The sequence below is a fragment of the Pseudoalteromonas luteoviolacea H33-S genome (assembly GCF_001625695.1).
Taxonomy (GTDB): Bacteria; Pseudomonadota; Gammaproteobacteria; order Enterobacterales; family Alteromonadaceae; genus Pseudoalteromonas; species Pseudoalteromonas luteoviolacea_B.
In genome coordinates, this window is sequence record NZ_AUXY01000089.1 from 57,672 (window position 1) to 115,342 (window position 57,671).

The 57,671-nt window shown below is 44.0% G+C and carries 54 protein-coding genes (2 of these 54 cut by a window edge); 19 read left to right on the top strand and 35 right to left on the bottom strand.

Going from position 1 to position 57,671, the window contains the following annotated elements; translation table 11 throughout:
* The 9 genes from N477_RS18140 to N477_RS18180 all read right to left on the bottom strand — a co-directional run.
* Positions 1-25, bottom strand: partial view of a Dam family site-specific DNA-(adenine-N6)-methyltransferase gene (locus N477_RS18140; protein WP_063362824.1) — the 5' portion only. 821 nt of this gene lie to the left of the window's left edge; 25 of the gene's 846 nt are visible here — the first part of the coding sequence; it begins with the start codon at positions 23-25; its stop codon lies off the left edge, out of view.
* Positions 26-71: 46 nt separating this feature from the next.
* Complete coding sequence (locus tag N477_RS18145) at positions 72-1,520, bottom strand: SPOR domain-containing protein (RefSeq protein ID WP_063362823.1); 1,449 nt, start codon at positions 1,518-1,520, stop codon at positions 72-74.
* Complete coding sequence (gene aroB / locus N477_RS18150) at positions 1,520-2,590, bottom strand: 3-dehydroquinate synthase (RefSeq protein ID WP_063362822.1); 1,071 nt, start codon at positions 2,588-2,590, stop codon at positions 1,520-1,522. Before aroB ends, N477_RS18145 begins: the two co-directional genes overlap by 1 nt.
* 28 nt (positions 2,591-2,618) lie before the next feature.
* The gene (gene aroK / locus N477_RS18155; protein WP_036975093.1) at positions 2,619-3,137 is read right to left on the bottom strand and encodes a shikimate kinase AroK; all 519 of its coding nucleotides are present in this window, start codon (positions 3,135-3,137) and stop codon (positions 2,619-2,621) included.
* Between the two features lie 151 nt (positions 3,138-3,288).
* The gene (pilQ, locus tag N477_RS18160) at positions 3,289-5,322 is read right to left on the bottom strand and encodes a type IV pilus secretin PilQ family protein (protein ID WP_063362821.1); all 2,034 of its coding nucleotides are present in this window, start codon (positions 5,320-5,322) and stop codon (positions 3,289-3,291) included.
* An 18-nt stretch (positions 5,323-5,340) separates the two neighbouring features.
* Positions 5,341-5,880, bottom strand: a complete 540-nt coding sequence (locus N477_RS18165; protein WP_063362820.1) for a pilus assembly protein PilP — start codon at positions 5,878-5,880, stop codon at positions 5,341-5,343.
* Entirely contained in the window at positions 5,877-6,482 is a 606-nt protein-coding gene (locus N477_RS18170; RefSeq protein ID WP_063362819.1) for a type 4a pilus biogenesis protein PilO, read from the bottom strand. Before N477_RS18170 ends, N477_RS18165 begins: the two co-directional genes overlap by 4 nt.
* On the bottom strand, positions 6,479-7,081 hold the full coding sequence (locus N477_RS18175) for a PilN domain-containing protein (protein WP_063362818.1): 603 nt from the start codon (positions 7,079-7,081) through the stop codon (positions 6,479-6,481). The genes N477_RS18170 and N477_RS18175 overlap by 4 nt, the downstream gene beginning before the upstream one ends.
* Positions 7,069-8,148: a pilus assembly protein PilM gene (locus tag N477_RS18180; protein WP_063362817.1), complete on the bottom strand. Its 1,080-nt coding sequence runs from the start codon at positions 8,146-8,148 to the stop codon at positions 7,069-7,071. Before N477_RS18180 ends, N477_RS18175 begins: the two co-directional genes overlap by 13 nt.
* 226 nt (positions 8,149-8,374) lie before the next feature.
* Here N477_RS18180 and N477_RS18185 point away from each other — a divergent pair, with 226 nt between their 5' ends.
* The gene (locus N477_RS18185; RefSeq protein WP_063362816.1) at positions 8,375-10,822 is read left to right on the top strand and encodes a penicillin-binding protein 1A; all 2,448 of its coding nucleotides are present in this window, start codon (positions 8,375-8,377) and stop codon (positions 10,820-10,822) included.
* Between the two features lie 67 nt (positions 10,823-10,889).
* Here N477_RS18185 and metL read toward each other — a convergent pair whose 3' ends face one another.
* Both metL and metB read right to left on the bottom strand, forming a co-directional pair.
* On the bottom strand, positions 10,890-13,238 hold the full coding sequence (metL, locus tag N477_RS18190) for a bifunctional aspartate kinase/homoserine dehydrogenase II (RefSeq protein WP_063362815.1): 2,349 nt from the start codon (positions 13,236-13,238) through the stop codon (positions 10,890-10,892).
* 4 nt (positions 13,239-13,242) lie between these two features.
* A complete protein-coding gene (gene metB / locus N477_RS18195) occupies positions 13,243-14,466 on the bottom strand; it encodes a cystathionine gamma-synthase (protein ID WP_063362814.1) in 1,224 nt (407 codons plus the stop codon).
* Between the two features lie 328 nt (positions 14,467-14,794).
* On the opposite strand from metB, the gene metJ reads away from it, so the two are divergent.
* Positions 14,795-15,115, top strand: coding sequence for a met regulon transcriptional regulator MetJ (gene metJ / locus N477_RS18200; protein WP_063362813.1), 321 nt, complete (start codon positions 14,795-14,797; stop codon positions 15,113-15,115).
* A gap of 59 nt (positions 15,116-15,174) precedes the next feature.
* On the opposite strand, the gene N477_RS18205 is transcribed toward metJ, so the two are convergent.
* Entirely contained in the window at positions 15,175-16,416 is a 1,242-nt protein-coding gene (locus N477_RS18205) for a malic enzyme-like NAD(P)-binding protein (RefSeq protein WP_063362812.1), read from the bottom strand.
* Positions 16,417-17,030: 614 nt separating this feature from the next.
* Positions 17,031-17,246 (bottom strand): 50S ribosomal protein L31, encoded by a 216-nt coding sequence (gene rpmE / locus N477_RS25775; RefSeq protein WP_081216524.1) that lies wholly within the window; start codon positions 17,244-17,246, stop codon positions 17,031-17,033.
* 254 nt (positions 17,247-17,500) lie between these two features.
* On the opposite strand from rpmE, the gene priA reads away from it, so the two are divergent.
* From priA to N477_RS18230, 5 genes are all read left to right on the top strand, one after another.
* Positions 17,501-19,672, top strand: a complete 2,172-nt coding sequence (gene priA, locus N477_RS18210; protein ID WP_063362811.1) for a primosomal protein N' — start codon at positions 17,501-17,503, stop codon at positions 19,670-19,672.
* 5 nt (positions 19,673-19,677) lie between these two features.
* Positions 19,678-20,217 (top strand): SPOR domain-containing protein, encoded by a 540-nt coding sequence (locus tag N477_RS18215; RefSeq protein WP_063362810.1) that lies wholly within the window; start codon positions 19,678-19,680, stop codon positions 20,215-20,217.
* Positions 20,218-20,292: 75 nt separating this feature from the next.
* Positions 20,293-20,811, top strand: coding sequence for an ATP-dependent protease subunit HslV (gene hslV, locus N477_RS18220; RefSeq protein ID WP_023398436.1), 519 nt, complete (start codon positions 20,293-20,295; stop codon positions 20,809-20,811).
* Between the two features lie 11 nt (positions 20,812-20,822).
* Positions 20,823-22,151 (top strand): HslU--HslV peptidase ATPase subunit, encoded by a 1,329-nt coding sequence (gene hslU / locus N477_RS18225; RefSeq protein WP_063362809.1) that lies wholly within the window; start codon positions 20,823-20,825, stop codon positions 22,149-22,151.
* Between the two features lie 36 nt (positions 22,152-22,187).
* Positions 22,188-22,562, top strand: coding sequence for a gamma-butyrobetaine hydroxylase-like domain-containing protein (locus N477_RS18230; protein WP_063362808.1), 375 nt, complete (start codon positions 22,188-22,190; stop codon positions 22,560-22,562).
* Between the two features lie 94 nt (positions 22,563-22,656).
* Here the strand turns inward: N477_RS18230 and N477_RS18235 are convergent, their stop codons facing one another.
* From N477_RS18235 to N477_RS18245, 3 genes are all read right to left on the bottom strand, one after another.
* Positions 22,657-24,537: a methyl-accepting chemotaxis protein gene (locus N477_RS18235; RefSeq protein WP_063362807.1), complete on the bottom strand. Its 1,881-nt coding sequence runs from the start codon at positions 24,535-24,537 to the stop codon at positions 22,657-22,659.
* A gap of 107 nt (positions 24,538-24,644) precedes the next feature.
* A complete protein-coding gene (locus N477_RS18240; RefSeq protein WP_063362806.1) occupies positions 24,645-25,691 on the bottom strand; it encodes an MJ1255/VC2487 family glycosyltransferase in 1,047 nt (348 codons plus the stop codon).
* A complete protein-coding gene (locus tag N477_RS18245) occupies positions 25,688-26,209 on the bottom strand; it encodes a phosphatase PAP2 family protein (protein WP_063362805.1) in 522 nt (173 codons plus the stop codon). The genes N477_RS18240 and N477_RS18245 overlap by 4 nt, the downstream gene beginning before the upstream one ends.
* Before the next feature lie 160 nt (positions 26,210-26,369).
* Between N477_RS18245 and rraA the strand changes: the two genes are divergently transcribed.
* On the top strand, positions 26,370-26,873 hold the full coding sequence (gene rraA / locus N477_RS18250) for a ribonuclease E activity regulator RraA (protein WP_063362804.1): 504 nt from the start codon (positions 26,370-26,372) through the stop codon (positions 26,871-26,873).
* Between the two features lie 87 nt (positions 26,874-26,960).
* Positions 26,961-28,016 (top strand): formimidoylglutamase, encoded by a 1,056-nt coding sequence (locus N477_RS18255; RefSeq protein ID WP_063362803.1) that lies wholly within the window; start codon positions 26,961-26,963, stop codon positions 28,014-28,016.
* Here N477_RS18255 and N477_RS18260 read toward each other — a convergent pair.
* Positions 28,013-29,791 (bottom strand): GGDEF domain-containing phosphodiesterase, encoded by a 1,779-nt coding sequence (locus tag N477_RS18260; RefSeq protein ID WP_063362874.1) that lies wholly within the window; start codon positions 29,789-29,791, stop codon positions 28,013-28,015. The genes N477_RS18255 and N477_RS18260 overlap by 4 nt on opposite strands.
* Positions 29,792-29,877: 86 nt before the next feature.
* Positions 29,878-31,059 (bottom strand): imidazolonepropionase, encoded by a 1,182-nt coding sequence (hutI, locus tag N477_RS18265; protein ID WP_231098130.1) that lies wholly within the window; start codon positions 31,057-31,059, stop codon positions 29,878-29,880.
* 154 nt (positions 31,060-31,213) lie between these two features.
* On the opposite strand from hutI, the gene hutC reads away from it, so the two are divergent.
* Entirely contained in the window at positions 31,214-31,924 is a 711-nt protein-coding gene (hutC, locus tag N477_RS18270; RefSeq protein WP_063362801.1) for a histidine utilization repressor, read from the top strand.
* 11 nt (positions 31,925-31,935) lie between these two features.
* Here hutC and N477_RS18275 read toward each other — a convergent pair whose 3' ends face one another.
* Entirely contained in the window at positions 31,936-32,700 is a 765-nt protein-coding gene (locus N477_RS18275) for an NAD-dependent epimerase/dehydratase family protein (RefSeq protein ID WP_063362800.1), read from the bottom strand.
* A gap of 254 nt (positions 32,701-32,954) precedes the next feature.
* Here N477_RS18275 and N477_RS18280 point away from each other — a divergent pair, with 254 nt between their 5' ends.
* The 4 genes from N477_RS18280 (at position 32,955) to N477_RS18295 (ending at position 39,141) form a co-directional block, all read left to right on the top strand.
* A complete protein-coding gene (locus tag N477_RS18280; RefSeq protein ID WP_063362799.1) occupies positions 32,955-34,985 on the top strand; it encodes a methyl-accepting chemotaxis protein in 2,031 nt (676 codons plus the stop codon).
* Positions 34,986-35,310: 325 nt separating this feature from the next.
* Positions 35,311-37,242: a HAMP domain-containing methyl-accepting chemotaxis protein gene (locus N477_RS18285; protein ID WP_063362798.1), complete on the top strand. Its 1,932-nt coding sequence runs from the start codon at positions 35,311-35,313 to the stop codon at positions 37,240-37,242.
* 121 nt (positions 37,243-37,363) lie between these two features.
* The gene (gene hemN / locus N477_RS18290; protein ID WP_063362797.1) at positions 37,364-38,734 is read left to right on the top strand and encodes an oxygen-independent coproporphyrinogen III oxidase; all 1,371 of its coding nucleotides are present in this window, start codon (positions 37,364-37,366) and stop codon (positions 38,732-38,734) included.
* 125 nt (positions 38,735-38,859) lie between these two features.
* Complete coding sequence (locus N477_RS18295) at positions 38,860-39,141, top strand: hypothetical protein (RefSeq protein WP_063362796.1); 282 nt, start codon at positions 38,860-38,862, stop codon at positions 39,139-39,141.
* A 7-nt stretch (positions 39,142-39,148) separates the two neighbouring features.
* On the opposite strand, the gene N477_RS18300 is transcribed toward N477_RS18295, so the two are convergent.
* From N477_RS18300 to rpsJ, 13 genes are all read right to left on the bottom strand, one after another.
* Positions 39,149-39,838 (bottom strand): hypothetical protein, encoded by a 690-nt coding sequence (locus N477_RS18300; protein ID WP_063362795.1) that lies wholly within the window; start codon positions 39,836-39,838, stop codon positions 39,149-39,151.
* A gap of 151 nt (positions 39,839-39,989) precedes the next feature.
* A complete protein-coding gene (locus N477_RS18305; RefSeq protein ID WP_063362794.1) occupies positions 39,990-41,948 on the bottom strand; it encodes a discoidin domain-containing protein in 1,959 nt (652 codons plus the stop codon).
* 388 nt (positions 41,949-42,336) lie between these two features.
* On the bottom strand, positions 42,337-42,594 hold the full coding sequence (gene rpsQ / locus N477_RS18310; RefSeq protein ID WP_046358405.1) for a 30S ribosomal protein S17: 258 nt from the start codon (positions 42,592-42,594) through the stop codon (positions 42,337-42,339).
* A complete protein-coding gene (gene rpmC, locus N477_RS18315) occupies positions 42,594-42,785 on the bottom strand; it encodes a 50S ribosomal protein L29 (RefSeq protein WP_046358406.1) in 192 nt (63 codons plus the stop codon). Before rpmC ends, rpsQ begins: the two co-directional genes overlap by 1 nt.
* Complete coding sequence (gene rplP / locus N477_RS18320) at positions 42,785-43,198, bottom strand: 50S ribosomal protein L16 (RefSeq protein ID WP_046358407.1); 414 nt, start codon at positions 43,196-43,198, stop codon at positions 42,785-42,787. The genes rpmC and rplP overlap by 1 nt, the downstream gene beginning before the upstream one ends.
* 13 nt (positions 43,199-43,211) lie before the next feature.
* Positions 43,212-43,913, bottom strand: a complete 702-nt coding sequence (gene rpsC, locus N477_RS18325) for a 30S ribosomal protein S3 (protein ID WP_023398455.1) — start codon at positions 43,911-43,913, stop codon at positions 43,212-43,214.
* A 12-nt stretch (positions 43,914-43,925) separates the two neighbouring features.
* Positions 43,926-44,258 carry a 50S ribosomal protein L22 gene (gene rplV / locus N477_RS18330; protein ID WP_010386167.1) on the bottom strand — a complete coding sequence of 111 codons (333 nt, stop codon included), beginning with the start codon at positions 44,256-44,258 and terminating at the stop codon, positions 43,926-43,928.
* Between the two features lie 12 nt (positions 44,259-44,270).
* Positions 44,271-44,549, bottom strand: coding sequence for a 30S ribosomal protein S19 (rpsS, locus tag N477_RS18335; RefSeq protein WP_010367084.1), 279 nt, complete (start codon positions 44,547-44,549; stop codon positions 44,271-44,273).
* Between the two features lie 16 nt (positions 44,550-44,565).
* Positions 44,566-45,390, bottom strand: coding sequence for a 50S ribosomal protein L2 (rplB, locus tag N477_RS18340; protein ID WP_023398456.1), 825 nt, complete (start codon positions 45,388-45,390; stop codon positions 44,566-44,568).
* Between the two features lie 17 nt (positions 45,391-45,407).
* Positions 45,408-45,710 (bottom strand): 50S ribosomal protein L23, encoded by a 303-nt coding sequence (gene rplW, locus N477_RS18345; protein ID WP_023398457.1) that lies wholly within the window; start codon positions 45,708-45,710, stop codon positions 45,408-45,410.
* Entirely contained in the window at positions 45,707-46,309 is a 603-nt protein-coding gene (rplD, locus tag N477_RS18350; RefSeq protein ID WP_039607537.1) for a 50S ribosomal protein L4, read from the bottom strand. The genes rplW and rplD overlap by 4 nt, the downstream gene beginning before the upstream one ends.
* Positions 46,310-46,326: 17 nt before the next feature.
* A complete protein-coding gene (rplC, locus tag N477_RS18355) occupies positions 46,327-46,962 on the bottom strand; it encodes a 50S ribosomal protein L3 (protein ID WP_010376387.1) in 636 nt (211 codons plus the stop codon).
* Positions 46,963-46,989: 27 nt separating this feature from the next.
* Positions 46,990-47,301 (bottom strand): 30S ribosomal protein S10, encoded by a 312-nt coding sequence (gene rpsJ / locus N477_RS18360; RefSeq protein ID WP_005495349.1) that lies wholly within the window; start codon positions 47,299-47,301, stop codon positions 46,990-46,992.
* Between the two features lie 523 nt (positions 47,302-47,824).
* On the opposite strand from rpsJ, the gene plsB reads away from it, so the two are divergent.
* Positions 47,825-50,251, top strand: coding sequence for a glycerol-3-phosphate 1-O-acyltransferase PlsB (gene plsB, locus N477_RS18365; RefSeq protein ID WP_063362793.1), 2,427 nt, complete (start codon positions 47,825-47,827; stop codon positions 50,249-50,251).
* Between the two features lie 21 nt (positions 50,252-50,272).
* Here the strand turns inward: plsB and tesB are convergent, their stop codons facing one another.
* Positions 50,273-51,130, bottom strand: coding sequence for an acyl-CoA thioesterase II (gene tesB, locus N477_RS18370; RefSeq protein ID WP_063362792.1), 858 nt, complete (start codon positions 51,128-51,130; stop codon positions 50,273-50,275).
* Positions 51,131-51,204: 74 nt separating this feature from the next.
* Between tesB and N477_RS18375 the strand changes: the two genes are divergently transcribed.
* The gene (locus N477_RS18375; protein ID WP_063362791.1) at positions 51,205-51,666 is read left to right on the top strand and encodes an EVE domain-containing protein; all 462 of its coding nucleotides are present in this window, start codon (positions 51,205-51,207) and stop codon (positions 51,664-51,666) included.
* A 1-nt stretch (position 51,667) separates the two neighbouring features.
* Here the strand turns inward: N477_RS18375 and N477_RS18380 are convergent, their stop codons facing one another.
* Positions 51,668-51,874, bottom strand: coding sequence for a hypothetical protein (locus tag N477_RS18380; protein ID WP_231098128.1), 207 nt, complete (start codon positions 51,872-51,874; stop codon positions 51,668-51,670).
* Positions 51,871-52,932 (bottom strand): potassium channel family protein, encoded by a 1,062-nt coding sequence (locus tag N477_RS18385; protein ID WP_063362790.1) that lies wholly within the window; start codon positions 52,930-52,932, stop codon positions 51,871-51,873. The genes N477_RS18380 and N477_RS18385 overlap by 4 nt, the downstream gene beginning before the upstream one ends.
* A gap of 204 nt (positions 52,933-53,136) precedes the next feature.
* Here N477_RS18385 and N477_RS18390 point away from each other — a divergent pair, with 204 nt between their 5' ends.
* The 3 genes from N477_RS18390 to N477_RS18400 all read left to right on the top strand — a co-directional run.
* Positions 53,137-54,078: a chemotaxis protein CheV gene (locus tag N477_RS18390; protein ID WP_039607532.1), complete on the top strand. Its 942-nt coding sequence runs from the start codon at positions 53,137-53,139 to the stop codon at positions 54,076-54,078.
* Positions 54,079-54,227: 149 nt separating this feature from the next.
* Positions 54,228-56,393, top strand: coding sequence for a DNA helicase II (uvrD, locus tag N477_RS18395; protein ID WP_063362789.1), 2,166 nt, complete (start codon positions 54,228-54,230; stop codon positions 56,391-56,393).
* Positions 56,335-57,671, top strand: partial view of a GNAT family N-acetyltransferase gene (locus tag N477_RS18400; RefSeq protein WP_155731950.1) — the 5' portion only. Its footprint extends 778 nt past the window's final position; the window shows 1,337 of its 2,115 coding nt (coding positions 1-1,337); its start codon is at positions 56,335-56,337; its stop codon lies beyond the right edge, outside the window. Before uvrD ends, N477_RS18400 begins: the two co-directional genes overlap by 59 nt.

A 57,671-nucleotide genomic window follows, 5' to 3' on the forward strand; every position in this document is an offset into this window, starting at 1 on the left:
GAAAGGCTCTGGTCTTTTTTTGCATGATCGATCTAATTACCCAAAAGTAGCGGGATTTTACACTATTTTTTTTACTGTGACTGTTGGATTTGCTGCTTTATTTGAGAGATCTGTTTAAAAAAAGGCTTAGCAGCTAATAAATCCGTCGTTAATTTAGCCCGTGCTACTTTCGCATCCTCTAAACTCGCATACGGCGCCAAAGTCACAAACCACCATGTTCGACCATTTCTGAGCACTTCAGCAACCTTGAAATTCGCTAACCCATGCTGATTGATGAATTCTCTGGCCACCTTTTTATCCGTCACCGCAAGCAGCTGTATCGTCCACTCAGAATCGGGGCGAGATAAAAACCATGTATTATCATGTGCTGCTCCAGAGATCTGTTCATTCTGAATCTCAGGTATAGACTGAGCGACTTCCAGCGACGTAACTTCCTCTGTATCAGGCTGATAAACTTCTTGTGTAACTTCCGGTATTAATGACAATTGCTCCCCGTTATCAGTCAGGCTTTTTGTATCGATTAATTCAGCTTTTGAATCTTCAATTTCTGTGACTTTATCTTCAACTATGGGACCAGAGTCAGTCGGTATAGTAAGCAGCGCACCCAATATCGCTGTGACTGCCTGAGTATCACTCTCATTATCTTTGTGACTATCTTTGTTCGCTACTTCTGCTTGAGCTGTTTGCACAGCACTCAGTCGCTCATCAAGTACTGCTTGGGCTTCTAATACTGTGGGCTCAAGGAGTAACTCTGGAGACTGTTCAGCCACACCTTGCTTGATATGCAGCATATCAAGCAATTGTTTGTTATAAAGTGCGGCGACTAGACAAAGGGTAATGATGAATGAAAATGCACCAATAAAAAAGTGCTTTTGTTTGCCTTTTGAAGGCATATTAGCCCGTAAATCTAATTGTTGATCAGCTTGTTGCCAATCAAGTAACACACTCGGGTTTCCCCTCGCTTCACTGATAAAAGTTGCAAAAATAGGATCGTCATCGGGAGGCAACTCAGAGAAAAACATTCTCATTAGCTGCTTAGACTCAGCATGAGATAATGGCTCTAAATGAATATCTAACGCATTAGGTAGCAGATTAGGTGCTTGTGCCGTCACCAATATGTAGAGTGTATTTGGCGCACGTGCCGCTAAATTTTGCAGTTCAGCAATTAGTTCATCACTGAGATGTCTGGCGCCATCGAGCACCCATAAGCATGGTTCTGCTGGTTGCTCACTGTTGAGTACAAAAAAATTTTCAGTTAAAGAAAGCTTTTGATCCACTAATGGTGCACGGAAAGTATGCTCCATAAGTTGGCGAATAATATCTACATCTTTTGAGTGTGCACTAAGCTGGAGAAACGCTTTTGAAAAGTTACTATATTTGTCGGTAATAAAGCTCTCTGCTAAATAGCTTTTCCCCAAGCCCGAATTACCGACCAAACAAATTAAGCTCTGCCCATACTCGAATTGCATTGCAATTCTATCTACCAAGGCAGCGCGACTTGGTAATATTTGAGACTGCATTACCGCCCTATTAAATGACCTACATTATCATCAGATACATCATCTACTAATGCACATTCGCCCATCGAGGTTGGCAAGATAAATCTGATTTTGCCTTTTTTATTCTTCTTATCCTTGCGCATATGATGAATAAACTGCTCAGACGTCATTTCTTCAGGTGGGGCTGTTGGTAGATCATACTGTTCAAGCAAGTCACATATACGTGTAACCTCGTACTCAGACATATCACCACGCTGCTGCCCAAGCTGCATCGCTAACATAATGCCAGCAGCGACTGCTTCTCCATGCAACCAATTGCCATAACCCATTTGCGCTTCTATCGCATGACCAAATGTATGCCCAAGATTCAGCAGTGCACGCAGTCCTGCCTCTTTTTCATCTTTAGCAACTATCTCAGCTTTAATTTCACAACATCGGTAGATGATTTGATTTAAGCTTTGTGTATCAAGTGCTTTTAACTGAACTGCATTATCTTCTAATAGCGTTAAAAAATCCGCATCATAGATCAAACCGTATTTAACTACTTCAGCCATGCCTGCTGCGAACTCTCTCGCTGGTAAGGTTTTAAGTGAATTAGTATCAATAAATACCGCTTTAGGCTGATAAAAAGCACCAATCATATTTTTGCCAAGAGGATGATTGACCGCAGTCTTACCACCAACGGATGAATCGACTTGGGATAGCAATGTCGTTGGTATTTGAATGAAGGGCACACCACGCTGGTATGCTGAGGCAACAAAGCCAGTAAGATCGCCAATCACTCCACCACCTAAGGCAATTAGGCAAGTATCTCTCCCACAGTTATGTTCAAGTAAAAATGCACAGATCTTCTCAAACCACTCAAGGGATTTGTACTGTTCACCATCAGGAATAATAAAATGCAGCGGGGATAAATCTCTAAGCTGAGATTCAATGACTTCGAGATATAGAGGTGCAATGGTTTCATTGCTTATGATAACTGGGCGACTGTGACCAATATGCTCAATCAACCGCCCTTTATCGGATAGTAAGTTTTGCCCAATATAGATGGGATAGCTCCGCTCGTTTAAATCCACATTCAATTCAAGCATCACTACACCCTCCTTTTTATATTGGCAATTAAAAATCTAACTTATCTATAATTTGATTTGCGACTACTTTCGCACTTTGCTCATCAGTGCGTACAACGATATCAGCAACTTCGCTGTATAAGTGGTTTCGTTGCTCAGCTAAATCTTCTAAAATTTTTCTTGAGTCTTCACCAGTCTGTAATAAAGGACGGCGCTTATCTCGCTGTGTTCGAGCCACTTGTTTTTCAATGGGCGTTTCTAAATATACTACAATCCCACGAGCTGACAGTTTGTTACGCACTTCCTTACTGATCACTGAGCCACCGCCTGTTGCCAGAACGATGCCCTGCTTTTCAGTCAAATCTGAAATTACAGTCTCTTCACGCTTACGAAAGCCTTCTTCTCCTTCGATATCAAAGACCCAAGCAATATCAGCACCAGTACGGCGCTCAATTTCCTGATCCGAATCAAAAAACTCAAGGTGTAATTGGTCAGCAATGTGACGACCAATTGTGCTTTTACCAGCCCCCATGGGGCCTACTAGAAATATATTACGTTTCTCAGCCATATCTTTTTAGTACAAACGAACTCTAAAATTTGAAATAAAACCCCGCCTAACGACCTGGCCCCAAAATTAAGGAGGGGATTATCTCAGTAATCTATTCAACATTTCAAGTCAAAAGGCGTAAATTCCACCTTTATTTGTTAATTTATCGCCATTACAAATTATCATTCATAATTCTGGGCGTGACAAAAATCAACAACTCTTTCTTTTCATTAATCTCTTTGGTGTTTCTAAATAGCACACCAAGGTAGGGAACATCCCCAAGAAGCGGTACTTTACTCACTGCGTTTGTCGTTTCTTGCTGGTAAATACCACCAAGAACAACTGTTTGGCCATTATCAACTAATACTTGTGTTTGGATCTGCTGGGTATTAATCGCCACAGCAGGGCCATTTGCGGTTTGTACTGTATCACCTCGCGTATCTTGAGTGATAATTAAATCTAAAATAATTTTATTATCTGGCGTAATTTGCGGTGTCACTTCTAAACTCAATACCGCTTTTTTAAACTCAACGGCTGTCGCACCACTAGAAGATGCTTCAACAAACGGGATCTCAGTACCTTGCTCAATACGCGCTGTTTTTTGGTTCGCTGTAGTAATACTCGGAGTCGCGATGATCTCCCCTTTATTTTCCTGCTCTAATGCGGACAATTCTAGGTCTATCAAGGTGCCATCCGAGAGTTTCGCGATATGCATGCCAACACTCGCAGCCGTTGCAGGCGCTGGTAAATTGACATTTAGTCTGTCTTCTAACCCAGGTATCGTGCCGCCGGAGAGCAGATCAGCAGCCGTTAAGTTCCCAGACAATGCATCACTGCCTTGCTGATCACTAAATCCCCAACGTATCCCTAAATCTTCTTGGATATTATCGGTCACCGTGACCATACGAGATTCAATGCGTACTTGCTTTACAGGTACATCCAGTTTTTCAACCATACGCCGTATACTTTCAATACTACGCGCGGTGTCTTTAATCAGTAAAGTATTGGTTCTGGTATCGACAGACACACTTCCGCGTAAACTGATTATAGAGTTTACATCTGTTTTTAATAAATCAGAGAACTCTTGCGCTTTTGCATAGTTTAGTTGGATATATTCGGTATACAGTGGCTCTAGCTCTTCGACTTGCTTTCTTGCCTGTAACTCTTTGGCTTCACGTGCACTCAGTTCTTCAGAAGGCGCCACCATTAAGATAGACCCTTCCATTCGTTTATCAAGCCCCTTCACTCGCAATACTACATCAAGTGCTTGATCCCAGGGTACGCCATCTAATCGCAGCGTGATATTGCCAGATACAGAATCACTCGTAACTAAGTTAAAGTTATTCGTATCTGCAATTATTTGCAGTACTGAACGAATCGGAATATCTTGGAAATTTAGCGTAATTGGCTGGCCTTGATATGACTTGTTTTCACCAAAGTTGAACTCTGTCGTGTCTTTTTCAACGGTCAGAGTAAAAATATTGTCCAGCTGCTGATAATTGAATTTAAATGCCGAATTCGGTTCAATGACAATTCGGGTTTTAGTATCTTCTCTAAACGTTTCTATTTTACTAACGACCGTGCCAAAGTCAGTCACATCTAACTCATATAAATGTTCATCAGGAATGCTGATATGATGAAAGTCTGCGATGATTTTATCGCCAACTTGTTGTACGTCGATGGCACTTTGCGCGGAATTCAAAAACGCCAATATTTGTGCCGCCCCTTCACTGGTGCGCTTAAAATCGATGCTTTGAATACCATTAATATATTGATTTGTTTTTTCCGCTGTACTTGGATCAGGAATTGGTTTATCGGAAACCTGCAAATATACCAAGTTATTTTTCACCGTAGTTTTATACAGCTTGAGCTCCTCAAGCAAGATAGAAATCCGAAAACCATCAGCTTCCATATTGCTTTGAATTGCACGGATCCCTGCTTTGCCAATTGCCATTTGCTTTAAGCTTTCTTCAAACTCAGCATCTTTGAAAAACAATTCCAAACGCGCCGGCTCATTCAAGACTTGGACTTGAGGCTCTCCTTCAAGCTGCTCATCAAATACCAATTGTAATTCTGTTTCACCAGAAGCAATCGGATTGTAGCGCACATCATAAAGCATGGGGATAGCATAAGAGCACATTGAAGCTCCTAAAAATACTCCGCCTATCAGTGTATTCGCAAAACTCTTCGCTAGGTTGCGCGTCATAGTCGTATCACCTTTTTATTATTCACTCGCGCCCATTTCACCAGCTTCTGGCATCTCAACTGTTGTGAGTCGCTCTTTCCAACAACCAGAGCCATCAGGGATAAGCTCCATTAACTCAATTCTATCAGAGTGCACACCAACCACTTCACCATGATAAAGTCCCATATATTGCCCTTCCTTTATCCGATATAGTCCCTGATCGGCCGCTTTTATCAATGCCCATGTTGTAACATTGGTTGCAATTATGCCTTTCATAACAAGGTTATCCAACGGGAATTTTTCAAGTGGGTCGCGCATTCTCTCAGGATCTGGGTGCAGACAATTTTTTATTTGTACGAGACGGTTTTCAATAACCTCAGGCTGAGGCGCTACAAACGGGCTGCGCAACTCAGACGCTTGATATGGAAAGTGCTCAAAGTTCATCATTTCCGGAATAGGGTCAATATAAGGCGTCGCACTGGCTTGTACTCTATCGATATACTCCTTTTGCTCCGCAGTATCATCATTACAGCCCACCAAAAATAGCATTATGAACATCAAAGGTGCCAGCCGCATCATCGGCTTCCCCCTTGCTCATAGCGATAAGTTTTCGCTACCACACCAAAAACTAACGAGTTATTGCCAGCATTTTCAATTCTAAAATCATGCAAGCTCACTATCCTTGGCAACTGGGCCACTTTACTAACAAACTCACCAAACTCATGATAACTACCCACAACTTCTAGGTTGATCGGTAACTCCGTATAAAACTCTTTTTTAACTTCGGGTAACCAGCCAATCTTTAAAAACGTTAAACCACTAGAAGTGCCAACATATGTTAAGTCATCTAACAACCCCGGCGTTTCGTTCGATGTTGGTAATTTTTTCAACAATTGCGAAAACTGCTCTTCCATATCGAGCATTTGCTGTCGATACAATTCTAAATTATTTGCTCGTCCATATTTTATGCGATAACTCTTACGAAGCTCTTCTTCTTTATTAACAGCAGCTTCGTAACGGTCAATAGATGAAGATACAAGCATGGTATAGCCAACAACGAGCATAATAAATACCACCATGGTGCAGCATAGTATCTTAACGGGTAAAGGCCATTCACCTATATTATCTAGCTCAACTTCATTCCAATCAATTTCTTGTAATGCTTTGATATCAAGTTTCACGACTCTGGCACTCCTACCTCTGCATTACCAGCCTCCTGACGTTCCTGCTCCATTTGTTCAAATGACTTAACATAAAAGTGCATCATAAAATCACTGAGTAATCTATCATCATTGCTTCCTGCAACAATGCCTTGGATCACAGGCTTTTCAAGTAAATAAGACGACTCTACCGCTCTGAGCATTTGCGATAAACGGTTATTGGACTCACTGCGCCCCACTACTTTTATCATATCCTCTGAGCGCTCCAAGCTCGTTAAATACACACCAGCAGGAACAACTCTCGCAACTTCATCAATGATTTGTGTGCCCAAGTTACGGTTACTCTGCAGCACTTCGATGAGCCGGATCCGACGCTGAAGGTTTTCTTTTTGCTTATTCAGCCCTTCAATCTCACCAATACGCTTATCTAATTTGGCTATCTCACCTTGTAAATAACGATTTTTAATTTCCTGACCTTGTCTCAAGCCGTCGTAAAAGGTCCCCATTAGATACATAACGGCCAAACTTGTCGCGACTATCACCGCTAAGATAGACAAAAACTTTTGCTGTGATGCCTGTCTCTGCTGTTCTCGCCATGGAAGTAAATTTATATGTGGCATGCAGAAAAACTCCTCAAAGCCAGTCCCGTTGCTATCAAGAATTGCGCACTGTGACGGTTAAGCACACTTCTATCAACTTTAGGAGCTATTTCCATATTCGCAAATGGATCACCAATGATGCTATGCACACCTAATTCGTCCACCAGGAGTCGATCTAACCCTTCGACGAGCGCTGTACCGCCAGTCAAAATAATGTAATCCACTTGATCATGCCCACTGGTTGTCATAAACATTTGCAATGCTCTGCGTATTTGCTGCAAGAGTGAGGTTTGAAAAGGAGCCAGTACCTCGAAGGTATAATTAGGTGGTAAGTCCCCTGTTGTCTTTGCCAATTCAGCCTCATCAAAAGTCTTGTTGTAATATGCGACAATACTATTAGTGTATTGCTCACCACCAAAGACTTGATCTCTTGTGTAAAGTGTTTTTCCCGACTGTACCACACTGATCAAGGTGACTACCGCACCAATATCAATAATAGCGACGACTTTGTCATAAGAATCTGACGGTAATTGCTCGTACAACACATCTACAGAGCGTGCCAATGCATAACTTTCCACGTCGACAACTTTTGCCTTTAACCCTGACTCTTCCAACGCGCCGACTCGTGCTTGCACACTTTCCGTACGTGCAGCAGACAATAAGACATTAACTTTGGAGGGATCGGCTTCATTCACTGATAATTTTTCAAAGTCCAAACTGACTTCATCAAGTGGGTATGGGATTAAACTGTCCGCCTCAATGGCAATTTGTGATTCTAATTCAGCGTCGGTTAAAGACACATCCATAAAAATCATTTTTGTGATAACGGTTTGCCCAGAAACGGCAACCGATGCAAACTGAGTACCTTTTGGAAGCCTTTTTTTCAGTTTAGAGATAACACGACCAATCGCTTCGATATCTTGGATTGCACGTTCTTTCATCGCACCTTTTGGCAGCGGTTCAATGGCAACCGCTTCCACTCGATAGCCTGCACTTGATTCAGCAAGCAACACAGCTTTTACACAGTGCGAGCCAATATCTATTCCAACCATCAAAGGGGCGTGCTTTTTAAATATTTGATCGAACATGCAATTTACCCAAGTATTAGTTCTAGTCGTTATCTTGGCGTTCTCAATTAGGAATTAACATTTGATACGCCTTAAGTATTATGCATTATACTTACCAAACAACAACAGTGCATTATTTGACACCTGTTCGGGTAGAAGAATTTACGCAAAAGTTATTAATCGTTTTTTAATCAGGATATACTAACAGCGTCCACTTGTAATTGGGAGTCTCACTAGAGATAAATTCGTGAATTTATTAAAAAGATTACTACAGACTATTTTCGTTTTTGGCCTTTTTGGCTTACTGATCCTGGTCGGCTTATATTTCTATGTAAAATCCGATATTCCCAGCGTCAAAGTCCTTAAAGACGTCCAGTTACAAACCCCTATGCAGGTATTTACCCGTGACGGGAAGCTGATCAACCAGTTCGGTGAGAAGCGCCGTATACCGGTAAAAATCGCCGACGTACCCGAGCCTATGCTCAATGCCTTCTTAGCGACAGAGGATAACCGCTTCTATGAACATTTTGGCATTGACCCCATAGGTATTGTGCGCTCTTTTATTGTGCTAGTCAGCACGGGTCAAAAAAAGCAAGGCGCAAGTACCATCACGATGCAATTGGCAAGAAACTTTTTCTTAACTCGAGAAAAAGCTTATATTCGTAAAGTCAAAGAAATCTTCATTGCCTTACATATTGAGCGCTTACTGAGTAAAGACGAAATTTTTGAGCTGTACCTCAATAAAATTGAATTAGGGCATCGCTCATTTGGTATCGGCGCTGCTGCACAAGTGTATTATGGAAAAGAGCTTAACGAGCTAACATTACCTCAAATGGCGATGATTGCAGGCTTACCTAAAGCGCCTTCTGCACTCAACCCGATACGTAATCCAACCCGCGCAAAAGCAAGACGTAATGTCGTCTTAGGCCGAATGCTTGCTGAAAAGTATATTACGCAAGCTGAGTACCAAGATGCCATCAATGCACCAATCACAGCAAAGCGCCATGGTGCTGAAATTGAGTTATACGCCCCATATATTTCTGAAATGGTGCGCGCTTACATGGTTGAAACCTATGGCGCAGATACAGCTTACAACTCAGGTTTTCGCGTTTACACGACAGTCGATGCAAGTACACAGGCGGCTGCACAACAAGCACTTATCAATAACTTACATAATTATGATATGCGACATGGTTTCAGAGGACCCAGTGCTCGTTACTGGCAGGAAGATGATACTCCATGGACCGTAACACAAATCACCGAACGACTTAAAAAAGTCAAAACAATTGACCCACTTCATGCCGCAGTCGTCACCGAGATTGAAGAGCAGTCCGCTGAAGTTATCCTTAAATCAGGCGAAACCATTACATTAGACTGGCAAGCCATAAACTGGGCACGAGCTTATATTAATGAACGCCGTCAGGGCCACGCGCCAAAATCTGCGGCAGATATTTTAGCCCCAGGCATGCAAGTCTGGGTTCGTCGTGTTGATCAAACATGGATGTTAAGCCAATTGCCACAACCTGCCAGTGCACTGGTTTCACTCGATCCACAAAACGGTCAAATTAAAGCGCTTGTGGGTGGCTATAGCTTTAAGCAAAGCCAGTACAATCGAGCGGTTCAAGCCAAACGTCAGGTTGGCTCAAACATTAAGCCGTTTATCTATTCAGCAGCTTTAGAAGGTGATTACACACTTGCAACCATCATTAATGATGCCCCAATCAACCATTGGGACAAAAGCCTAGGTGTTGCTTGGCGACCCAAAAATAGCCCTGATGTGTACAGTGGTCCAATTCGTATTCGCAGAGCCCTTGCCCAATCAAAAAACGTCGTCTCTGTGCGGCTGATGCGTGGTGTCGGATTAAATAATACCGCCGATCACATTCTTAAATTTGGCTTTGATGATGCAGATGTCGTGCGCAGTGAATCTCTTGCGCTGGGCAGTGCAGCCATGACCCCGCTGGAAATGGCAAGAGGTATGAGTGCATTTGCCAATGGTGGCCACCTGATTGAACCCTACTTTATCGACCGACTTACCGATGCGTTTGGTAATGAGCTGGGTACCGCTAGCCCACTACGTGTTTGCAACGAAGATGAATTAGAGGTAGACCCATATACATGTGCACCGAGAATTATCTCTGAGAAAAATGCGTTCTTAGTGGCAGATGCACTGAAAAGTGCAATTTGGGGCGGAGGTAGTTGGCGACACAAAACAGGTTGGACAGGCACAGGTTGGCGCGCACAAACGCTAAAACGCAAAGATTTAGCCGGTAAAACTGGCACCACCAACAATGCTGTCGATACTTGGTTTACCGGCTTTAACCGTAGCCTATTGACCACAGTATGGGTAGGCTTTGATGATGCCAGTAAACCGCTGGGGCGAGCAGCTTACAATAGCAACCTAGGTAAAAAGCAAATCGTCGGCGCCGAAGCGGGCGCCACTACGGCACAACCTGCATGGGTAAGCTTTATGCGACATGCACTCAAAGAAGTGCCACTTGCACCAATAGAGCCTCCACCGGGACTGGTTTCTATCAGAATTGATTTAAAAACAGGGCTATTAAGTGAAAAAAATGACTATACCAGTCGTTTTGAGTACTTTGAACGCGGCACTGCACCAACTAAGTATGTTTTAGACTCTGGTAGTAGCACCCCTTTTGAAGATGCCCTACCAGCCACAGAAGAACTCTTCTAAGGGTAATAAAAAAGGCCATGCTAAGCATGGCCTTTTATTTATTCAATCTCTTGGCAAAAAAGAATGATTACTTGAGCTTTTGAGTTAACCAGTACAAATCTGAATGTATGCCTGCGGCTGTTACTTCTTTACCTGCACCAGGGCCCTGGATAACCAATGGATTACTTTCATACCATTGGCTGGTGATCACAAATATATTGTCACCAGGCGTTAGATTTGCGATTGCACTGCCGGCTTCTGCATAAGCAATACCGACTTTCGCACTGACTTTACCTTGGGGATCGACCTCTAATGCACCGGTATAGCGCAATGCTTTACCTTCAGATTGTGCTTGCTCATAACGAGATTGGTAAAACTCATCTAGCGCTTCACGCTTGGCCAAAAACGAATCCCAATCACCGTCGGCCAGATGCGCTGGCATCAAAGGCTCTAGGACGATGTCATCAACATCAAGCTGCAAACCTAGGTCTCTGGCTAAAATAAGCAATTTGCGCTGCATATCTCGTCCTGATAAATCCTCTCGAGGATCAGGCTCAGTATAGCCCATAGACTGTGCTTCTAACACCAGTTCAGAAAACGCTTTACTGCCATCAAAGCTGCTACATAGCCACGAAAGCGTACCGGAGAATACCCCCTCAATACGCATCACTGTATCACCACTATTTTGCAGATCCGCTAGGGCAAAATTAATCGGTAATCCAGCACCGACACTGGTGTTATATCGCCAATGCAAGTTGCGCTCTTGTAACTGCTCGAGCAACTTACCATACCAAGTTTGCTCTGCTGTACCGGCATATTTATTGGCACTGATCAGATGACAATCATGTGCGACAAAACTAGGGTACATATTGCTAAAGGCATCACTGGCAGTGATGTCTATCACGACCTTATTTTCATAATCAAGCTCACCAATGCGCTCAAGTAAATCTGCTGGCTGATAGTCTTGTGCTTCACTACGCCACTGCTGCTGCCAATTTTTAATGTTGATACCACTTGGACAAAACAACATTCCTTTCGAGCGAACCAATGCAACAACTTTAAGATCAAATGTCGCTTGGAGTTTTTCAACTTGTTTTTGGCATTGCTCAACAAATACCTCACCGACATTACCTAGCCCAGCGATGATCACAGCAAGTTCTCGGCCTTTATTTACTAATTTATCATGCAAAATAGCCAGTACATCACTGTCTATCGACTGATCTGTTAAGAACAAGGCATAGCTACCATCGCTGTGGGTAAAGCGTACAACCACATCTTGCTGCTCTAACACAGTAGCAGCCTGCTGAGTTAAATGAGCCGTTTCATGACTCGGCGCAACAATTGCCAGCCCTCTGAGATGTGACTCAACAATGTTACCCCGCCCAGCTAAATGACTCGCAACAGCATGCGTGTCCTTACTTGGCACAAGTAAATAATCGTCACCACCTTTATTAAAGTGATGAATACTATGCTGTATTAGCTGACTCAAAGTACGGACTTCGCCAACAGCTAGCCCTTCAACACGGATCAAATCTAGCTCATCAAAGGTAGTGATAAAACGTTTGTCTTTGCTATAGCCTTGCTTAACGATTTCCGTACCAACTACTTCTGGGTCATAGCTACTACGAACTTGTAATTTAATATTGGTATCTTTTAATGGAGAAAGTGTTTTCGCATGCAGTACAGGGTTACCAAGGCGAGCCAATAGATTGGCTTGAACACGGCACACTTTTGGATACTTTAATGCAGAGCTCACTTTACGAGGGTCCGTACTAAATACGCCCTGCGTATCAGTCCAAATTGAAACTGCTTTGGCATCAATATAGTTGGCAAGTAAAGTTGCGCTATAGTCACTGCCATTGCGCCCAAGTGTAATTGTTTTTGCATCACAATCTGAGGCAATAAAGCCAGTCACAACGTAAATCTTATCCGCTTTAATTTGCGCAAGACAAGCTTGCTTATTTTGCGCGTGCAATAATTGTCCCTGATGCTGTGTGAACAGCGATCTTGCATCCACATCCTGCGAGTCCACATTTAACGTGCAAAGCAAACGCGCTAATAGCCTTGCTGACCAAATCTCGCCATGTGCAAGCAATGTCGCCTCATGCAACACGTCATCCTTAGCTGCTTTAGCAATACTCTGCAGTTCGTCTTTTAGTTGGCTAGATAATGCACTCACTTGTTGACTATCAAACAGCTCGCTTAGAAGTTGATTTTGATGATTTTCTACCTGTAATAAGATATCGTTAAAACCATTGTCATCTTTTTGCACATAGCTTTGCCATAGCTTGACCAAAGTATTGGTCGTTTTACCGGCAGCAGAAACAACAACACAATCACCCGCTTGGCATTGGCCCAAAATAATATTTGCAACCGCTTGATAGCGTGCTGCTGAGCTCAGGCTTGAGCCACCAAATTTATGTACTACTTTTGTCATGTGCTTACCATAAAACCGTATGTGCTGGTGATAATTTAAAATCTTTGGCACTGTCTGAGCTGCCAGATTCAGGGCTATTTACTTTTTCAAAAGCCAGCTCTAAATCAGCAAGTAAATCTTCTACATCTTCGATACCAACTGAAATACGGATCAAAGTATCTCCAACGCCAGCTTCGAGGCGAGCCTGTGGATCCATGCCTGCATGAGTCATAGTCGCTGGGTGACAAATTAAACTTTCCACACCGCCTAAAGACTCTGCCAAAGAGAACTGAGAAAGTGAGGTTAAAAATGTCGCAGAGTCTTTCAGAGTCCCTTTAATATCAAAACTCACCATACCACCAAATCCATGCTGCTGCTTTTTCGCAAGTTCGTGCTGAGGGTGAGATTCAAGACCCGGATAATATACCTGTTCAACAAATGGCGATGCTTCTAAATACTGCGCAATCGCCAATGCATTTTGCTCATGCTGCTTTAGACGTACTTTTAACGTTCTTAAACCGCGTAGCGTTAAGTAGCTATCAAACGGAGAGCCCGTGATCCCGATATTATTCGCCCACCAAGCAAGCTCATCGCCGAGCTCTTGAGTGCGAGCAATCACGGCACCACCAACAACATCTGAGTGGCCATTAATAAATTTAGTGGTTGAATGCACCACGATATCTACACCAAACGCAATTGGATTTTGTAATGCCGGTGATAAAAACGTATTGTCCGCAGCAACCAAAGCACCACACGCATGTGCAGCACTCACCACGGCCTCAATATCCGTTAAACGTAAAATAGGGTTACTCGGTGTTTCTATCCAAACAATCTTAGGTGCAATCTCAGCAATCTGTGCAAGGCTGTCAGGCTGAGTCAAATCAAGTACTTTTACTTTTAATAAGCCACGTTTCTCTAACGATGTAAATAAGCGGTAGCTTCCACCATAACAGTCATGTGGAATAACCAGCGTTTCATCGTGATTTAACAGCTGTGTGACTAGGTGAACTGCAGCCATGCCAGTTGCCGTGATAATGCCTTTTTCACCACCCTCAAGTTGCGTCAGTGTGTCGGCTAATATATCGCGATTTGGATTACCACTGCGACCGTAATCATAGTCTCGCTTCTTATCAAAATCAGCAAAAGAATAGGTCGTAGATAAATAAAGAGGAGGCACAACTGCACCGTGATGCTTGTCAGCATCGATGCCATTTCTTACGGCAATCGTTGACTTTTTACTTTGGCTCATAGGTCACCTAGATACTTGGATGTTTAGACGTCTAAAAGGTTAGATGAACAATTAAAAGATGTCAAAACATTTATCCTTCTATATGGCTAAATAACTAGTATTTGACTATCTTATTCAAACCGATAAAATTTCGCCACGAAAGCGATAAAGGATGTCAATAAGACTGGATCTTTGACCAAATATGGCAAAAGACCGAGTATTCTGCCAATTTCCTGTACAATGCACACACACAAACTTTGTGCGAAGTACACACCGTCTGCAGTTCACTCAGCACGCAAAATACAGTTTTATTTGCATTCAAGGTAAACACTGAGGCAAGTACACAATTATGGCTAAATGGAACGGTGAATATGTTCACCCTTATGCAGAACACGGTAAAAAATCAGAACAAGTGAAAAAGATCACGGTTTCAATTCCTCTGAATGTACTTAAAGTACTGACGGATGAAAGGACTCGTCGACAGGTGAATAACCTGCGCCATGCAACAAACAGTGAATTATTGTGTGAAGCTTTTCTTCATGCCTTTACAGGGCAACCTTTGCCAAACGATGAAGATTTAAGAAAAGATAACCCTGAAAAGATCCCTGCGGAAGTTCGTGAAATCATGGAAAAAATGGGCCTAGAAATCCCAGAGATCAACGAAGATTAAGTCTTTGTTCAGGCCAAAAAAAGCCTCACAAATATGTGAGGCTTTTTTGTATCTAGTGATTAGGCCATGTAATTTTCTGGCATATCAATTTGCGCAACACCTGAGTCAATTGCAGCTTGTGCAACCGCTTTCGCTATGCGAGGAAGTAAGCGCGGATCCATTGGCTTTGGAATAATATACTCTGAACCAAACTCCAGTGTATCCACTTCTGCTGCAACCAATACTTCTTGAGGTACAGGTTCTTTAGCAATACTGCGGATAGCTTCCACTGCTGCAATCTTCATTTCATCGTTAATAGCGGTTGCACGCACATCAAGCGCACCACGGAAAATAAATGGGAAACACAGCACGTTATTAACCTGATTAGGATAATCAGAGCGGCCTGTCGCCATGATTAAATCATCACGCGCGCCATGAGCCACTTCTGGGCTGATCTCTGGATCTGGGTTAGAACATGCAAATACCACTGGCTTATCAGCCATCAACTTCAAGTCTTCCGGTGATAATAAGTCAGGGCCAGATACACCAACAAACACATCTGCCTCAGCAATGACATCTTGCAAAGTACGCTTGTCCGTATTGTTGGCAAACAGCGTTTTGTATTCATTTAAGTCATCGCGACGTGTATGGATAACACCTTTGCGGTCTAGCATATAAATGTGTTCGCGTTGTGCACCACATTTAATCAATAGCTCCATACATGCGATAGCTGCAGCACCTGCGCCTAAGCACACAATGATGGCTTCTTTGATGTCTTTACCTTGAATTTCAAGCGCATTCAACATACCCGCAGCTGTAACAATCGCTGTACCGTGTTGATCATCATGGAAAACCGGTACATCACAACGCTCAATCAACGCTTTTTCGATCTCGAAACACTCAGGTGCTTTGATATCTTCTAAGTTAATACCACCAAATGTATCTGCAATGTTTGCAACCGTATTGATGAAGTCTTCAGTTGTGTTATGCTTCACTTCAATATCAATTGAATCTAATCCAGCAAAACGCTTAAATAAAAGTGCTTTACCTTCCATCACAGGCTTAGACGCCAATGGGCCTAAATTACCAAGGCCTAAAATAGCAGTACCATTACTGATAACAGCGACCATATTGCCTTTACCGGTATAACGATATGCATTGGCTGGATCGGCTGCAATTTCACGTACAGGTTCTGCAACACCTGGACTATAAGCTAGGGCAAGATCTTTTACTGATTCAGCTGGCTTTGTCAGCTCAACACTGATTTTACCTGGGACGGGGTGTGCGTGGTAATGTAATGCTTTTTCACGTAAATCTGACATGACGCGATTTTTTCCTACGAGAAGTTAAAAGTGAGAGTGAGATAAAAATTCGCTAACTGCTTTCAACAATACCTATTTTGAAAATTAATTCAAGCACTATCAGGTCTATCCTGTTAGCCGATATTTTTTGTAATTTAGCGACTTTTAAGCCACTTTTCATCAATATTTACTGCAACAATTTAACGCTTACACAAACTAAATAGGGCGACAATAGATTAATTTATATGCAAAATAGACAATAAAATCAACTTTAAACAACAATCACAGCATTAATCCGACTTTAAAGGAAGATAACCACATTTAGTGACATTTAGATGACTTTAATAACAAATTAAACTCGCATAACTATTCATAACTTAGGTAAATTTAAACACTCAACACCAATCTGTTAATCATAAAAACGAGGTCACAGAAACAATGGTTTATTATGCTAACAATCTATTGTTTTAACTATGTTATAGAACAAATATGGCAACTTTTTAATACAATACCAAGTTGAGAGTGATTTTTATTGCGAGAGAAAGAAAAGAAAGTAATTTTTATAGGGAATAATTGATTTACTCTTAAACGAAAAAAGCACCCGTAGGTGCTTTCTCTTGCTGACTAAGTCGTGATTAACGCTTAGCAGATAGCGCACCGAAGCGCTTGTTGAAGCGATCAACACGACCACCTGTATCAAGGATCTTCTGCTTACCAGTGTAGAATGGGTGACATGCAGAACATACGTCTAGGTGAATGTCTTTACAAAGAGTTGAACGCGTCTCGAATTTGTTACCACAAGAACAAGTTGCTGAGATCGTCTCGTACTTAGGATGAATACCGTCTTTCATAGGAAACCTCTAGTTTAAGGCCGTATCGCTCTCCAAACCCGAAGTTTGGCACCATACGTCGTTATACAAATAAATTGGACGCGTATTTTAGGACTTTCATGTACAAACTACAAGCAATAAATTAGTTATTATGGGGATTTTTATTATTCCTGTTCGCTATCCACAATTTAGCCTCACAAGCATAGGGCGATAAGGTATAATCAGCCCAATTCACTTTCATGCTTTAGGCAATCGGCGGATCACTTGGAGAGCACATGCCATTTGCAGCAGTCGCAATAAAAGTCCCTTTACACAAAACATTTGATTACACCTATCAAACCACGATGCCCCCATGTGTTGGTGGCCGCGTATGGGTCAAATTTGCAAATCGACGCTGCGTAGCAGTCGTGACCGAGCTCAAAACGCACAGTGATGTTCCTAAAGATAAAATAAAACCGATTGAATCTGTTATAGATAGCACGCCTATTTTAGATGGCGCACATTTAAACTTTTTAGAATTTATTAGTCACTATTACTGCTACCCTTTCGGAGAAACCTTATTTACCGCTTTGCCGGGTGCACTGCGTGATGGTCAAGATGTCGATAAAACACAAGTTCCCATGCTGACATTGACAGATGAGGGGCGCGAAGTAGTAAACCTGAGAGCCAAAAAGCAACAAGCACTGCTTGAACAGCTGCGTACCGCTGGAGATGCGACACACACGGAACTCAAAACGTTAGGCTTTACACAAGCACAAATCAAGGGCTTGCTAGAAAAGCAGCTGATCCGCGAAGAGTTGCGCACAGATACGTCATGGCAAAATACGGCACTGCCTGTTGGGAGCAAACCGCTACTTAATGAAGAACAAGCCACTGCTTGCAGTGCCATCAATCATACAGATGGTTTTCGTACTTTCTTAATCGAAGGGGTCACAGGCAGTGGTAAGACTGAAGTCTATTTGCAGTGTTTGGAAAAGGTCCTGAGTGTTGGTAAGCAAGCCTTGGTGCTAGTGCCTGAAATTGGTTTAACCCCGCAAACAGTCAACCGATTTAAACGCCGCTTCCCAGGACTGCCTATTGATTTGTGGCACTCCAACCTAACCGATAATGAGCGCTTACATACTTGGCGTCGCGCACAGCAAGAGACAGCGGCACTCGTCATTGGTACCCGCTCAAGTATCTTTTTACCCTTTAAATCGCTTGCTATGATAGTCGTCGATGAAGAACACGATCATTCATTTAAACAACAGGATAGTTTGCGATATCATGCCCGTGACTTGGCAGCATATCGAGCGCACCAAGCGCAATGTCCATTGCTCTTAGGTACCGCAACGCCTGCGCTTGAGACATTAAAAAAAGCGTTAGATAACAAGTTTCAACTGCTCACACTCAGTAAGCGCGCACAAACAAGCCAGGATAATCAGTTTTTATTAGTGGATATGAAAGCACAACAAACCCAAGGCGGGTTTGCCAATACCAGCTTAAAAGCCATTGAACGCACCTTATCAATGGGTAAGCAAGCCATGGTGTTTCTTAACCGTCGAGGTTTTGCGCCTACGCTTATCTGCCATGAGTGTGGCTGGTTAAGCGATTGCCATCATTGTAGCACCAGTGCAACGTATCATAAGACCATGCAACGCCTCGTCTGCCATCACTGTGGTGAACAACAATATGTCCCTCATCAATGTCCTGATTGCGGTAGCACACAGATCATGCCTACCGGCCTTGGTACTGAGCAGCTTGAAGAGTTTGTGACAGCACAGTTTCCCGAGGTGCCCGTCAGCCGTATTGATAGAGATTCAACTCGACGTAAAGGCAGCTTAGAAAGCGCACTTGAAAAAATACATCAAGGAGGCGCACAAATTTTGATTGGCACGCAAATGCTAGCCAAAGGTCACCATTTTCCCGATGTCGCCTTAGTCATTATTTTAGATGTAGACAGTGGTTTGTACTCAAGTGATTTTAGAGCCACAGAACACATGGCACAACTGATCACACAAGTGTCAGGCCGTGCAGGAAGAAGTGGCGAACCTGGCACTGTGATATTACAAACACATTTTCCTGAGCACCCCCTGCTACAAGATTTAGTCAACAATGGTTATCAGGACTTTGCGCGTTATGCGTTAACAGAGCGCCAAGAAGCCATGCTGCCTCCTTATACACACCTAGCATTAATCAGAGCAGAAGCAACATCGGCACACTTAGTCATGACATTTTTATCTGATCTGGTTCCTGCTCAGCCATTCTCTGGTATACAATTGCTGGGGCCGATCCCTGCGCCTATGGAACGTCTCGCAGGAAAGTATCGCTATCAATTACATATACAAGCAACACAACGTAATGTTTTGCATCAATATCTCATGCAATTGAAGGAATATATCAGCAGCCACAAGCTTGCAACACGCGTGCGTTGGAATATTGATGTTGATCCTATGGATACCTATTAACTGTTATGGCACAACACGATTACATAAATAAAACGCCCAAGAAAAAGGGCCAAAAGAAACCACAGCCAAAAGCACAAAAACCATTCCCTAAAGTCCTTGCCGCTTTTGCATTGCTACTGATAGGTGGCTTTGGTTATGGTCTGTGGTTTATCAAAGAGCATGCAGATCCTGCCAAAGTACAACAGGCACAACAACCGGCTGCACCTGTCGCTGTAGTCGAAGAGAAAAAAGAGCTGCCACGCCCTCCCTCTTTTATCGATGATATGAAAACGGCCGAGGTTGAAGCTGAGGTGAAAGTCATCAAATCAAGGGGTCCATTTCAAATGCAATGTGGTTCATTTCGAACCTACGAGCAAGCAGAAAAACGCAAGGCCCGTATCGCCTTTGCTGGATTATTATCTGAAATACGACGTACCGAAGGCAGCAATGGCGTGTGGTACCGTGTTCGCTTAGGCCCTTATGATAAAAAGCGTGATGCTGAAAGCGACAAGAATAGACTGCAACGTATTAAAATCGTTGACTGCGGAATTTGGGGCTGGACTTGAATTTAGCCCAACAGCCCTCATCTATGCATTTATTGATATAATTATCCGAGGCAAAGGCCTCTTTTAAGGAATACTATGACTACTATCGTAAGCGTTCGCCGCGATGACAAAGTTGTTATCGGCGGTGACGGTCAAGTTTCTCTTGGCAATACGGTGATGAAAGGCAATGCGAAGAAAGTGCGTCGCCTTTATAACGGTAAAGTACTGGCTGGTTTTGCTGGCGGCACAGCCGATGCGTTTACATTATTTGAGCGTTTCGAAACTAAATTAGAAATGCACCAAGGACACCTAACACGTGCAGCTGTGGAAATGGCTAAAGATTGGCGTACAGATCGCGCACTGAGAAAACTAGAAGCGCTCCTTGCTGTTGCGGATGAAACCGCGTCATTGATCATCACAGGTAATGGTGATGTGGTGCAGCCAGAGCATGATCTGATCGCTATCGGCAGCGGGGGTAACTTTGCCCAAGCAGCAGCCACCGCTCTAATTGAAAATACCGATTTAAGTGCACGCGAAATCGTCGAGAAAAGCTTGAAGATTGCCGGTGACATTTGTGTATTCACTAACAACTTCCAGACCATCGAAGAATTGTAATAGGAAAATCCATGACAGCAATGACACCTAGAGAAATCGTTCATGAGCTAGACCAGCACATCATTGGTCAAGACAAGGCTAAAAAAGCGGTTGCTATCGCACTTCGTAACCGCTGGCGTCGCATGCAACTTAATGACGATCTTCGCGCTGAAGTCACCCCAAAAAACATTCTGATGATTGGTCCAACTGGTGTAGGTAAAACCGAGATCGCACGTCGCCTAGCCAAGCTTGCCAACGCGCCTTTTATCAAGGTTGAAGCGACTAAGTTCACCGAAGTGGGCTATGTGGGTAAAGAAGTTGAAACCATTATCCGCGATCTGGTCGAAGTGTCATTCAAGATGACCCGCGAGCAGCAAACTAAAAAACACAAGCACCGTGCAGAAGAAGCGGCAGAAGAACGCATTCTTGATGCGCTATTGCCACCAGCAAAAGACGCATGGGGCGAATCACAGCCAGCTGAAAATAGCTCAACACGTCAGGTTTTCCGCAAGAAACTACGCGAAGGCCAGTTAGACGATAAAGAAATCGATATTGATATTGCTGAAACATCGCCGCAAGTTGAGATCATGGCACCTCCTGGTATGGAAGAAATGACCAACCAGTTGCAAGGCATGTTCCAAAACTTATCAGGCGATAAGAAAAAGAATCGTAAGCTGAAAATCAAAGAAGCATTCAAACTGCTTATTGAAGAAGAAGCTGCCAAGCTGGTTAACCCTGAAGAGCTAAAAGAACAAGCAATCTTTGCTGTTGAGCAAAACGGCATCGTATTTGTTGATGAAATCGACAAAATCTGTAAGCGTGGTGAAGCATCTGGACCTGATGTCAGCCGTGAAGGTGTACAGCGTGATTTACTGCCGTTAATTGAAGGCTCAACAGTTAGTACCAAGCACGGTATGGTAAAAACTGACCATATCTTGTTTATTGCTTCTGGTGCTTTCCAAATGGCGAAACCTTCAGATCTTATTCCTGAACTACAGGGCCGCTTACCTATTCGTGTTGAACTAGAAGCGCTGACAGCCAAAGATTTTAAACGCATTCTAACTGAGCCTCACGCTTCACTGACTGAGCAACAACAAGCCCTGTTAAAAACAGAGCAAGTGTCTGTTGACTTTACTGATGATGCGATTGAGCGCATTGCTGAAGCTGCATGGCAAGTCAATGAGAAAACAGAAAACATCGGTGCACGACGTCTTCACACTGTGATGGAAAAACTGATGGAAGAAATCTCTTTTGATGCGTCAGAGCAATCTGGTCAAGCACTGACCATTGATGCTAAATATGTTGAGCAGCACCTAGACATACTCGTCCAAGATGAAGATTTAAGCCGCTTCATTCTATAAATTGGAGACAAGGCCAGCAAAGCTGGCCTCATTTTTATGTATCAAGTCACTAAACTCCATTACCACCGTCAGAGCAAACTGCTCGATATTACCTTCGACGATAATCTGCACGCTTCTGTGAGTGCTGAATTTTTGCGTACCCACTCCCCTTCAGCCGAAGTGCAGGGTCATAGTCCTGAGCAAGCGCAATTGGTATTAAATAAACAAGCGGTCACCATAATCAAGATTGAACCAGTCGGTCATTACGCAGTAAGACTGTGCTTTGATGATGGACATAACTCAGGGCTGTTCAGCTGGCAGTATTTACGTAAATTATGTAATAACCGCGAGCAACTCTGGCAGCAATATCAAGATAAAGTGGCTGCACACCTAAAAAGTAAAGACAGTGTACCCATCAAGTTTGTGCCTTAGGATAACTGCATAAAAAGCAACATCATCAACCTGAAACTTTAAAGACTGTCAGAGGTAGGTGATGCGCCTAAATCCACTTTAGGCGCTTGAGAGGTTATACTTTATATTTGTCGATGGCGTCATGCAGTGCACGCGCCTGTTCAGATAGCTCTTCACTGCTTTGCGCATTCGAAGCAGCATGCTCAGAAGCACCCTGTGCGATGTCTCTTATCTTCACAACGTTCTTATTTACTTCTGATGCGACCAGGTTTTGCTCATCAATTGCCGTCGCAATATGCGTGCTCATATCCATGATGTTTTGTACATCTTCAGTAATAAGCCCTAGCAATTCACCGGCACGCTCTGCCTGCTCGACACTTTCATTACTCTGTCCACGACACTCTTCCATAATACTCACGACATCTTGAGTACGCTGTTGTAGTGTTGAAATAATGCTTTCAATTTCTTGCGTTGAGTCTTGTGTGCGCTGCGCAAGGGAACGAACTTCATCCGCAACCACCGCAAAACCTCGGCCTTGCTCACCGGCTCGCGCCGCTTCAATTGCCGCATTGAGTGCCAGTAAGTTTGTTTGCTCTGCGATACCGCGAATAACATCCAGCACAGAACCAATGGTTTCACCATCTCGCTCAAGCTGCCCGACCACTTCAGATGCACCACTGAGAGAATGAGACAACGCCATAATATGGTCGATGGTTGAGGTGACTTCACTGCGACCTTGCTGCGCATTTTTATTGGTCGATTCCGCTTTTTGCGCAGCCGCTTCCGTATTATGTGAGATATCTTGAATGGTAGCCTGCATTTCGGTTGCCGCGGTCGCAACCATATCCGCTTCATGTAACTGCTCGTTCATACCAGCACTGGTTTGCGCCGTTGTTGCAGATAAATGCTCTGTTGCATCATTGATAGTCACTAAAGCACGGTTTACATCAGAAATTAGGTTTTTAAAGTCTTCGATTAAGCTATTGAAGTCACGCGTCATAATGGTAATCTCATCATTGCCGCTTTGGTCTATCAATATACCTAGATTATTCTCGCGTCGAATACGCTCAATGGTTTGATATACTCGCTCTACCGGACGAATAATAGAACGGCTCGTTGACCACACTAAAATCATCACGATTGCAGCAGCGGCAACGAAAATAAGGATAGCAGCCGTTGTAGCAAATTCAGCATTATCAGCGATTTCTTGTTTAGTTTGCTCAACAATGGCAACAACAACTGCATCACTTTCTTTGACCACTTTGCGCATATCACCCAGTGCACCACTGTTCAAATCCACCCCAAGCTCAACTTGTGCGTCAATCAGCCCTTTAAACTTAGTCTGATATACACCCAGTAATCTAATTAGCTCCTGCTGATAGGCCCTATCGTGACTAGATTCTCTGATTTGAGATTCGAAAGTGTCTATATGTTTATTGAATTTTCCTAGATACTTAGTATCTAATCGCAGCATAAAATCTTTTTCAGCGCGCCTTAGCTGTAACATGGTCGTCAAAAGCTTATAGTCTTCTTTTTGCTTTAATAATGTCTCGACTCCATGTACTGCTTTTCTCAGCTCGCCGTACAGCGCATCTTTTGGATGCAGGCCAATGGTCTTTTGTAACTCAACAACGCGATTAAATTCTTTATGATATTGCGTCACCAATCTCTCAAACTGATCAAGCTGCCCTAAATCAATATTAAAGTCGATGAACACAGCTTCAAGCTTGGCTTTTTTCTCTTTAAGTAAACGATATTCTTTTTCGTATTTATCCAGCGCTGCTACATCTTTGTAAAACAAAAAGTTTTTTTCATACTTACGCATGGATAACTCATGAACATCCAGTTCTTCTGCATATTGAATAGTCTCATTCAATTGGCGCATTGTATTAGCTTCAGTGATGATCACCGCTAACATCACCAGTAATGCCACACCAACAACAACAGCGTTGAGTTGCAAACGCCTTTTAATGGTTAGATTTTCAAGTAGAGCCATACAGTTACCTAATTATTACAGAACCTGCAATACAGTATAGCCAAACTCATCTTGCGCCGAAATCGAATCTACATATTTAAGCAAAAATATTTCAAAGAATTTACATGTTATGCAACTTTGTTCCTGTTATAGAGGATCGGCTGCCATAAATTATCGTGTAAACTCCCGTAATCTTGCCATTGACCATTAGCTAGCCACTGAGCTAACGGGGTCGCATCGGAGGGAAAATCAATTATTTGGCCTTCTGGATGTTCAAGCCATTCGCCTAACGCTTCCGAATTTAGGTAATTCATCACTTCCGCTAATCCAAGAGACTGCAATGTCATCGCATTACTCAACTGCTCAAACTGTCCCTGCAATGGTTTTAATAACAGTTTTTTACCGAACTTGAGCGCCTCACTAGATAATTCAAAGCCGGCATTAGCAACCACCCCTGATGCACTGGCTAAGTCATCTAAAAATCTTGTCCGTGAAGGGGCGCGTAAATGAATATGATTTAATGATTTGTCTGTTGCATCCGGGTGATAGCAGTAAAACTCTCTATCTGGGAAGTCACCCAGTAATTCAACGATGCTATTTAAGTCTTCAAACGGTAGGTATACCAAAACCTTATTGGCGATAGATGCCCTATGACAGTCATGGAATGAAATAAAAGGCGGCAAAATATTTTTCGCAAAAGGCTGCCAGTGCACACCTAAATGCACGTCGGCAGGCGCAAACCAGCGGATCAACGCGCGCTCCATATATCCCGCTCCAAATAAAGGCACCTCAGGAGATAAAAAAGCAGCCTGATGACTCATCGCCACCACAGGCACTTTGGCTAATTTAGCCGCCCACGCAGACACCGGCTCAAAATCATTGAAAACCAAATCGTACTGTTTAACATCCAGTTGCCTTACATCACGAATGAATGTCATGGGGCTGAGCTGTTTTGCCGTTTCACGATAATTCAATTTGCCATTTTTTGTGACAAAACTTAAGCCTCGACGCACCTGAAATTGGCCAAATACGTCCATGTCAAAGTAATTACTTTCATCTCGCCCAGAAAATAAATAGTCAACATCAATACCGAGTTTAGTAAAACACTCAGCCATTACACGTGCGCGTGTAATATGACCATTACCAGTCCCCTGGATCCCATATAGTATTCTCATAAATCTCCTAACATACCAATGGCCAACATGGCGCATCCACTGCCCATCAACGCTCCAAGTATCACATCTATTGGATAGTGCACCCCGACCAACACCCGAGACAGGGAGACACCCGCAGCCCAAACACATAATGGAATAGTGAGCACAGGGTAGACTTCCATCAAACACGTGGCGTACAGCCAAGCACCGGCACTATGCCCCGACGGCATACTAAATTTATCACTCGGTGTAAGCATGGCTTTGACTGCCAAGCAATCACAAGGCCTCGCTCTGGCAAAGTACTTTTTCAATAAAAAATATAAAGGCCGTTCTATGGCAAATGCCAGCAATACCGTCTGCACAAAAGTATTACCAACCTTTCCCATAAAATAGGCATTTAATAACGCTAAAATGACATACAGTCCGCCATTGCCACTTTTAGATAGCATTAACATCAACCAGTTAAACCACTTGCGCCGTTTTGGCTTATACAGCGCAAAATATAAGGCTGTATCTAGTTTAATTATTTGTGCTTTCATCTTAGTTGCTTACATTTGTTCACAATTTCAGCTTAGAAGAGCTTAATAACAATAACGCGACATTTTTGTGACACAATTATGTAAGTTGATTCAAAGCATTGCGCAGCTTCTTAATGGGAGTATACTGACAACAGTTTAGCCATTCTCTGAGGATACTATGATGGATTACAGCACGTCTGATCTATGTGATCACTTCGCCGACGCCGTTGACGTACTTGAGCCAATGTTTATTAACTTTGGTGGCCAGCACGCTTTTTGTGGTCGCATTAAAACGGTTAAGTGTTTCGAAAACAATGAAATGATAGCTGAGGTACTGCAACAAGATGGAACTGGGCAAGTATTATTGATTGATGGGGGGGGGTCAACCCGCCGTGCATTAATCGATATTGATCTTGCTGAATTAGCCTTAGAGAATAACTGGCAAGGCATTGTTGTATATGGCGCAGTCCGTCATGTAGAAGAACTAGAAGAGTGTGAAATCGGTATACAGGCCATTGCATCCATTCCAGTTGGGGCGGATAGTGAAGGTGCTGGAGTGCAAGGCATCCCAGTTAACTTTGCTGGCGTATCTTTCTTTGATGACGACTTTCTTTATGCTGACTCGACAGGCATCGTTATCTCTGCCGAAGAGCTCTTGCTCGAAGTAGACGAAGACGACGCTTAACTTCAACTTTGTCCATCATCAAAAGGGGGCCTATTTAGTGCACCCTTTTGGCGCTTTAACCTAACCTGCTTTGACACTCTAAATACCATGACTGCACACAATTGGATTAAGATTTACAACGAATCAAATATCAACCACTACACCGCAACCAGAGAAAATGAAACGCGATTTTGGCAATCACTGTCTTTTTTAAAGTCACAGTCACCTCTACCAGAAGCCTTAAAAGATGCCTCAGAGTTTGGCATTAAATATGTGCTGGTCGCCGTCAACGAAGACATAGGTCCTCGCGGCAACTGTGGTAATGGTGGTGCGACGGATGGCTGGCAGGCATTTTTAAAACGTTTCCTAAATTTACCCTGTAATCAATTTCTTACGCCAAATAATGTATTATTACTCGGCGAAATCATAACTCATGACTTGCAAACACAAAGCGGATCAGCAGATAACGCCACACCAGAGGGCCTAGCTCACTTAAGAGCGCTCTGCGAAACATTAGATGAACGTGTGAGTGCAGTCCTTAAAGCCATTTTTGATGCAGGCCTAGAGCCGATATTAATTGGCGGCGGCCACAATAACAGCTTCGGATTACTCAAAGCCTTATCCACCAGCGCACAAAGTCCGTGCCAAGCATTTAACTTCGACCCCCATGCCGATTTTAGAGCCATTGAAGGCAGGCACTCTGGTAACGGATTTAGCTATGCATACCAAGCAGGATACCTGGCCGACTATCATGTCGTAGGCATGCATGAGCAAAAAAACAATGACACCATCATCACATCACTGCAAAAAGCAGGTTTTACTTACACCACATACCAAGACATTCTAGTCACTCGGGAAACTTCATTAACGGATGCAATAAAGGTCGCAACAAGCCGCTTCAAACAAAGCTTACCTCTAGGTATTGAAGTAGACGTTGACGCAATTTCAGGTATGCCGGTCAGTGCTTACACTAACTGTGGATTCAGCGTGAATGATGCCGAACACTTTGTTTATCAAAGCGCCAAGCAAGCAAACACACGCTATTTACACTTATGTGAAGCGGCCCCAAAAAATCACCCCCAAGGTGAGCAACAAGGCGTTATTGAAGCGGGACAAGTGCTATCAGGACTGGTCTGCAGCTACCTCAAAGCAAGACAAAGCTAATTGGTATCAAAGGTGCTGGGCTTATCTTCTACAGGATGCTCCCAGCGCCATTGCTTCAGCCAACTGATCATCCCGATACTACTCAGCGGGCGAGTAAATAAATAACCTTGTGCAGCGAATGCATCTAAGTTTTGCGCGAACTGCAACTGCTCCTGTGACTCAACGCCTTCGCAGATCACCTTACACTCTTGAACATTTTGCATTTCAACAATGCCTCGCACAACGGCTTTGAAATTCCCTTGGTTTTGATTTGGCGTCGTTAATGAGCGCCCAAGTTTCACATAATCCACTTCTAATTTAGGTAATTTCGCCAGCAGCAGAGGCGATTCGCCGAAGCCGTCCACACACAACCTCACGCCCATAGTGCGTAGCCTAGCCACCATGGCAACGCCTTGTTGGTCAAGTGTGGTAAACATTTGCGATGGACACTCAATAATAATATCGCTTGGCATTAATTGGTGCTCCACTAAAATCCTGTCGACAAATTCGATGAACTCTTCATGTAGCATTTCAGGGCCAAATAAATTAATGCCTAGTGGCATCTGGATCCCTTCAACTCGCAGTGCCAGCGCAATTTCAGCAGCACGCTCAATCACATACTGTGCTAAAGGAAGCGCAAGCCCTGCAATACGAATATCCTCAATGAACTTGCTTGCCGCTAATATCCCCTGCTTAGGGTGCTGCCACCGCAAGAGTAGTTCCACATATTCAATATCACCATCACCGTTTCGCACGACAGGTTGAAAATATAATTCCAACTCATTTTTGAAGTCGATATGGGCCAACTCAGCCAGCCTTGCTTGCTGCTCAAGACGGTCTATTTGCATTTTTTGCTGGTACGGGGCAATGGTGTTGTCTGGACTACTATCTAATGCCAAGAACACACAGGTCAATAAATCATCAAATTGTCCGAGCTCTTCATCGCAATTGACATAACTTGCTCTGGCACTGACTTCAATAATACAGTTACCAACATTGAATGGCTTAAGCGTGCTTTCAATAATTTCTGCACATAAATGCTCATGAAGGTGCTGCTGATGTGCCAAGCTACATACAAATACAAAATGCAAGCCGCCTAAATGCGCTAAGCGCTCTATGTCGTTGCCCATAGCAATGGGCATTACGTCATGACTTTGCAAATGCTGCTTCATGCGATTTGCTGATTGCGCAAGTAACAAATCCCCAAACTCGCGACCAAGATGGAAGTTGACCTGCTGAAACCCTTCTAATCTCACCATCACCAGCATGGCAGTACCGGCCTCTCTGGCACGATATTCATTGAATGCCTCTCGAATGCCTGCGCGGTCGGGCAATCCTAATATATCTGTATTGGCCACATTATTGGGCTCAATAGGCGCACTATCATGACGGTGAGGCGTATCAATAAAGAGTTCACTGATGAAAATGGGTAACAGAGCAAACACCACATAGATGCTAGAGGAGTGCCACCAAAAGTGACTCACGGTGAGTAAGGTTGCTGCAACCGCGCACAAGGCGCAAATGACAATATGTCTTCCTTGCCCTATTCGGTCGCTTTGCCAAATGTTCACTAACAATACGAACACAAGCAAATAAAGCGCGCCATCACCCACCGCAGCCAGTACACCTAATCCGCACGCTCCAAGCAAGGCGAGCAGTATTCGATTGATAGCGAAATAAGAACGTGCAATCGCCACCAAGCTCAAACTCACCACAATACCTGCAAAAAATGCCACAGACAGAGGTGAGTTTAAAAGGTAACCTGTGGAAAAATCGGCTAGCGTTGTTGCACTCAATGCGGGGAGTACCCAGCATATGTTCGATATGAAAATAAGCGAATTTAACAACAAAAATCTAGCCATCACACGACCACTACAGACCATTAATATTGAATAAGTCTACCCGATATCCACAGATTTAACAGATCGTTTACGCCAAACTGATAACTTAATTCTGACGGATGCTGAATTTGCCACATCGCAATATCCGCTTTTGCACCCACTTTAAGTACACCCCTATCAGATAAGCCCAATGCTTTCGCCGCATGTCTCGTCACACCTAATAACGACTCTTCTGGTGTCATTTTAAATAATGTGCATGCCATATTCAGCATTAAACGTAGCGAGCATAACGGTGCGGTACCTGGATTAAAATCACTGGCAATGGCAATCGGAACTTTATGCTCACGCAATAAATCAATTGGTGGATGCTGAGTTTCTCTTAGGAAGTAAAACGCGCCCGGTAAAATCACCGCAACCGTGCCCGATTTGGCCATAGCCATTACACCGCGCTCATCTAAGTACTCGATATGATCTGCCGATAAACCACCAAACTCAGCGACCAGCTCACTACCATGCTGGTTAGATAGCTGCTCTGCATGGCATTTCACTTTCAAACCTAATTCAGTTGCACGTTCAAATACACGCTTTGTTTGAGCATGACTAAAGCCCACGTTTTCGCAAAATACATCAACCGCATCCGCGAGGCCACGCTGTGCTACTAAAGGCAACATTTCGTCACAGACTAGGTCAATATAGCCATCGCTATTACCTTTAAACTCTGGAGGTAGGGCGTGCGCCCCCAAAAACGTACTTTGTATTTGGATAGGGTGATGTTCATCCAAGATTTGATTTACTTCGAGTAATTTCAGCTCACTTTCAGTATCAAGACCATAACCCGATTTGCTTTCAACCGTAGTTACCCCTTCTTTTAACAAGGCATTTAAGCGCGACTTAGCAACCACAAATAAATCTTCTTTTGAGGCCTGACGTGTTGCTTTCACTGTTGTTGCAATGCCACCGCCCTGCTCTGAGATTTGCTGATAAGATACCCCATTCAAACGCTGCTCAAATTCTTGTGCACGAGAGCCTGCAAATAAGATATGAGTGTGGCAATCAATCAGACCCGGCGTCAGCCAAGCCCCTTTTGCAGATGTCACTGGGGTCGCTAATACGTCAAACTCTGGCATCTCAGATGTTTTACCAAGCCATATAATCGTATCGCCTTTTAACATGATCGCCGCATTTTCAATTACGCCATACGCGCCTGCGATCTGCTCATCCATTGTGGCAATATTTGCATCAGTTATTACTAAATCTACTTCAATCACTGTCTACACTCAGTTGGAGAAAATTAATACAAGTTTAGCAAGAATACTTGTATATACAAGATGACTATGCCACCTTTATGACTAACCTTTTATTACACGGTAGCAGACAGTGACTGAACAACCTAAATTTGCACAAATCAAACAGCATATTATTGAGCAGATCCGCGCTGGAGTGTGGCTAGAACACCAACGTGTCCCCTCTGAAAATGAGCTATCCGATCAATTTAAGGTGAGCCGCATGACGGCGCGACGTGCACTGAGTGAACTCACTGAGGTGGGCATACTTACCCGCAGTCAAGGATTAGGCACGTTTGTCGCCAGTTTTAAGTCTCAGTCTTCACTGCTGGAAATACGCAATATCGCTGATGAAGTTACACAGCGCGGTGGTGACTATACCTGTATGGTATTATCGCTAGAGTCCATCTTTGCGATTGCGCCAATAGCCATAGCACTTGGAGTTGAAATTGACAGTCAGGTATATCGTAGTGTGATAGTCCATCACGAAAATGACGAACCACTGCAAGTAGAAGAACGCTTTGTTAATCCGGCATTGGCATCTAAGTACTTACAGCAAGACTTTACCGCATTGACGCCGCACGAATACTTAACACAAGTTGCGCCACTGACCGAAGCTAGACACACTGTTGAAGCCGTTATGCCCAACGAGGAGGTATGTCAATGGCTGAATATGTTTAATGAAGAGCCTTGCTTACAAGTCATTCGACGAACTTGGTCGTCTCAAGGTATCGTCAGTTTTGCTCGACTGATCTCTCCAGGCAGTAAGTACCGCCTCGGAGGTCACCTCACATTCAAAAAATAAAACGCTGCAGCTTAAATATCGTGACGATATTCAAAGCCCAATTCCGTGATTAGCGTACCGTCTATTACCCTGGCCACAGACTCGTCACTGGCAAAGCTAGGAGGCTCACTGCCATATTGCGTGCAGTGCTGTTGATAATAATCCTGTTTAGTCGGATGAGCAGGATGACATATATTGTAGACAGGCTTTGCTGACTGCCAATTGGATATGATGCGCAGCAGTCCATTGACCACATCTTGCTGATCTACCATATTAACCAACGCCTGCGAAGAGCTTGATAAGTGTTTGCCTGAGATAAACCTGCCCGGCTCTCTGCTTGGACCAACCAAACCAGCCAAACGCGCGATTTTACCATTTTGTTCAAGAACCATATGCTCTGCACTTTGCAATATCTGCTGACGTGTGGTGTCTTTTGGCGCCAGTGGCGATTGCTCATCAAAATGACCCGAGTCAGTACCATACACCGCAGTTGAAGAGCATAATAAAAAGCCTCGACACTTTAACGATGCCGCAGTTTCCAGCGCCAAGCGCAATGTTTCTAGGTACAAGGTTTCACTCTGACGCATGCGTGGTGGTATAGCACACACCCAATATGCCGCATCAAGAGTAATAGAATGATGAAGTACTGAGTCAGTCACGCAAAATGCTTTGATGTCTTCGTCTACATGCGCTTCTCGGCGTGTCGCTTGAACTTGCCAACCGCTCGCTTTTGCATCTCGAACTAATGCGCTTCCCAGCCAACCTGCCCCTAAAACGACTAACTTATTATTCATCATATTTTCTTAATTTTACCTAAATCAGGTCATAATGTTAGTACAGCATAATAAAAAATACCATCCGCATTTCCTCAGCTTTTGGTTATAAATTAGCTACTGCAATATGATGATTCTTTACTATTTTTTTATCTTTTTAGGAACGATATGATGAAGCCACTTATCTCATCTTGCACGTACCTCGCCCAAATTAGCTAGATATATCAAATGAGATATGGTTTATTACGTTAGCGCTGTCCCAATAAAAAGAATACGTCATGTTTGAAAACTTATCTCTTCGTAAAAAAATTCTCATACTGATCGGTGGCACAATTTCGGTGTTATTGATGCTGGCTTCCACTTATTTTGTTAATCATATCGCAACAATCTCACGTCAAGGTATTGAACGTGAAGCACAGAGTTATATCTACTCTGAAAAACTATCTATGGAGTCATTTTTCGCTCAATACGGCAAAGTGGTCGAAACCTTTGTCACCAACCCCCATAACGTCAATTGGTTTGATAACTACTCAGTTAGAGAGCAAAGCCTAGCTGGTGACAAAGGCTATGATGAAGTCAACGAGGACTTTCAGCGTATCAGTAAAAGCGATGAAAACATTTTGTCTGCATTTATGGCGTCAGCACGCACTGGTGAGTATTTTAAAGAAAACGAACGTACTTCAAACTTCTCTGATGGACGACCTTATTACGCATACAAACGTCCATGGTGGCAAGACGCGCTGAATCACGGCAAGCTATACGTTGGTGCTCTATCTGTAGATATCAATACAGGTGATGTGTCTGCCGTTGTTCAGCAGCCAGTTTATAATAAACAAGGCGAGCTGGTCGCTGTCGGTGGTGTCGATCTGCAAATAAACAAAATCAATGCCATGGTTGAAGAGATCCAATTTGATGGTGAGGGCTACGGCTTCTTACTCGATAATGAACTCAAAGTAGTTCATTTATCAAAGCGCACTGGGCACAACCTGTCGACAACGGATGCAGGACCTCGCGGTAAAGAAGGCTTAGCAGGTCTTGAACAGCAATTTCAAGATACCAGTGGCTTTACCGAACTCACCCGTTTAATTGATCGCCAAGACGCTGGTAACGCCACCGTGACATTACAAGGTCAAGAATATTATGTTGTGTTCAACAGCGTAAAACTGGATACGCCAGTACTTGATTGGCATGTAGGTATTCTTATTCCAGTGAGTCTAATTGAAGAACCTGTAAATGAAGCGGTAATGAGCACTGTGACAGCTGTGATAGTCATTTTATCAATTATTGTCGCCATGATTTTACTTGCTGCACAGATGATCACACGTCCTATCATTACTTTAACAGACACTATGCGTGATATTGCTTCAGGTGAAGGTGACCTAACTCGTCGCATCAATATTGAGAGTCAAGATGAAGTGGGGCAGCTCGCTATGCACATGAACACCTTCATCGATAAGTTACGTGCCATGATGATCGATACAGCAGCACAAGCAGAACAACTTAGCGGTGCCTCAGCTCAGCTACGTGATGTCTCAAATAACACCAATGATGAAATCCAGCAAGAAAAAGAGCAAGTAGACAGCGTATCCGCAGCCGTCACGGAAATGGCTGCAACGGTAACCGAGATATCTCGCAATGCCCATGAAACAAATCGCGCATCTGATTTAGTGCAGAGTATGACCAACGATGGTGCTCAGCGCTCCAGTCAGGCTCAAGAAGTGATGACGGAGCTTGCCAGCCACATTGGTGAAGCAGCTAAGGTGGTTGCAGGCTTAGAGCAAGAGACTAGCAATATCGGCGCGGTCATTGACGTTATCAATGGCATTGCCGAGCAGACAAACTTGCTGGCTTTAAATGCAGCAATTGAAGCGGCTCGTGCTGGCGAGCAAGGGCGTGGATTTGCGGTTGTTGCGGACGAGGTAAGAAGCCTTGCAAGTCGTACTCAAGAGTCAACAGATGATATTCGTAATATGATCTCGCGATTGCAGCAAATTGCACAGCAAGCGTCAACCATGATGCAGCAAGGCCAGGAGCGTGCGCAAAGCTCAGTTGAGCAAACTCAAGAAGTGTTAGATGCATTGCGTAATATCACCGAGTCGGTTAACACGGTACAAGATCAGAGTCACCAAATCGCGACTTCTACAGAAGAGCAAACTGTGGTGGCAGAAGACATTAATAATAGCCTGAACGCGATTAATGACTTAGTTAATAGCACGGCAAATCATGCTCACCTACTGGCTGATGAAGCTAGAGACTTAAATGATTTGGCCAAAGCCCTCAACGCGACGGTCAATCAGTTTAAGCTTTAACCGTTTTAAGTACGGTGCATAAAATGCGCCGTACTTGCCCACCTTAAAATTTTTTCAAGTTAACGCTTGAGTGGAGTGATTAAATTACATACAAAAATTGGGTAATTATCCCCTCACCTGCAACGAAATTCACTAAATATCAATCATTAATAAATTAAAGACAACTGTTGATCATAATCAAACAATTTCACCTGAAACGCTTTACTTGGGTATTTTTTTTCGTCAAATTAATAATAAAATCGTAGAAAACAAGTATATTAATATGTGGCACTGTATATTTCTGTGCAGATCAACTCATAGCTCAACGTAGCTTCTAGGGTGTTATATGATAAAAAACTGGCGGCTCAGCCAACAATTAAACGGCGCCTTTGGCGTAATGATATTGATGATAATCGTATTATCCATTACCGCCTTCTGGGGATTAAACAGCGGGTACAACAATTTTGTCGAATATCGTACCAAAGCAAGGGACAGTAATTTAGCAGGACGAATTCAAGCAAATTTATTAGAGGTAAGATTACAGGCCATAAAATATTTAAAACACCAAAGCGATGCCAATATAGCCCAGTTTGACCAGCGACTAGAGCTACTTGAATCCCTCCTTGACACCGCGCAAGCACAGTATACTAACTCCTCTCAATTGAACATCATCACAGACAGTCAAAAGCAAATGGAAAAATATGAGGGCAGTTTCAGGCAGGTTATTAGCTTGTATGAACGACGCCATCAAATTGTTCATAACACATTGAACAAATATGGACCCGAACTAGATGGCAAACTGCGGACCATGATGGATAATGCCCAATCTATCGAAGAGGTGAATAAAATCAGTGCGCTGAGAAGTCTATTACAACAAGGTAGGCTATCAACAAACCAATTCTTAGTGGCCAATGCTGAGCGAGACTACCGATTAGCAAAAGATACCTTGGGCACGCTAAACCGCCAAGCCAAACAATTTTTTCAGCTATCCCAATCAGGTCAATCTCAAGGGTTCATCACCCCTCTTGAAGCCTATCAAGCAGGTTTGGAAGAGGTGTATCAAGTCATCATAAAGCGTAATACTGAAATCACCCAAGTACTTGATAAAATAGGCCCTGACGTTGCGGCGCAAGTTGAAAATATCAAGCTCGATATCAAAGCCTCCCAAGATGAACTTGGGCCTATTGTGCAAGTAGCCAGTGCCAATGCCAAATTTACTGTGATCACCCTTGCCATACTTATCATTATTTGTGGGCTCTTCTTCAGCTGGTTTATCAGTAAAATCATCAAACAACCCATTGGTGGTGAACCACGAGAAATCGAAGCCATGGCTAGAAAAATAGCCTCAGGCGATCTCACTGTGCATTTCGATCACAGTCAAAATAACAGTGGCATTTACCAAGCTATGTCCGAAATGGTAACCAACCTGAGGGCTTTTATTGAGCAGATCCATCAATCTACCGATACATTGACCGCGACGGCACACAATATGAGCGCCATCACCACACAGGCTATGCAAGGTGCAGAGCAACAAATGTCACAGTTAGAAAATACAGATAGAGCGATGGATGAAATGGCACAAACCGTCGCAGATATTACGCAAAGCACGCAGTCTGCAGCAGATACCGCCACTACCGCAGAAGAATCCTCTCAGCATGGACTAAATGCAGTGGCACAAACCACCACGTCAATCACAACGCTCAAAGCCGACATTGATAATGTTAGCCAAACAATTTCAAAACTTGCCGAAGAAACCCAGTCTGTCGGTTCCATCCTAGATGTGATCAGAGGCATTGCCGATCAAACCAACTTGCTCGCACTCAATGCTGCAATTGAAGCTGCGAGAGCTGGTGAGCAAGGTCGAGGCTTTGCCGTTGTTGCTGATGAGGTGCGCAGTCTTGCCAGCCGAACTCAGCAAAGTACCGAAGAGATCCAGGCCATGATTTCTCGTCTACAGCAAGAGGCACAGCGCTCAGTTGAGCTCATGGGCAGTAATGTAGAGAATGCAGAAACCACGGCCGAGCAAATTCACCAAGCGGGAGAAACTCTTCAGCAGGTTTCCGACTCCGTGATTGCGATCCGCGATATGAGCATTCAAATTGCCAGTGCCACTGAGCAGCAAAATGCTGTGACACAGCAGGTCTCACAAGGCGTACGTGACGTCACCGGCACAGCAAAAGAAACCGCACAAGGGGCAGAAAAAGCCTCAAATGATGCGACATTGTTGGCAACATTAGCAGATGAACTTGCTGCTACTGCCAAGCGTTACCAACTTTAACTACTCATTAGGCAATACAGCCCCCCTGTATTGCCTAATAAACACCCGGTTGCGTCAGATCAAACTCTGCAGCTGTGCTAACTCTTATAATTAGGCTGTGTAATTTTATTTGAGTGCGATCGTGATTAAACTACCTCATTGGGAAGACTCCCTGATCCAGAAATACAATATTTCAGGTCCAAGATATACTTCTTATCCCACCGCTTTGTCATTGGCCTCTGGGTATACACAAAGTGATTTAACCAACGCCATTGCCAGCTCTGCCAATCGTGCACTGTCGCTGTATATTCATATCCCCTTTTGCCATCAGCTATGCTATTACTGTGGTTGTAATAAAATCATTACGCGCCATCAGTCTAAAGCCGATGTTTACCTTGACCATCTGCTTCAAGAAATTGCCGCTCAAGCGCCCCTATTTAAGGACTATCAAATTGAGCAATTGCATTTAGGTGGCGGCACTCCGACATTTTTGACTGCTGAGCAAATGACGCGGCTCATCGACGCCCTCGAGCAACATTTTGACTTTACGCACACTGCACAGCGCGGCATTGAAATAGACCCACGTTCTTTAGCCGATGGCATGCTGGAATCACTCAAAGCACTTGGCTTCAATCGCGTATCTTTTGGCGTGCAAGACTTTAATGACCAAGTACAGGCTGCGGTGAATCGTCCACAGCAACTAGATGAAGTACTCACGGTCTTGCACAAAGCAAGAGCCCTCGGGTTCAAGTCTATCAATATGGACATGATATACGGCTTGCCACACCAAACTCCCGAGACCTACCAAGCTACTATAGAGCAACTTATCGAGTTAGCGCCAGATCGTATTTCGCTCTTCAATTACGCCCATTTGCCAGACAGGTTTGCGGCTCAGCGCAAACTCAAAGAGCATGATATGCCTACGCCAGAACAAAAGTTGGCCATCTTCAAAGCGACGCTTGAGCGCATGACACAGGCTGGATACCAATATATAGGTATGGATCACTTTGCAAAACAGGATGATGAACTAGCAGTTGCACAGCGCGAAGGTCAGCTACACAGAAACTTTCAAGGCTATACCACCCATGGTAACTGCGATTTATTAGGGTTAGGCGTGTCATCCATTTCTCAGATAGGCAATGCGATATTACAGAATGAGAAAGATCTCAAGCCTTACTACCATGCGGTATCTGAGCACAAAAATGCCATCAGTAAAGGCATATCTTTACACCAAGATGACCTCATACGTGCCGCCGTGATAAAACAGCTTATTTGCCATTTCGACTTAGATAAAACAGCTATCAATGCCCAGTTTAATATCGATTTTGATGACTACTTTGCGCAGGCACTGCAAGCGCTCGCGCCTTTGGAAGCAGATGGCTTAGTGTTCAACGATCAAAACGCCATCACGGTCACCGCCAAAGGCACATTATTTATTCGGATCATTTGCATGTGCTTTGACGCCTATTTGCAGCAACAAATCAAAAATACCCGCTTTTCACGAGTGATATAATTGACTCGGCCTACAACAACTGTGGGCCGCCCTACTGCGCATCATAGCCTCACGTTCAACCGAAAACACTTGCACTCACAGTTGCACTGTTTCACACTGGCAAAAAAGCAATACAAGGAAAAAGTATGCTCAAACCTAAACGCTGTTTAGCATTATCTGTGATCTTTGCACTCATTGCGATTGCGCCTATTTTCAGCGTGCTACTCGCACAGATTTTATCCAACTCGCTGACGTGCGTCATCAATGAGCGGGGCGATACACCTTGCATACTTTTTAACTATGATATCACCATGATATTGGTGAGCTTTTATGTCAGTGGCTGGGCAGCACTGCTCACGCTTCCTATTGCAGGCGGTATATCAGGCTGGTTTTATCTGCGTTACCTCAAGTTAAGTTTAGTTCGCTAACACGTTTTCATTTAAGGTATTTATCCAGTGCTCGCTTTAACATCACTTCATTATTAGAAAGTTCGCCCGGACAAGGTAGACCCGAAGAGGAAGGCATATCTGCTTGAGCCATCTCTGACGAATCATCAAAAAAGTAGCACTTACCTTTCCATTTCACCAAGCGTTTACCTTGACCGCGATAAACCTCCTCGGTTTCACCGGATAAATACTGTGTGTGCGCTTTTGGCGTGCGCATTCTTAGTGCTGGCGCACCAGCCTGTTTATCAAACTGACGAGAGCCAAAAAAAGCTTCTTGCTCTTTTTGCTGTAGCTGTTCAATACCTTTATAGGGATTAACCTTAATGACTTTTACTTTATTAGCTGTAGCAGTATTTTGCTCACGATCTGGCTCGAGTGCGGGTTGGTCTTGTTCACTCTTCGACTGCACGAATGTTTGCTCGGGAGTGACCTCTTCAGCTTGCTCAAGCTCATTTATTTTCTCTTCAATAGAAGGGTTATCTGCTTCTTCGACCACATCGACGTCAATAACCTCTTCTTCTATAGCAGATTGGTCCGGCTCATCCATTGTCACCACATAGACTTTGAGCGATTTGTCATTTTTTACGACAGGCACAGTCGGGGCGACTAAAAATAACAATCCCCCAATAAAACCATGCATGGTCAAAGAGCCCAACACAGCCACTCGCGTAGAGTGCATTACATAATCCTTTAACTTTTATTGTTCTACATGTTTGGAGATTGAAACCCGATGAAAGTTCAAATTTGTATCATATTTGCCTCAATCCAAACTGATAATAACATTTAAAAATATAAAAACCCGGCTTGTGCCGGGTTATCAAGGAAAAAACTTATTTAATGTAGTAATACAACGTATCTTGTTCAGCGCCACTGTATGCCCCGTTACTATAGGGCCATTGATCAAATTTAACGCTATGTTGATACAGTGCTGCGCCAATTCGCGTATATCCATCACCTCTGCTGGTCGACTCTATGCTTAAACTCACAAACGAATAATCTAGCCCAGAAGCACTACAACCTGCACCTTCATGTTGCCAGATCACACCAATATCATAGGGTACTGGCGGTTGAGTTAGATTCACTGACTCATCCAGCGGAACACAGTTGGCGTGTACTAGCTTGTCTTTATTGAGTAAAGCAACCTTGCCATATTCATCTACAAACATCATACCCGTTGTCATGTTTGAACGAGCTGCATGCCACTGAGAATTTGCCAACACACCTAGACGCTCTGGCGTTTGTGGTAAGTTCACAGTTAAACGGTCGAGTCCATCCTTATGGTGTGCAACCAGTGTCCAACCACCACCATTGAGCGTCATCTCACAATGTGCATAAAACGGAGATACACCACCGGCACCATCGGGGTCAATTTCATACATGCCAGAGCTGGCATTCGGGTTCTGTTGCTTAATTGATTCACATGTGACACCCACTGCCGGATCTGGGTTGACCGGCGGAGGAGTTGGTTCACTGACTCCCGATGTGACAAAGCCACCATAATATTCCAATTCGCCGATAGCACGATAAGCATGTCCTTGCGTAGTATCTATTTTCAGTCGCACATATTGACCAACAGCAGGCTCTGTCAACTCAAGGGTTTGATCTAGGCTTTTAGCTAATGTAAATGATTCATGATCGATGAAATTCACATTATCATTAGACACTTGTAAAGTGACATCTTTCACCCCCATCCCAGGATTGGATGCCCCAGGATACAAGGTCACTCTAAATGAAGTGATGTAAGCCGGTGTATTGAACGCGACCTGAAGCCAATGACCTTGATCTAACGTGGTTAACCAAATTCCACGTTTTATTTGATTAACAGCGCTGTCATTAATTTTAGTGCTGGAGTTAAAGCCATCAAAAGCACCAGGTGCACTATCAAGAGAATAACTATCACTTGCGGTATAAGAGGTTTCGGTCAACCCATTTGTGCCGATTAAAGCGATATTCCCAAATTGGCCTGAAGTCTCCCCGGGTGCCACCGTAAAGGTACTCGATGTCTCTAAACGTAATGCAATCGGATCTTTACCATAGTGGGTATTATCCTGAGCAAACAGTTTACTTTTAATTGAGAGAATACTTGCGATCTCTAATAAGTGGCTAGTTTCCTCATCTTTTGACTGCTCTTCTTCAACAAAGAGCTTGCCTTGCAGTGTTTGAAAACCAGTTTCATTAATGGCCTCTTGCGTTAAATGGTAAGCCACGCCATCATTTGTCATTCCACTATTAACATGATTATAAACAGCCAAATAAGCAATAGACTCATCGGCCAAGCTACTTCCTAATTCTTGCCCATTACGACTGACACCAAATGTTTGCTGAGAGCTGCTAGATGCACGTAAAGAAAACGCATCTGGACCACTTTGTGTTTGCGCACTCAAAAAAACATATGGCGCATGGGCAAAACTTTCGGTGAAAAACAGGTGCGATGTATCACTGGCCAGTGTAAACTCACCCGCTTCCCAAATGCTGCCATCTTCTAGGACGTGACGCCCCTTTTCAACCACCAAAAATGACACATGCTCTTCACCATGAATGCCGTCTAAATAAGGCCATTCCTTAAACTGCACATCAAAACTCGATGGCATTACATTTGATATAGAAACCACCCCAGGCGCTTTATCATTAAAAGTCGGTACCGACGCAATGACAACGGGGTCGTGATAACCATTTATGGGGACTGTTACCTTTTGATCAGTAATAGCGACATTCTCAATCAGAGTAACGGCTTGCACGGCAGGTGCAACGGCAGTGATGATGGATGCAAATCCAATTGTTTTTAGCATAACTAGTTCCTTTAACTATATGATTTGAATGGAAGACACAGCAATACTAATCAACTATTGCTATTTGCTTCCGCTGTGTTAACTAAAAATCAAGACCTGAACGAGCACACTTTTCATTCAAAAATAATTTCATATTGATTACATTTTTATTAAAAAAAAAGACAAAAGTGAGAGAGTACCTGGGCTGCATGGCCATGTAAAAAATTTAAATAAATTAAAATGAATGGAAGTTTGCGCTGAAGTTTTATTAAGAATCACTGATGAAGTTGGACGAACAACAAGTAAATAACCGGCGTATCGAGGTGGAAAGTGGCTGTTATTTTACCAATTAAAAAACGAAAAAACCCCGACCAAGGCCGGGGTTTTTATAAGTAAACTTAATTAAAAATTAAGCTTTCTTAGGACGTTCAATCACGTCAACTAGCGTCCAAGATTTTTTCTTAGAGATTGGCGCACATTCGCGAATAGTCACGACGTCACCTGCTAGTGCTGTGTTGTTCTCATCATGTGCGTGCAACTTAGTTGTACGCTTGATGAATTTACCGTAGATCGGGTGCTTAACCTGACGCTCGATAGCAACAACGATTGACTTATCCATTTTGTCGCTAACTACACGACCTTGAAGAGTACGGATCTGATCGCTCATTATGCACCTGCCTTCTGGTTGATAACCGTTTTAACACGCGCAATACTGCGACGCACTTTTCTCAGCTCGTGAGTTTGAGCTAGCTGACCAGTGCTCGCTTGCATGCGCAGGTTGAACTGCTCACGAAGAAGCTCTAGAAGTTCAGCTTTAAGCTCTTCTACGCTTTTGTCTTTCAATTCGCTAGCTTTCATTACATTACCGTCCGAGTTACAAATGTTGTTTTGAAAGGTAATTTACGAGCAGCTAGGTCGAATGCTTCACGAGCAAGCTCTTCAGGAACACCTTCCATCTCATAAAGTACTTTGCCTGGCTGGATTTCAGCAACCCAGTACTCAACAGAGCCTTTACCTTTACCCATACGAACTTCAAGCGGTTTTTCTGTAATCGGCTTATCTGGGAACACACGGATCCAGATTTTACCTTGACGCTTTACGTGACGTGTCATAGCACGACGAGCTGCTTCGATTTGACGAGCAGTCATACGGCCACGGCCAGTCGCTTTCAAGCCGAAAGAACCGAAGCTAACTTTGTTACCGCTAGTAGCAAGACCACGGTTGCGGCCTTTGTGTACCTTGCGGAATTTTGTACGTTTTGGCTGTAACATTAGTCGCTACCTCTTACTTAGCACTTTTCTTAGCTTTCTTCGGTGCACGTTTAGCTGGCTTCTCTTGCTCTTGTTTCAGTGGAAGACCACCGATAACTTCGCCTTTGAAGATCCAAACTTTAACACCGATGATGCCGTAAGTAGTCAAAGCTTCTGAAGTAGCGTAATCGATATCAGCACGTAGAGTGTGTAGAGGTACACGACCTTCACGGTACCACTCTGAACGTGCGATTTCAGCGCCGCCTAAACGACCACTAACTTCAACCTTGATACCTTTAGCACCTAGACGCATTGCATTTTGAACTGCGCGCTTCATAGCACGACGGAACATAACACGACGCTCTAGCTGTGAAGAGATACCGTCAGCAACCAATTGTGCATCTAGCTCAGGCTTACGTACTTCTGCAATGTTGATTTGTGCAGGTACACCAGCAAGCTTAGTTACAGCTTGGCGAAGCTTTTCAACGTCTTCACCTTTTTTACCGATAACAACACCAGGACGAGCTGTGTGAATTGTTACACGGATAGATTTAGCTGGACGCTCAATAACGATTTTAGACACAGAAGCGTTTTTCAATTCCTTAGTAAGGTATTGACGCACTTTGTGATCGCCAAAAAGCTGCTCAGAGAAATCTTTTGTATTCGCGTACCAAGTAGATACCCAAGGCTTTGAGATACCTAGGCGAATACCAGTAGGATGAACTTTTTGTCCCATTACTTATATCTCCTAGCTATCTGAAACCACAACAGTGATGTGGCTTGAACGCTTAAGGATGCGGTCTGCGCGTCCTTTAGCACGTGGCATAATACGTTTCATTGTAGGACCTTCGTCTACAAAAACTTTAGCCACTTTAAGCTCATCAATGTCAGCACCTTCGTTGTGCTCCGCGTTAGCGATAGCAGACTCAAGTACTTTTTTAACCAATACAGCCGCTTTCTTTGGGCTATACGCTAGGATTTCTAGCGCGCGATCAACCGGAAGTCCGCGGATCTGATCAGCAACTAGACGTGCTTTTTGCGCCGAACCAGAGGCGAATTTGTGTTTAGCTAATGCTTCCATCATACCCTCCGATTAACGCTTCTTAGCTTTCTTATCCGCAGCGTGACCGCGGTAAGTACGTGTAGGTGCAAATTCACCTAGTTTGTGACCGATCATTTCGTCTGTAACGAATACAGGTACGTGCTGACGACCATTATGGACAGCGATGGTCAATCCGATCATGTTAGGGATGATCATTGAACGACGGCTCCAAGTCTTTATAGGCTTCTTGTCACCGCTTTCCAACGCCTTCTCTACCTTCTTCAGCAAGTGTAGGTCAATGAATGGACCCTTCTTGAGAGAACGTGGCATGGCAATTCCTCAACTATTACTTAGTACGACGACGTACGATAAATTTATCAGTACGCTTGTTCTTACGTGTCTTAGCACCCTTAGTAGGCTTACCCCATGGAGACACAGGGTGACGACCACCAGATGTACGACCTTCACCACCACCGTGTGGGTGGTCAATCGGGTTCATGGCAACACCACGAACTGTAGGACGGATACCACGCCAACGATTAGCACCAGCTTTACCTAGTGAACGTAGCATGTGTTCAGCGTTACCTACTTCACCGATAGTTGCGCGACAATCCGCTTCAACTTTACGCATTTCACCTGAACGTAGACGTAGAGTCACGTACTGGCCTTCACGCGCTAGGATCTGTACATATGCACCAGCAGAACGTGCAATCTGAGCGCCTTTACCAGGCTTAAGCTCAACATTGTGTACTGTAGTACCTACTGGGATGTTACGCATTGGTAATGTGTTACCAGCTTTGATTGGTGCATCAACACCAGACTGGATAGCATCACCTGCTTTAACACCTTTAGGTGCGATGATGTAACGACGCTCACCGTCTGCATATAATACAAGAGCGATGTTTGCGCTACGGTTTGGATCATACTCTAGACGCTCAACAACAGCTGGAATGCCGTCTTTAGTGCGTTTAAAGTCGATTACACGATAGTGATGCTTGTGACCACCACCGATGTGACGAACCGTGATACGACCGTTGTTGTTACGACCACCTGATTTAGAGTTCTTCTCTAGTAGCGGAGCGTATGGCTTACCCTTATGTAGATCAGGGTTAACCACTTTAACGACGTGACGACGACCCGCAGAAGTTGGTTTACACTTTTGAAGTGCCATAATTCTAACTCCCCTTATTACTCGGCGCCGCCGACAAAGTCTAGCTCGCTGCCTTCTTTAAGAGTAACGTAGGCTTTCTTCCAGTCTGAACGACGGCCGAAACGCATGCCTGTACGCTTTGTTTTACCCTTAACATTTAGAGTGCGAACACCAGTTACTTCTACTTCAAAAAGCTTTTCAACAGCTGCTTTAACTTCAGCTTTGTTTGCATCTTTTGCTACTTTGAACACAATAGTGTTGTTCGCTTCAGCAGAGATAGTGCTTTTCTCAGAGATGTGTGGAGCAAGAATTACTTTTAAAAGACGTTCTTCACTGATCATGCTAATGACTCCTCAAGTTGCTTCACAGCACCTGCAGTAATTAGAACCTTATCAAAAGCGATTAGGCTTACTGGGTCGATGCCAGCTACGTCACGAGTATCAACCTTGTACAGGTTACGAGATGAAAGGAATAGATTCTCATCTACTTCTTCAGTCACGATTAATACGTCTTTCAGCTCAAGCTCTTTAAGCTTAGCTACTAGCTCTTTAGTCTTAGGTGCTTCTAAACCGAAGTTTTCAACAACAATAAGACGTTCTTGACGAACTAGTTCAGATAAGATGCTCTTGATCGCACCGCGATACATCTTACGGTTAACTTTTTGGCTGTGATCTTGCGGCTTAGCTGCAAAGCTCACACCACCGCTGCGCCAGATTGGGCTGCGGATTGTACCAGCACGTGCACGGCCAGTACCTTTTTGGCGGAATGGTTTCTTACCACCACCACGTACTTCAGAACGCGTCTTCTGAGCTTTAGTACCTTGACGAGCACCTGCTGCGTAAGCAACAACTACTTGGTGTACTAATGCTTCGTTAAACTCACGTCCAAAAGTAGCTTCGGAAACTTCAAGCGCACCAGCGCCTTTAATTGCTAATTCCATCACTAAATCTCCAGGACTTATGCTTTAACAGCAGGTTTAACGATAACGTCGCCGCCGATAGCGCCAGGTACTGCACCTTTAACTAAAAGCAGGTTACGCTCAGCGTCAACACGAACTAGTTCAAGGTTCTGTGTCGTAGAACGAACATTACCCATTTGACCGGCCATTTTCTTACCTTTGAAAACTTTACCAGGAGACTGGTTTTGACCGATTGAACCAGGAGCACGGTGAGATAGAGAGTTACCGTGTGTAGCGTCTTGCATGCTGAAGTTCCAGCGCTTAACACCACCTTGGAAACCTTTACCTTTTGAAGTACCAGTAACGTCTACTTTTTTCACTTCAGTGAAAAGTTCAACAGTTAGTTCTGAACCTACTTCAAACTCACCTTCTCCGCCGTTAAGACGGAATTCCCACAGGCCACGACCCGCTTCAACGCCAGCTTTTGCGAAGTGACCCGCTGCTGGTTTGTTTACACGGCTTGCTTTTTTCTCGCCTGCAGTAACTTGAAGCGCGTTATAACCGTCTGTAGCGTCAGATTTGATCTGAGTTACACGGTTAGGCGTCGCTTCGATAACTGTCACAGGGATAGATACACCATCTTCAGTGAAGATACGTGTCATACCCACTTTACGACCGACTAGACCTAATGCCATTTTCCTAAAACCTCTCTAATCTTTCGATTAACCCAGGCTGATTTGAACATCAACACCAGCAGCAAGGTCTAGGCGCATTAGAGCGTCTACAGTCTTGTCAGTTGGTTCTACGATGTCGATCAGACGTTTATGGGTGCGGATTTCATACTGATCACGCGCGTCTTTGTTTACGTGCGGAGAGATCAATACAGTGAAACGCTCAAAACGTGTAGGTAGTGGGATTGGACCACGTACCTGAGCACCAGTGCGCTTCGCAGTTTCCACGATTTCCGCCGTTGATTGGTCAATCAAACGGTGGTCAAAAGCTTTTAGGCGAATACGAATGCGTTGATTTGACATTCTTAAACCTCAATTAAAAGAGCATTTAAAAAGAGCATAAAAAAACCGCCGAAACTATCTTAAAATACCTAAGAAGTCGGTTGTTCTTTTATTTCTACCATCGAACTCCAAATCGGAGTTCCTGTTTAATAGTCTGAAATCCAGACTTTCATTTGTACTTTCAGCGACCAGAAGCCGAGAAAGTTTGCACATTATAATGACACTGGTGATAAATGCAACAATTAAATGCAATAAATTTGTCGCATCGCGCTATCCTGTTTTTTCGCCAAACTCAGTGCGACGACAACCCCTTAATCAAGTGCCTAATTAAAGTTCATTGAAAGGCTAACGTCCTAATAAATAACTATGTTTAAACTAGCCTTGGCTATACTTAACAACGTTTAGCGGACCTTGGTTTCATATTGATGGAGTCTCAAACATCGTAGCTCGGCTACAGGCGACACAACGCAAGGCAATACTGGACCATGGTCAGTCCAGTGAATCCTTGATATTCTATTGCAAAAATTATTATTTGGTACTGTATATGCGCTTTATATCCCAAAGTCTCAACGTGCTTGCACGCTGGACTAATTGGCTTTTAGTTAAAAGTAAACTGTTGCCAGAAAACCCAATCGAGCAATTTGGCCTTGATCCAAACCTGCCAACTTTTTATGTGACGAGATTGAACTCCCATTCCGATCTCGCAGCCATTGATCGCATGTGCCAACAGCTTGGCCTACCAAGCCCGATGCAATCGCAAAAGGTAGGCAACACCGAGGTGCCGCGTTTTATTGCGATGCAAAATCCAACGCCGTTGTTTTCTAAGTCAGCCAAGCCGAGTAATGCACTGCAACTAAGCAAAGACATATTTCACGCACTGAAAGCCAATCCCACAATCAAAGCCCAGATACTACCTGTCTCGGTATTTTGGGGCCGAGATCCGGGCAAAGAAAAGCCAGGGCTCGGAACGCTCTTAAGCCATTCACTGACACCAAGTTGGCTTCGTAAAGGCTTGGTCGTTTTGTTTTCAGGCCGTGATAGCCTTGTGCGCTTTTCGGCACCCATTGCCGTTGAGCAATTAATGAATGACAAGGCGGATGTCGAAGAGTTACCACAAAAGTTACTACGCGTAGCCCGTGTCCACTTCCGTCGTCAGCAACTTGCCGCAACAGGACCTAAACTCCCTTCCAGAGAAGCTCTATTCAACTCGATTCTCGCTGCGCCCAATATCAAAAAGGCCATTGCAGAAGAAGCCAAAGCAAAAGGCTTGAGTCATCATGAAGCAAGGCTCAACGCACAAGAGTTACTAGACGAGATCGCAGCAAACTACTCTGATGCCATGGTGCGCGTCGCCGACCGCGTACTGACTTGGCTTTGGAACAAGTTATACAACGGGATTGAAGTCAAAAATGCTGATGAGGTCAGAACGCTGGCAGATAAAGGGCATGAAATCATATACGTGCCATGCCATCGCTCTCATATGGATTACTTATTGCTAACTTATGTCATTTATCATCAAGGCTTGGTGCCGCCGCATATTGCCGCAGGTGTCAATCTGAACTTTTTCCCAGCAGGTGGTATTTTCCGCCGCTCAGGCGCATTTTTTATTCGCCGCTCATTTGCCGGTAATAAGCTCTATTCTGCGGTTTTCAAAGAGTATTTGAGCCAGTTATTTATCAAAGGCTACTCAGTCAAGTTTTACACCGAAGGCGGCCGCAGCCGCACAGGTCGATTGTTGCCGCCCAAAACCGGTATGTTAGCCATGACCATGCAATCTATGCTTAAAGGCATAGATAGACCGATTTCGATTGTGCCTGTTTATATCGGTTATGAGCACGTTATGGAGATCAATACCTACCTCAAAGAGCTCGCTGGTAATAATAAGAAAAATGAATCTGTGTTAGGCGTATTCAAAGCCATTAAGAATCTACGCAACTACGGACGTGGTTATTTAAACTTTGGCCAACCCATCAATCTAAACCAGTATTTAAATGAACATCAACCTGATTGGCGCCAATCAATCAGTGCTGAAGACACACCAAAACCACAATGGCTTAACAACCAAGTCGCTAATGTCGCCGACCAAATCATGACGAATATCAACGCCAGTGCTGCTTTGAACGTGATTAATGTACTTGCGACCATCTTACTCAGTAATGAGCAATTTGCTTTGAGCAAGCAAAAGCTCCTGGAGCAACTGCGCTTTTATTTGGCACTGCAAAAGCATGCCAAATACAACGCACATGTTACTCAACCAGATGAAGATGCTGAGGCGCTGCTGGCCCATGCGCTTAAACTCGATAAATTTGAAGTACTGCAAGATGGGTTAGGTGACATCATCACCATCAAAGAGAAAGAACGTACACTGTTCAACTATTATCGTAATAATATTTTGCATCTATTTGCGGTGCCTAGTGTACTGGCACAAATGCTATTCAATCGCTTTAGCATGACCACACAAGAGTGTGAGCAAAAACTTGCAAGGCTTTATCCGCTATTTGCAAAAGAGTGGTTTTTAACCCCTATGCCAAGCGACTATGTCAAAGATATCCTAACAAGCTTTGCACAACATGATTTAATTACGTTTGACGGTGTTCAGGCGGTTGCAAGTAAAGACAATCGCGCGCTCGCTAAGCTAGAAATGTTAGGTAAGGTGTGTCACTTAACCCTTGAGCGCTATGCCATCACCAGCAGCCTCGTGATTAATAATCAAGGCATCAAACGTCCTGATTTAGAAAAGGAAAGTGACGTCTTAGCCAATCGTTTAGGCACCCTGCATGGGATCAAGAGCCCTGAGTTTTTTGACAAAAAAGTACTGAGCAACTTCATCAACGCATTGCGAGAGCAAGGCTTTATCAGTATTTCTGAGCAGCAGACCATCAATGCGGAGTCCCAGCTTGAAGAGCTGCAAGCATTTCTCACAGAGCTATTGCCGGCGCGGATCTGGCAGTCTATTAACGATACCGTTTAAATGCGTAACCGATGCGCCGATTTAACGTTGGCGCATCACCCCTTCTTGTATCGTGGATGCCACAAGTTCACCCTGACGATTAAAGAACTGCCCACGTACCAGACCGCGACCATTGCTCGCACTTGGACTATCTACACTGTACAGCATCCAATCGTCTAATCTAAATGGTCGATGAAACCACATCGCATGATCAATCGTCGCAACCTGCATATTCGGCTGCATAAATGATAGGCCATGAGGCTGCAAAGCAGTGGGTAAAAACTCAAAGTCAGACGCATAAGCCAATAAGTAATTGTGAATACGCCTTTCATCTGGCATGGTGCCATTAGCCTTAAACCACACATGACGTTTAGCTGCTGCCTTTTGTGGCTGAAACGGATTTTGGAAATTAACCGGGCGCATATCCAACGGCATCTCTTGGGTAAACTTAGGTCTCAGCGCCTTAGGGATCAACTCTGCATTATCTTGGTAAAATTGCAGGGCAGATTTCAGTGTTTCTGGCTCTGGTACCGATGGCATTTCAGACTGATGGGATAAACCCGGTTCGTCTCCTTGGAACGACGCTGTCATATAAAATATCGGTTTTCCGTATTGGATGGCACTCACACGTCTTGTGCTGAAACTGCGTCCATCACGAATATTTTCTACATCGTATACAATGGGTTTACTGGCATCACCTGGGCGCAAGAAATAAGAATGCAGAGAGTTAACATAACGGCCCTCAGGTAGCGTGTATTTCGCTGCAGACAAAGCTTGTCCCATCACTTGCCCACCAAAGACCTGTGGAAATCCTAAATCTTGGCTTTGACCGCGATAGATCCCCTGTTCAATTTCTTCCAAACTCAATAAATCAAGTAAATCCTGTAAAACCTGACTCATAAGTCACCTCACCATTGTAGTTACTGCGATTAGTGATAATAATACACTAATCTACTTTTAATTGAGTACTTATAATGGCTTATTGGTTATTCAAAACAGAACCTGATGCATACTCTCTCGATGATTTAAAAAACGCACCTGAGCAAAGCACATTTTGGGAAGGGATCCGCAACTACCAAGCGCGTAACTTTATGCGCGACCAGATGCAGGTGGGCGATAAGGTCTTTATTTATCATTCAAGTTGTAAAGTACCAGCCGTTGTTGGCATCGCTAAAGTGACCGAGGGGGCACAAACAGATCCATATCAATTTGATGCCAGTAGTGACTATTACGACCCTAAATCATCCCCTGAGAACCCAAGGTGGATAGGTGTCACCGTGCAATATGTCGAACAATTACCCTCACAAGTGACCCTAAAAGCGATTAAAGCGGAGGACGCCATCACTGAACTGGCCCTCAAAAAAGCCGGTAGACTTTCCATCATGCCAGTCACAGACACTGAGTGGCAGCAAATCATCGCGATGTCTAAAAGATAAGTTAGCTGTGTTTTTTGCGGCGAGTTTTCACTCGCCCAGTTTTTGGGAGCATTGTCACATACAGTAGTAATGCAACCCATGAGAAAAACAAGGTGCCTATCAACCAGCCGTTTTTCTCATGGCCTTTAGAGCGCTTACTACCAGCCACCATAGCAATTGGCGCTAAGTAAAGGCAAACCATCCCAACCATTAACATCAACTCGGTCATAACTGCTCCCAAGCCACCTCTTTTTCTAACACTCGCTGCGGCGCAATATAGTGAATAAAGTCACCACCTTTAAGGGCATAATTTAGCGGTGGATTTAAATCCATATCTTGACCACTTCGATCATGGGCAACCCCCAACAAAGTTGCATTGTGATGCTCTTTGAAAAACATAAACAACTGACCAAATTCACACGCATCCAGTGAGCTCGGAATTTGTAAACTAAATTGCGTGTCACCTCGCAACGTCGATAACAGCTCTTCCTGTATACGACTAGAGCCGGGATCTTGCATAGAGCGCACCAATATTTCAGCAGACATGGCCGTTGAACACTCGACATTCGCACAGTGTACGCGCAGTAATTGCGCTTTGGTTTCATCAATAAAATGGGCGCTGATATGTGCGGTCTCTTTCACCATTGGGCTAAGCTTTAACGCCGTTGTGAATGTATGGTCATCATCTTTACCATCTACAATGATCTTATCGGCTTCCTGAATGGCGGTGCGAGATAACTCCGTATCATCTGTGAAGCTTGCTAAGCGCACAAAATCTACTTGAGGGTAACGTAATAATGGGTGCTCCATTTCCTCTTGTACGGCAAGAATGATCCGTCGCTCAATACGCTTATTATCTGCCAAGATAAATTCAATCATCTTTTCAGTTCTGGTTGAATGCCAACCAAAGATAATGATGTGGTCATGTAGATGTGAGAAATCTTTATCGCCCTTCATTGCTTTTTTCACCCATATTGTAATTTCTTGTCCAACTTTCCCTAATAAAACACCAAACAACGCTAAACCAAATGGGATCTGCACCAAGGTAACAACCCATCGCCCAAACTCAGACGCAGCGCTCAAGTCCCCATAGCCCACCGTAGAGGTAGTCACGACATAGTAATAAACGAATGTACTAAAAGGTAATAGCGCTTGCTCTTGTGCTAGCCATAACAATCCCCATGTCAATAACATATGGCTGACTGTTGCCAGCACTAAGACTTGCCAGCTCGCTCGGTTGATGTGGCTTTGGATTTGTAGCAGCATGCGCTTCATGACAATTGGCATCGGTTATCCTGATCCTATCTTTTTATCCCTGTATGACATCATCTATCAGTAAATAAACAAGTCAATGCTTTACAGGCAAAAAATTGATTTATCCTATATTTTTCAGTAAATACGGCATTTGTACGTTGACTGAGGTAAAGAACTCGTAATTTTTACTGTTATATGTGTATACTTTGAAAAGCAGCAAGATGATGAGGTGAAAGTATGGCGGGTGTGTTAGCTTCAGTTGATCAACGCACACAGTTGGTAGGTGAAAACCGGCTTGAATTATTGCTATTTCATTTACACAGTCGACACCTGTTTGCACTGAATGTATTTAAAGTAAAAGAAGTCGTTAAGCTCCCTCATTTAAACAAGATGCCCAACGCCCACCCTAAGGTTGCAGGTGTCACCAATATACGTGGAGAATCCATCCCCGTTATCGACTTACGACAAGCGATTTGCATGCCGCCTACTGAATATGACGATGACAGTAATCTTGTTATCACCGAATATAACCGTACCGTGCAAGCGTTTTTAGTCGGCAAAGTGGATCACATCGTCAATACCACTTGGTCAGACATTATGCCAACTCCGAAAACGGTCGGCCGAAATCATTATTTGACGGCATTAACCAAGGTCCAGCGTGAAGGGGTCGAACACATTGTGGAAATTATCGATGTGGAAAAGGTGCTTGCTGAAATCATTGACTACGACATCGAGATCCCTGAAGGCGTACTCGACCAGAGCATCTTAAATCAATTTAAAGGACGCAAAATTCTTCACGCAGATGATTCAGCCACTGCTCGCCGTCAAGTCTCTGATACTTTGGCGCAAATTGGCATAGAGATCATTCCGGCGACAGATGGCCAAGAAGCGCTTAATCTACTTAAGCACTGGGCAGATGAAGGCATTGACGTTAACAAAGAATTGATGGCGGTGATCACCGATGCTGAAATGCCGGTCATGGACGGCTATCGACTTACCTATGAAATACGCAATGACGAAAGACTCAAAGATCTCTATGTCATACTCAATACGTCATTGAGCGGCAGTTTTAACCAAGCTATGGTGGAGAAAGTCGGGTGTAATGCATTTTTATCTAAGTTTCAGCCCGACTTATTAGTCCAAGAAATGCAAAAACGTTTAAAGCAAATTCTAGGCTAAAAACTGTATAAAAAGACAGTGTAGTGAGAATTAAATATAACTAATTTTCAATTGGTTAAGGTTTAAGTCATTGAAATATTCGCTGAAAACTGGGCTTTAAATGCGACGCTAGGTATACTTTGCCCTCACTTTTCGAAATAGGCGCAAAGATGGACGTATCTGAATTACTTGAAGGCTTGAATGACAAGCAGCGTGAAGCGGTTGCTGCACCGCTCAGCAATATGCTGATTCTGGCTGGCGCAGGCTCTGGTAAAACACGAGTGCTGGTGCACCGTATCGCTTGGTTAATGCAGGTAGAGCACGCCTCTCCTTACAGCATCTTTGCTGTAACCTTTACCAATAAAGCCGCCAAAGAAATGCGTACTCGTGTTGAAGAAACACTGCAAAGTCCAGTTGGTGGAATGTGGATTGGCACCTTCCACGGCTTATCACATCGTATTCTGCGCGCCCATCACAGAGAAGCGAACTTACCTGAGTCATTCCAAATCCTAGATTCAGACGATCAGCAGCGCATGATAAGACGTCTACTCAAAGCAATGAATATTGATGAGAAAAAATGGCCTGCCAAGCAACTTAGCTGGTATATCAGTGCCCGAAAAGATGAAGGATTACGTCCCAAAGACATTCAAGCCTATGACGCCAGTGAGCAACTCATGCTGAACGTTTACACAGCCTATCAAGATGCCTGTGATAGAGCTGGTTTGGTCGATTTTGCGGAAATCCTGCTGCGTTGCTACGAATTGCTGCAGCAGCAACCGACACTGCTGCGCCACTATCAACAACGCTTCAAGCATATGTTGGTAGACGAATTCCAAGATACCAACAGCATTCAATATCAATGGCTGAGCCTAATCGCCGGTGGCGACAACAACATAATGATCGTCGGTGATGATGACCAGAGCATCTACGGCTGGCGTGGTGCGAAAATTGAAAACATCAAACGCTTCTTAAAAGACTTTGATGCCGATACCATCCGACTCGAGCAAAACTACCGCTCGACAGGCACCATTTTGAAAGCCTCCAATGCCCTCATTCAAAATAACTCAGAACGAATGGGGAAAAGCCTTTGGACAGATGGTACACAAGGGGAGCCAATCTCCATTTATGCCGCCTTCAATGAATTAGATGAAGCGCGCTTTACCGTAGGCAAAATTAAATCTTGGCTACAAGATGGCAATGCACTGACAGACTGCGCCATCTTGTACAGAAACAATGCGCAATCTCGTGTACTGGAAGAAGCCCTTTTACAAGAAGGCCTAAAGTATCGCATTTACGGCGGGATGCGCTTCTTCGAGCGTCAAGAGATCAAAGATGCGCTCTCTTACTTGCGTCTGATCAGCAATCGTAACGATGATGCCGCGTTTGAGCGTGTGATCAATACACCGACTCGCGGTATTGGCGACAAAACGCTGAGCCATATTCGTGACTGTGCACGCAATGAATCTCTACCACTATGGTATGCAGCCAAAGCTGTCATCGAACAGCAACATTTGGCAGGGCGCGCAGCCACAGCGGTCACACGCTTTATTGAATTAATTGAACAGCTGGATGAAAAGCTGGTTGAACTCGAACTGGCTGAACAAGCCAAAACCACCATCGAACACTCAGGCTTATTAGCCATGTATCAAGCTGAAAAAGGTGAAAAAGGCCGTGCCCGAGTAGAGAACTTAGAAGAATTGATCAATGCGTGTGGCCAATTTGAGCTGCCAGTAGAAGAAGAGTTTAGCTCGCCACTGCAAGGCTTCTTAGCCTATACCTCACTCGAGTCTGGTGAAGGTCAAGCTGATGAGCACGAAGATGCAGTGCAAATGATGACGCTGCACTCGGCCAAAGGTCTAGAGTTTCCACTGGTCTTTATGGTGGGTGTAGAAGAAGGCATGTTCCCATCACAGCAAAGCCATGAAGAGTCTGGGCGCTTAGAAGAAGAACGCAGACTGTGTTATGTCGGTATGACTCGCGCAATGCAAAAGCTGTATATCAGTCATGCTGAAAGTCGTCGTTTGTATGGCCAAGAGAAATACCATAGCCCATCTCGATTTTTGCGTGAACTACCTGAAGACTGTACTGAAGAGATCCGCATTAAAACTCAAGTATCTAGACCGGCTACCACTAATCGCTTCAGCGCATCGGTCAGCCATGCTGCATTTGAAGACAGTGACTTCAACCTTGGGCAACGTGTGCTACACGCAAAATTTGGTGCCGGTACCGTACTCAATTACGAAGGCGTTGGTGCGCAATCTCGTATCCAGGTCAATTTTGACGACGTCGGTACTAAGTGGCTGGTCACAGCTTATGCAAGACTGCAAGCCATTTAATCTCGACTCATTACTCCTTGCGTTGCAAAACGCAAGACACCGCCAACTGCTGCTACTTTGTGGCAGCAGAAGCTGGGGGCAAGCGTACTTTCAACGCCTTGCCCACTCTACTGAGCAGCTTATTCTGAGTGATGATAGCACCTTGGGCAAGGCTGTTTGGCCACAGCACCTGCACCAAATTTTAGGTCAGGAGTTCGATTTTGTCCTGTATGATGGCTACAGCGGCATAGTCCCCAATAAGCTCGCAGCATGCACTGGCACAGTCAGATCCGGAGGGCTGCTAGTACTGTTGCTGCCAGAATTATCAAATCTGGTATCCTGGTGTGATCCAGCGCTGACACGCTGGCTCTCTGAAGGCGAACAGGCCACACTAAGCCCCTTTTTAAAACGCTTTGCACACCAAGTCCAACAACAAAACTGCTGGATAATTAATGAATCAGGCGAGGCAAATCTTCCCGCCCAATACTGCGCAGAGAAATCCACTTTAGACCTACAATCTCAAGCACATCTAGTCGCACTCATCACCGCACATTTTCAACGCGAATCCAATACGCCAATATTACTCAGTGCGGACAGAGGACGCGGCAAGTCAGCAACACTCGGGTTAATTGCTGCCGCCTTTGCTGACAAACAGGTTATCTTATGCGCACAGCAGCGCCGAGCAGTACAAAATGGCTTTAAACACTATGCGCAGGCCCTTCACCTTGATGAGCCCAAGGTCAATCAAAACCACTGTCAGACATTATCATACATGCCCCCTGATATTGTGATTGCAACCAAGCCACAGTGCGACATCTTACTCATCGATGAGGCTGCTGCGATACCGGTACCAATTTTAAAACAGTTACTCGATTTATATCCCAATACTGTATTTGCCAGTACCTTAGTGGGTTATGAAGGCAATGGCCGCGGCTATACACTGCGTTTTAAAGCGCATCTCGAAGCCGAGCATCCACACTTTTTAGACTTGCACCTCCAAGAGCCTATTCGCTATGGCGCAGGCGATCCATTAGAGCAGCATATGCGCCAACTACTGGCACTCGATAGTCAATATTCAGCGATAGAACCTGCGCAGAGCACACTTGAATACAGCGAAGTGAGTCGCGATACCCTTATCCACAATGAAGCCTTGTTGCAGCAAATCTTTGCATTACTAGTTTTGGCGCACTACCAAACGTCAGTCAATGACTTGAGACAGCTATTGGATAGCCCCAGCAACCGACTGTTTGTCGTCAGCCAACATCACCAGCCCGTCGCAGTGTGTTTAGTTGGTTTAGA

Excerpts from the sequence above, each read along its gene's own strand:
- N477_RS18285 (WP_063362798.1), top strand. The coding sequence starts at position 35,311 with ATGATAAAAAACTGGCGGCTCAGCCAACAATTAAACGGCGCCTTTGGC.
- N477_RS18275 (WP_063362800.1), bottom strand. The coding sequence starts at position 32,700 with ATGATGAATAATAAGTTAGTCGTTTTAGGGGCAGGTTGGCTGGGAAGC.
- N477_RS18205 (WP_063362812.1), bottom strand. The coding sequence starts at position 16,416 with ATGTCAGATTTACGTGAAAAAGCATTACATTACCACGCACACCCCGTC.
- N477_RS18175 (WP_063362818.1), bottom strand. The coding sequence starts at position 7,081 with ATGCCACATATAAATTTACTTCCATGGCGAGAACAGCAGAGACAGGCA.
- rpsS (WP_010367084.1), bottom strand. The coding sequence starts at position 44,549 with ATGCCACGTTCTCTCAAGAAGGGTCCATTCATTGACCTACACTTGCTG.
- priA (WP_063362811.1), top strand. The coding sequence starts at position 17,501 with ATGCCATTTGCAGCAGTCGCAATAAAAGTCCCTTTACACAAAACATTT.
- N477_RS18230 (WP_063362808.1), top strand. The coding sequence starts at position 22,188 with ATGTATCAAGTCACTAAACTCCATTACCACCGTCAGAGCAAACTGCTC.
- rplB (WP_023398456.1), bottom strand. The coding sequence starts at position 45,390 with ATGGCACTTCAAAAGTGTAAACCAACTTCTGCGGGTCGTCGTCACGTC.
- N477_RS18165 (WP_063362820.1), bottom strand. The coding sequence starts at position 5,880 with ATGATGCGGCTGGCACCTTTGATGTTCATAATGCTATTTTTGGTGGGC.
- N477_RS18375 (WP_063362791.1), top strand. The coding sequence starts at position 51,205 with ATGGCTTATTGGTTATTCAAAACAGAACCTGATGCATACTCTCTCGAT.
- aroB (WP_063362822.1), bottom strand. The coding sequence starts at position 2,590 with ATGCTTGAATTGAATGTGGATTTAAACGAGCGGAGCTATCCCATCTAT.
- rpsJ (WP_005495349.1), bottom strand. The coding sequence starts at position 47,301 with ATGTCAAATCAACGCATTCGTATTCGCCTAAAAGCTTTTGACCACCGT.
- N477_RS18245 (WP_063362805.1), bottom strand. The coding sequence starts at position 26,209 with ATGAAAGCACAAATAATTAAACTAGATACAGCCTTATATTTTGCGCTG.
- N477_RS18235 (WP_063362807.1), bottom strand. The coding sequence starts at position 24,537 with ATGGCTCTACTTGAAAATCTAACCATTAAAAGGCGTTTGCAACTCAAC.
- rpmE (WP_081216524.1), bottom strand. The coding sequence starts at position 17,246 with ATGAAAGACGGTATTCATCCTAAGTACGAGACGATCTCAGCAACTTGT.
- N477_RS18305 (WP_063362794.1), bottom strand. The coding sequence starts at position 41,948 with ATGCTAAAAACAATTGGATTTGCATCCATCATCACTGCCGTTGCACCT.
- N477_RS18385 (WP_063362790.1), bottom strand. The coding sequence starts at position 52,932 with ATGCCAATTGTCATGAAGCGCATGCTGCTACAAATCCAAAGCCACATC.
- metJ (WP_063362813.1), top strand. The coding sequence starts at position 14,795 with ATGGCTAAATGGAACGGTGAATATGTTCACCCTTATGCAGAACACGGT.
- N477_RS18380 (WP_231098128.1), bottom strand. The coding sequence starts at position 51,874 with ATGACCGAGTTGATGTTAATGGTTGGGATGGTTTGCCTTTACTTAGCG.
- N477_RS18280 (WP_063362799.1), top strand. The coding sequence starts at position 32,955 with ATGTTTGAAAACTTATCTCTTCGTAAAAAAATTCTCATACTGATCGGT.
- N477_RS18295 (WP_063362796.1), top strand. The coding sequence starts at position 38,860 with ATGCTCAAACCTAAACGCTGTTTAGCATTATCTGTGATCTTTGCACTC.
- rraA (WP_063362804.1), top strand. The coding sequence starts at position 26,370 with ATGGATTACAGCACGTCTGATCTATGTGATCACTTCGCCGACGCCGTT.
- N477_RS18390 (WP_039607532.1), top strand. The coding sequence starts at position 53,137 with ATGGCGGGTGTGTTAGCTTCAGTTGATCAACGCACACAGTTGGTAGGT.
- metB (WP_063362814.1), bottom strand. The coding sequence starts at position 14,466 with ATGAGCCAAAGTAAAAAGTCAACGATTGCCGTAAGAAATGGCATCGAT.
- plsB (WP_063362793.1), top strand. The coding sequence starts at position 47,825 with ATGCGCTTTATATCCCAAAGTCTCAACGTGCTTGCACGCTGGACTAAT.
- rplP (WP_046358407.1), bottom strand. The coding sequence starts at position 43,198 with ATGTTACAGCCAAAACGTACAAAATTCCGCAAGGTACACAAAGGCCGC.
- N477_RS18145 (WP_063362823.1), bottom strand. The coding sequence starts at position 1,520 with ATGCAGTCTCAAATATTACCAAGTCGCGCTGCCTTGGTAGATAGAATT.
- rpmC (WP_046358406.1), bottom strand. The coding sequence starts at position 42,785 with ATGAAAGCTAGCGAATTGAAAGACAAAAGCGTAGAAGAGCTTAAAGCT.
- hslU (WP_063362809.1), top strand. The coding sequence starts at position 20,823 with ATGACAGCAATGACACCTAGAGAAATCGTTCATGAGCTAGACCAGCAC.
- rplV (WP_010386167.1), bottom strand. The coding sequence starts at position 44,258 with ATGGAAGCATTAGCTAAACACAAATTCGCCTCTGGTTCGGCGCAAAAA.
- uvrD (WP_063362789.1), top strand. The coding sequence starts at position 54,228 with ATGGACGTATCTGAATTACTTGAAGGCTTGAATGACAAGCAGCGTGAA.
- tesB (WP_063362792.1), bottom strand. The coding sequence starts at position 51,130 with ATGAGTCAGGTTTTACAGGATTTACTTGATTTATTGAGTTTGGAAGAA.
- N477_RS18255 (WP_063362803.1), top strand. The coding sequence starts at position 26,961 with ATGACTGCACACAATTGGATTAAGATTTACAACGAATCAAATATCAAC.
- rpsC (WP_023398455.1), bottom strand. The coding sequence starts at position 43,913 with ATGGGACAAAAAGTTCATCCTACTGGTATTCGCCTAGGTATCTCAAAG.
- N477_RS18240 (WP_063362806.1), bottom strand. The coding sequence starts at position 25,691 with ATGAGAATACTATATGGGATCCAGGGGACTGGTAATGGTCATATTACA.
- N477_RS18215 (WP_063362810.1), top strand. The coding sequence starts at position 19,678 with ATGGCACAACACGATTACATAAATAAAACGCCCAAGAAAAAGGGCCAA.
- rpsQ (WP_046358405.1), bottom strand. The coding sequence starts at position 42,594 with ATGAGCGATCAGATCCGTACTCTTCAAGGTCGTGTAGTTAGCGACAAA.
- hutI (WP_231098130.1), bottom strand. The coding sequence starts at position 31,059 with ATGGATGAGCAGATCGCAGGCGCGTATGGCGTAATTGAAAATGCGGCG.
- aroK (WP_036975093.1), bottom strand. The coding sequence starts at position 3,137 with ATGGCTGAGAAACGTAATATATTTCTAGTAGGCCCCATGGGGGCTGGT.
- rplW (WP_023398457.1), bottom strand. The coding sequence starts at position 45,710 with ATGATCAGTGAAGAACGTCTTTTAAAAGTAATTCTTGCTCCACACATC.
- hslV (WP_023398436.1), top strand. The coding sequence starts at position 20,293 with ATGACTACTATCGTAAGCGTTCGCCGCGATGACAAAGTTGTTATCGGC.
- metL (WP_063362815.1), bottom strand. The coding sequence starts at position 13,238 with ATGACAAAAGTAGTACATAAATTTGGTGGCTCAAGCCTGAGCTCAGCA.
- rplD (WP_039607537.1), bottom strand. The coding sequence starts at position 46,309 with ATGGAATTAGCAATTAAAGGCGCTGGTGCGCTTGAAGTTTCCGAAGCT.
- N477_RS18180 (WP_063362817.1), bottom strand. The coding sequence starts at position 8,148 with ATGTTCGATCAAATATTTAAAAAGCACGCCCCTTTGATGGTTGGAATA.
- pilQ (WP_063362821.1), bottom strand. The coding sequence starts at position 5,322 with ATGACGCGCAACCTAGCGAAGAGTTTTGCGAATACACTGATAGGCGGA.
- rplC (WP_010376387.1), bottom strand. The coding sequence starts at position 46,962 with ATGGCATTAGGTCTAGTCGGTCGTAAAGTGGGTATGACACGTATCTTC.
- N477_RS18300 (WP_063362795.1), bottom strand. The coding sequence starts at position 39,838 with ATGCACTCTACGCGAGTGGCTGTGTTGGGCTCTTTGACCATGCATGGT.